This window comes from Limnochordia bacterium, from assembly GCA_023230925.1.
In the GTDB taxonomy this organism is placed as follows: domain Bacteria; phylum Bacillota; class Limnochordia; order DUMW01; family DUMW01; genus JALNWK01.
In genome coordinates this window covers 1-47,313 of the sequence record JALNWK010000022.1, presented here as the reverse complement: position 1 = coordinate 47,313, position 47,313 = coordinate 1, and the positions used below count along the sequence as shown (strand labels likewise).

The following is a 47,313-nucleotide window of genomic DNA, read 5'->3' as shown; positions in this document are numbered from 1 at the left end:
GACTTCGTCTGGTGGATTGTCGAACCTGTTCAACAGACTCAATGAAGGTACCACTTTCTAGCACGTAAGGAACCGAGCCGACTTGGAGATGGAGCCTCTACCCGCTAATCGTTGACTCACTCGTGCTGGTCTGGTGGTTTGCCTTCTCAATATTGGTAATGTATAATACACGAAGTAGGGATCTTGTCTACTAGAATGCTGCTGGAGCTATGGATATGGGCAAAGTTGATGTGGCTATTGTTGGATGCAACTCTTTTTGTGAGCAATATCTGCCTTTGCTAGATAAAGAGTGTATAGAGTGCGCTGTCTATGATAGTTGGCAAGGGGTGCGTCATGCACCGTACCCGGCAGAGGTGATCGTATCAGAACCACCGGCTGTCAAGTCGGACCAGTTTAGACGTAGCTGGAAGAAACACTGGTTCCGCTTACCAGATCGTCCCCGGATTCTGCTGCTCATTCCAGAGGAAACTCCCGAGGTTATTGAACTAGTCCAGGATAACATTGTCGACTACTGCCTACATGAACCGATCAGTCCTGTTGTTTTGTGCAATCGCATCCTAAACCTAGCTTCCTTTCGGCATGCTCATCTGGCAGAGCAGAGCTTGGAGAACCGGTTACATGATTGTCTAAGCGAATGTGGTATCTCACCCCATCTTAAAGGATATGGCTATCTAGTTGCCGCTATTACCATAGGATGTAATGAACCGTCAGCGCTTAACAATATTGGGGGAATGTATGAATCCATCGCCCAAGGACGCGATGTAAAACCCTCTCAAGTGGAACGAGCGATTCGCTATGCTATCGAAAGTGCCTACACCAAGGGCAGTTTAACGATGTTAAATCAAATTGCTGCGACCGGTATGGACCCGGAAATCGGTCGTCCATCCAATTCTTCTTTCATCTCCTCTTTAGTCTCTCTGCTTGTGCGCAACTACTAAAAGACCTTTTCGTGTATAGATAAGCCCCCCGTTGCAGGATAATAACTAGTGGAATGGGAGGTACTTTACACGTGGAGGGCGCTTTAAAATCGTGAAACTTGTAGGAAAAGCCTATAAAGACGCAAAAACGAAGGATCTGATCCAAAGACTGCCTGCAAACTGCATTGCGGTGATTAAGCATGCAGATATTGATGAAGTATCTGCCAGTGCTTTGGTGCGCCGCACACCCAAGGCGGTGGTTAATTTTGCTCCCTCCTCAACCGGTACATATCCTAATGCTGGCCCGAGACGCTTAATTGACTCGAAGATTCCCCTGTACGATGTTTGTGTGTCTGCACCGGGTCTGTTCGATGAGATTCAGGAAGGTCACCTGATCACCATCATTGATGATGTACTAATGCAAAGTGGCAGACGGTTGGCCCGCATTCGTTGTCTCGATGATCATTTTGTAAACGAACGGGAACGGGAGGCTCAGTTGAACTTTGCTGGTCAGTTGGAGGCCTTTGTGGATAATACCTTAAAATACGCCCGCGTGGAGAAGCAGTTGGTGATCTCCCCGTTACCCCTCCCTCCATTGAAAGTACGAATTAAAGGAAAACCAGTGATTGTAGTTGTGCGGGGACGGGACTACCGAGAGGACTTGGCTGCCCTAGCGCCATTCATTCGGGAAATGAAACCGGTCCTGATTGGCGTGGATGGTGGTGCCGATGCGCTACTTGAGTTTGGCTACCGGCCGGACTTAATTGTTGGAGATATGGATAGTGTCAGTGATGGGGCCCTTAGTGGTAAAGCGCAGCTTTTGGTTCACGCTTATCCCGACGGAGGTGCCCCGGGACTTGCCAGAATAAAGAAACTGGGCCTTTCGGCACAGACCATTCCGGCGATTGGTACCAGTGAAGATCTGGCTCTCCTCTTAGCCCATCAAGAGGGTGCTGACCTTATTGTTGCGGTAGGTACCCACTCAAACATCATTGACTTTCTAGAAAAGGGCAGGCCCGGGATGGCCTCAACGTTGCTGGTCCGGATGAAGGTTGGTCCGATCCTCATCGATGCCAAGGGTGTGAACAAACTGTACAGTGGACCACCTCGGTTCTGGTATTCTTTGGGTGTGGTGTTTTCGGCATTGCTACCACTACTTGTCCTATGGATGCTTTTTGAACCATTGCGGCAGCTTACGCACATGTTCATGGTGCGTGTGCTGCTACTGTTTGGTAGGTGATCAGATGATTGTAGATTTTCGGTACCATGTGGCTACGCTAGTGGGGATTTTCATCAGTCTAGGGCTAGGGATACTGATTGGGATTCTCCTCACCGGAGATAAGGGAATGATTGATGAGCAGTTCCAGTTGACCGAGGAACTTCGGATTCAGCTAAAGGGTGTACGTGCCGAGAACTCCCTACTTAAGGAAGAGATGACCAAGTACCAAGAGAACCTGTCCGTTCTCGAGGATACTTTTTGGGAAGTCTCCGCGGCCTTGGTTGCCAACCGATTGCATGATCAGCGGATTGGTGTACTAACCCTTGGCAAAAGCCCCGCGTGGTCCAAAATTGAGAAAAGCATTGATGCTGCAGGTGGGAGGCTCACAACCTTGGTTGATGTTTCTGCAGAATGGTCCGCTAGCCCGGATGCGATGGCACAGGCAATATGTGATGCTTTATCCACGGGTAAGGGAAGTGAAGGGATACGGGTGAGTCGTTTTGCGGAAGCTTTCGATGTTTTGGTGGTACTCCTTAACTACGATACCAAGGAGAAGTCCCGCTGGCATAGTCTTCAGGGGGAACTGGCGAGGGCACTAAAAACGCTAGCGGTGCCGGTGGTGGTTGCATGTCCTTTGGGGTTTGATCCAGAGCATGTTGCTCTTTGGAGCGGCTACCCGGTCATATTCCTGGATGGGATTGATACTTTGCTAGGTCAATTGGCATTAGTTCATAGTCTGCAACAAGGACAGGGTGTGAGTATGGGTCTGGTGGATGCCGGTGGGGTGGCCAAGGAAATGCTCGCCGAGTTTTTGCTTGGCAATAGGTGAAGGCTATGCTAAAGGTATCGGTTATCATCCCGGCATACAATGCTGCATCCACCATTGCTGATGCTGTGCTTTGCGCACAAGGGGTGGGGGAAGTTGGGGAAGTGATCGTGGTTGATGACGGTTCGACAGACGAAACGGCCCAGATTGCGGATTCGCTGGGAGCGCGGGTGATCACTATGCCGGGAAACCAGGGCAAGGGCATGGCCATGGCAGAAGGGATCGGCCATGCGCAGTATCCTTACATATTGTTCATGGATGCAGACTTGAGGACTACGCCCCTAGAGTTGTTCAAGCTGCTTCGGCCGGTTCTTACCGGAGAGGCTGATGTTACAGTGGCCTGTCCCTTTCGGTCCCAAGGCGGAGGCTTTGGCTTGGTGGTTCGCTTGGCCGGTCTGGCTCCCCGGTTTGGAGCCATACCCCTACGTTATCCCCTATCCGGTCAGCGGGCGGGTCGCCGGGACATTTTCAAGCAAATGGACTATGCCCAAGGTTTTGGTGTTGAGACCAGTATGAATTTCCAGCTGGCCCGTTTAGGTGCTAGGGTACAGGAAGTAGATATGGAGTTTGGACACGATTTTACCCAGCGGGATGTAGCTGGATTTTATCATCGGGGAAAGCAATTCTGCCATGTTCTCCGGGCCTTGCTCAAGGAGATGCGGAGGGCCAAAACATGATGTGGGCTTTTGTGGTCACCTGGGGAATTAGCTTTTTAGTGAGCAACATGTTAGTTGGCCTTGCCCGGACCAAGGGTTTTTTCTCACGCAACTTCAAGGCGCGCTCTGTGCCTTTGGTGGGCGGCTTTGTCTTGATGCTATCGGTGGGTTTAGGTACAGTTGTTTTCTCCGGAGACTGGCGTGGAGCAGCTGTATTGCTTCTCATTGGTACCCTTGGTACAGTAGATGATCTCCTTGGGGATGCACAGTACCGGGGGTTTGCGGGCCACTTCCGCGCCTTAGGGCATGGTGTGATCACCTCAGGCATGTTAAAGGCCGTCCTTGGGTTCATCGTGGCTGGATCTTTGGCCTACACAGGAGCCCAGTCAGTCGCCGGTGTAATCCGAGACACCTTTTTATTTGCCCTGAGCATCAATTTTGTTAACCTCGTTGATTTACGTCCTGGTCGGGCGCTTAAGACATTTTTGCTAGTAGCCATCATTCCTTTGGGGTTAGGCCAACATAGGGAATTTTCGGGGCTGCTGCTTGGAGCTGCCCTCGGATGTCTACCTCATGATCTGGGGGGGGAACTAATGTTAGGGGATGGAGGGGCCAATTTACTCGGTGCAGGTCTTGGTTACTTACTGCTTGATCTCTCCAGTGGTGCGAAGACCTTTGGCTTAGTTGTGCTTGTAGCCTTGCATTATGTGGCTGAGCGGTATTCCCTGTCCCAGATTATTCAGCAAAATTCCCTCCTGCGGATGATAGATAACCTTGGACGAAGGGAGGACCTTCGTGAATAGTCAAGTTGCCCCAGTTTGCTTTTTTCTGTAGAATGAAGGAAGAGCAAATACAAGGAGTATCATTGCATGACCCTTCGGGAAAGAACTGACAAGATCGCGGCAATTCTACTACCTGGTGGACCGATGAGCCTTTTTCTCCCGGACTATGAACACCGCCAATCCCAGATTGAAATGGCCGGCTATGTAATGCGGGCCTTCATCCAGGATGAGATCGCCTTGCTGGAGGCCGGGACCGGTGTTGGGAAATCTATGGCTTATCTACTACCTGCTATCTCTTGGGCGCTGGAGCATGATGAGCGGGTGGTTATCTCCACCAACACGATCAACCTGCAGGAACAACTCTTGGAAAAGGATATTCCCCTGATTCAGCAGGCCTTAGGGTGGGACTTTGCTGCCGTAGTGGTGAAGGGCTGGAGCAATTACCTTTGCCGCTTGAAGGCCGGAGAACTACTGTTGCAGACCCAGCTGTTCTCCGACGATGAGGCAACACAGAAGGAAAAACTGCAGAAGTGGGTCCAAGACACCGATTCAGGCAGCAAGAGTGACTTAAGTTTCTATGTGAGTGAAGCCCTGTGGCAGGAGTTTGCCTGTGATGCCGATGATTGCTGGCGAAAAGACTGTCCCTTCTATGGGGATTGCTTTTTCTTCATGCATCGACGGGCCGCGGCTGCGGCCCAGCTCTTGATTACGAACCATCATCTACTGTGTGCAGATCTGGCGATTAAGCAGGAGGTGGCCGATGCCGGCATACTACCCAGCTACCAACGGGTGATTATTGATGAGGCGCACAATCTGGAAGATGTGGCCTGTGAATACTTGGGTAATAGTCTATCCTCCCTTGGTACTAAGCAGTTGCTAGGTAGGCTCTATCGGAGGAAAGACGGCAACGAACAGGGCCTACTCTCTGCCGTGCGAAAAACAGCACTTAGCGAAGGAATCGATGACTTGGCAAATGCTGTGGAGAGTAGATTACTGCCTGCTTACCGGGATCTAGAAGAGATCTCCCTTCGTTTCTTTGCCCAACTCGGTGCCCTAACACCCAAAGACAATGAAGGATATGGGATCCGACTCTGTGGGGATGGGCGGGGGCTGTGGGAGCAATGGCGTAAAGTGTCGGTTCCCGCATTAGAACAGCTTAGTGTGGCCGCTCGAGATATGGGCAACCGGCTCATTGAGACAGCGGAATATATTCAGGACGATGAACGTTGTACAAGCATCCACCATAGCCTAAATAGCCTCGGGAAACGGTGTACGAATCTCGGCCACACCGGGGATTTTTTTGCTACCTATCCTCACGATAATTTCGTGGCCTGGATTGAAAGAAAGGGAGCAACGGGTACAAATTTGACCCTAAACAGTGCTCCCATCAATGTGGGATCCTTTTTCCACGAACAGCTGTTTGCCCGTACTAGCACCGTTGTATTAACCTCAGCCACCCTAACCGTAAACGGAGATTTCTCCTTTCTGTGTGATCGGTTAGGCATTGGAGAGGGGGCAGATTCACTGTTACTAGAACGCCGGTTTACCTCCCAGCTAGCTTCCCCCTTCTTCTATAAAGAGCAGGTGCTGTTGGGTATCCCTGCGGATTTTCCCTCCCCCCAAGCAGGATCATATGATCAAGCCCTCCTCAAGCTTCTGATAGAGCTCCTTCCGGTTACCAAAGGAAGAACCTTCGTCCTATTTACATCCTATGCCGCCATGAAAAGACAGGCCCGTCTGCTGAAAGAGCATCTGCAGGGCTTTGTGATCCTAGTTCAAGGACAAGGGGAACGAAAGCAGTTAATCGAAGAGTTTAGAACAACCAGTAATGCAGTCTTGCTTGGCACCGATAGCTTTTGGGAAGGGGTGGACGTGCCCGGGGAGGATCTATCCTGTGTGGTTATCGCTAAACTCCCCTTTAGGCCCGTGAAAGACCCGATCACCGAGGCTAAGTGTGAGGATATTCGGAAAAGGGGCGGCAACGATTTCCTTGAATACATGTTGCCGTTAGCCGTGCTGAAAACACGGCAAGGCTTTGGCCGGTTAATCCGGAAGACTACTGATATGGGGGTTGTGCTCATTTGTGATGTGCGCATTCTCACCCGTCGGTATGGAACCGTCGTGCTGGGCTCCATGCCAGATTGTACCTTGGCTAAGGGATCAGTCCAGGAGATTCTCGCCGCGTGCACCGATTTTATTAGCTAGTAATAGCTTGTGGTATTCCCGCATAGATTTCTATCAGGAGGGGTCTTGCCATGAGCGTATTCTACCTACCCAAAGCGCACCGCAATCTACTTTTTATTGTTCTTGGCGTTGTGCTATTGGTAAACATCTATCTGGTGTCAAAAGAAGTAATTAGGCCAGTCATGGGATTATTGACCGGCAGGTTAGTACCCATCTATGGAGTGGATACACCGGAGAAGAAAATCAGCCTCACCTTTGATGCCACCTGGGGAAATGAGTATACCGAGGGTATTCTGACCACGTTACAACAGTATAACATCAAGAGCACCTTCTTTCTTTGTGGGTACTGGTTGGAGAAATACCCCACTGATGTGAAGAGAATCGCGGCCCTAGGTCATGAGATCGGCAACCACAGCTACACTCATCCCCATATGAATAGCCTTTCTAGGGCGCAGATAGTGGATGAACTGATGCTGACCCACGATCTGATCAAAGGTCTAACCGGACAAAGCTCCACGGTCTTCAGGCCCCCCTTTGGTGAATACAACAATACACTGATCGAGACCGCTGCTGAGCTTGGGTACTATACGATTCAGTGGTCGGTGGACTCATTGGATTGGAAGGATGTTACAGCAGATTACATCTACAACCGGATCATGGGCAGCGTCAAACCGGGGGATATCATTTTGATGCACAATAACGGCCGATTCACCGCTGATGTGATCAAACGATTGATCCCAGACCTTTTGGGCAAGGGGTATCAGTTTGTGTCGGTCTCTGAGCTGATCTACAAAGATAACTACATTATTGAACCCCACTCGGGTCTGCAAAGAACCAAGAAGCAAATACCCAGTAGGGAGGGAAGGTAAATGTCTCGGTTCCCTATTGTCTGTGTAAACATCCCTCAAAGTAAAGTCCGGATTTTGACGTGGATACTTGTGGGTGTTTTTGTGATCAGTCTTTCCCTTTGTGTCAAGGATCAGTTCATACGATATGTGCATGGGGTTCGACCGGGCGTACATATTTGTGGACAGGACATTGGTGGCTTACTAGAGGGGGAACTCCTACAGGTACTCCACGGAATCAAAGACGAAGTGGAAGTTGCTCCCGTAAACGCCCGCTACGATCCAGCCACGGGGCAGATAACCACTGAGATCTCGGGAGTATTAGCCGATGTTCCGGCCACCGCAAAGCGTGCCTTACAGGCTAAGACCGGTGAAGAGATCTCCTTCGTTATGCATCCGGTGCGCCCGGCGGTTACCTCAGATATGTTCTCCCCAATCTACCAAGTCAAGACCACTCAGCAGGTGATGAGCCTTGCGGTTAACGTAGACTGGGGTGAAGATGTGCTGCCTGAGATTCTCAGTTTCTTCAAAACCTATGGCGTCTACGCCACCTTCTTCTTAACCGGTACTTGGACGGAGAAGAACCCCGCGTTGGCCCGGGAAATTGTCAAGGCCGGGCATGAAATTGGTAGCCATGGGTACTGGCACGCGCCCCAGACCACACGGCTTTCCGATACCGATCTAATGGAGCTGATTGTACAGGCCGAAAGGGTGATCATGGAGCATGTAGGGTATAAGCCTCTCTTGTTTGCTCCCCCTGCAGGCGATGTGGATAAACGGGTTACAGCAATGGCGGCTTCCCTCGGATTCAGGACGATCATGTGGACCCTAGATACCATCGATTGGCAGAATCCATCGCCCCAAACCATCATCAACCGGGTGGTACCAAAGGCTAGTCCCGGGGCTATCGTTCTAATGCATCCTAGGCCCAACACCCTTGCGGCACTCCCTCAAATGATTGAACAGCTACAAGGGAAGGGGTATCGGTTGGTATCCATTGGTACAATGCTTAATCTCCAGTGATACAGTTCCCAGAGACAGGAGGAGGAAAAAGTAGTATATTAATCCTTGTAAGCTAGTAGTGGACAAGCTATGCAGAAAGGATGAGATCCAATTGGCTTCTAGTAGTATGCGTATCTGGCCGGATTCTTTAGATACTTCCGCAACGATTACTCCCTATTTACCCAAGGAAAACAAATCACCGACCAGTGCGGTTCTTGTTTGTCCCGGTGGGGGATACTCCATGAAGGCACAACACGAGGGTGAACCGGTGGCCCTTTGGCTGAACTCCCTTGGGATCGCTGCCTTTGTACTGGATTACCGCGTCGCCCCCCATCGATATCCGGCAGGTTTGCTCGATGCCCGAAGGGCTATGCGTTATCTGCGGCATACTGCCGATACCTGGCACATTTCAAAGGATCGCATTGGTGTTTTAGGTTTTTCCGCCGGGGGCCACTTAGCTTCCTGTGTAGGTACTGTCACATCGCATCTGGAATCTCCTGTGGTCGATGCCATTGAGGAGGAAGACTATCTTCCCAATGCCATGATTCTATGTTACCCGGTGATCTCCTTTGTTGAGCATGGTCACCTCGGCTCAGCCATCAATCTACTTGGAGACAATCCCCCAGAAGCGGAAAGACTAAGCCTATCAACCCATCGTTTAGTAACAGAGAAGACGCCTCCCACCTTCCTTTGGCATACCGCCGATGATGCGGTGGTACCAGTGGAAAACAGTCTCATGTTTGCCGCCGCCCTAAGCAAACACCGGGTGCCCTTTGCACTTCATGTTTTTCCCCAGGGCCCGCACGGAATGTCCCTTGCTACTAATGATTCCCAAGTCAGTCTATGGACTGGGGCTTGCGCAACTTGGTTAAGGGAGCTCGGTTTCTAACTGGATAAGAGTCTTGTTCCATAGGAGGATGAAGTACTCTAAGGGTAACACTGCTTTGATATCCCAAAGCATGTTACCCTTTTATGTTCTTACCAAGGATGGGCCCTAAACCCTGTACAGACCCAGGTTGCGATCTTGACCTTGGTATGTATCTAGGATACAATGGAAGCACTTAAAGCAAAAAATGGAATAAGATAGGCTGGTAAACCGCTGCTAAAGAATCACGCGTCCTCTATGCCGATTGTATTAGGGCAACTGAGGATAAAAGCATGCTTGTGTTTAAGCGAGAAGAACTCACCTGGAAATCCATCTGAACGTAGAACCGAATATATGAATAACCGAGGTATCAATGAAAACACTCAGTGTCTTTGCAGGATGTGTACTAAGTACGTTCATGGAGGTGAGGGGACGAAGGGAACACCGTGGTCAAGAAGTTTAGAAAAGAGGTGAAATCACAGGCAAGTTGGGGTGTCTACCAAGAAAAGCCGGGGGATAGCTCCAAAATTCGCGGAAGGAATCCAAGATAACTAAGGTATACCACCGGATCTAGGCTTGAGGAATCCTCTTGTTCGCGAAACACTAGATGAAGCGGAACGATCTGTAGCTGGTGTGGGGAGGGATCTCTTGGATATTATGGCCTAGGATGTGGCAGGCTTAGGTAACGCTCCAGCGAAACAGGTAGTTCTGGGATGGTAAGTTAGCGTCTTCCCATGTTTGTGAAACAAGGAACTTAAGATAGGAACAGGGGGATGTACAATGCGAAGAGTACTACCGATGCTCCTTTTGCTAATTTGTTGTCTAACTGGCAGTGTCCGCGCTCAGACCATAGATTTCCCGACCCTATTGGATCGCATGACAGATCTAAAATGGTTAGCCTGTGCACCCGAACTTGGCGAGCTTTCCGGGCAATTGTCCAGTTATGATCGGGCGAGCCGAATTGTGCTCGGGACAAAGCTGAACTGGTTTGCCAATGATGACAGTGGCAACTTTCTCGGTACAAAGGTGATCGATGGACGCAAGGAGTATATTCTCGCAGATATTGCCGGTCCGGGTGCAGTGGTACGCATTTGGTCGGCAAATCCAAATGGGGTACTACGGATCTATGTTGACGGTGGGAAGGAACCGGTGATCGTTGGTGGTTTTGCGGATCTAACATCGGGGAGGGGTCCCTTTCCCTTCGTTGAACCACTAGCGGGGGTTCGTGCCTCGGGTCATAATCTATACTTTCCGATTCCCTTTAGTGAACATGTGCTCGTCACCTGTGAGGTGCCAGGCAAACTATACTACTTGGTTGACTATATTAAATATCCTCCGGATACGGAAGTGGTCTCACTGGAACGAGAGACAATCCAGGAACACCGGTCCAAGATTACCGAGATCGCCAAGCAGTTGCGAAACCCCTACTATGTGGTGGATGCCTCCAAGGACAAAGAAGAGGTTCACTGGCACATCGGACCCGGCGAGAGTCAGACCCTAGAATTGGTTGGTCCTGGAGCGATCACCGACATGGAGTGGCAAGTGACCGCAGAGGATCTGACCACAATGTTGCGCAAGACCCTCCTGGAGATCACTTGGGATGATTTCGACGCGCCGAGCATCTGGTCACCTCTAGGGGACTTCTTTTGCGGCAGTTTCGGCTTAAACCAGTATGAAGGTCTGCCCTTAGGAGTCTTGGCCGACGGGACCTTGTACAGTCACTGGTATATGCCCTATGCCAGTAAGGCTACAGTAACGATTACCAATGAGGGTCAAGCACCAATAGAGATCCAAGGAAAGGTTGGCTATGAGCCCATCGCCTGGAGTGATCAGCTCCTTTACTTTCATGCTAAGTGGAAACGAAGCTCCTTTAACACTGCTGTCCCAATAGACTGGGAGGTCTTAAACACCGGGGGTAGAGGACGCTTTGTGGGATTATCCCTATCGGTAACTAATCCGGTCTACCAGTGGTGGGGTGAAGGGGACGAAAAGGTCTACGTTGATCATGAGAAGTTTCCTAGTTGGTTCGGTACGGGTACAGAGGATTACTTTGGTTATGCATGGTGCAACGCCCAGCGGTTTACGCACGCCTATCACAATCAACCGAGGGTAGGAACCCCGGGCAATTATGGGTGGATCGTGAACAATCGATTCCATATCCTAGATAACATTCCCTTTCAAGAACACCTCAAGTGGGATCTGGAGGTCCTCCATCATGTCCGTACCCAGGTTCACTATGATGCGGTGGTCTACTGGTATGGATCAGCTAACGGGGACGTTTTTGATCCTGTTCCAGGGGCAAAACGGGAGATCTTTCCCCTACCAAAACTGGATATTTACATGGTGGAAGGAGCTGTAGAAGGAGAGGTCATGCAGGTGAAGGGAATGAGCAGAGGGGTTGCCACACCACAGGGTATGCATCCCTGGTCCCCTCCCCATAATTGGAGCAGTACCGAGCAAATGTGGTGGAGGGAAAACGGTGTTGGGGACTACCTTGAGCTTGCCTTTGACTGGGAAGGTACCGGAGATTACCTAGTCTATGGTGTGTTTACCAAGGCCAGAGACTATGGGCAAGTGAAGCTGTACTTGAACGGGCGCCAGCTCGGTGATGTATTTGATTTCTATGGTCCCGACGTTGTCCCTACACCGTCTCTAGCCTTAGGTACGGGGAGACTACAGCATGGTTCAAACATCCTGCGGATCGAGGTGGTAGGCAAGAACAGTCGATCCGTGGGGTACATGTTTGGGTTAGACTACCTCAAGTTTGAACCGGTGGATGAGTAACCAATAAAGCGGGCAGCGGCGTTGGGCCGCTGCCCGCTTTATTGGTTGCCGGTTTCCCTCTTTCCTTTGACAGTGCGAATCACATCAAGTATATTAGTGATCGAGATCGGGTTAGGGGGAGATTTCGGATTGTTTCAGCAGTCAGTTTTGGATAATGGCATTCGGGTAATCACAGAGGCAATACCTCATGTTTACTCGGTATCTATTGGATTTTGGTTTAAAGTGGGCTCTTGTTGTGAATCACCGGAATACAGTGGGGCCTCTCATTTTATTGAGCACATGTTATTTAAAGGAACCGATAAACGTACTACAAAGGAAATAGCGGAGATCATTGATTCTACCGGTGGCGAACTGAACGCGTTCACCGGCCGGGAATATACCTGCTATTATGCCCGGGTGTTTAAGAAGCATTTGCCCATTGCCGTGGATCTATTGGCGGATATGCTTTTAGATCCCAGCCTGACCGAAGACGATGTGCAGAAAGAACGGGGTGTGATCATCCAGGAGATCAAAATGTATGAGGATTCGCCCGAGGATCTTGCACATGAATTGCTGGTTAGCTACCTTCTTGGAGGCCATACACTAGGGCAAAGCATTCTAGGCACCGAGGCCTCCGTAGGGGCTCTAGACTCTCAGAGGTTACGTAGGTTTAAGCAGGAGCATTACGCTCCCACCAATCTGGTTGTGGGAGTGGCAGGTAATGTAGAACACGGAGAAGTGGTTGCACTTTTACAGGAATACTTTTCTGGGTGGTCCGCTAAGCATGCAGAAGTGGAAATGGCATCACCCCGCTATCAGTGTCGGATTGTGTACAAGGAGAAGGACATTGAACAACTGCATCTGTGTCTGGGAGTTCCCGGGTTTACCCGCTATTTGACACAGCGCTATCCAATGTATGTACTTGACTCAGTCCTAGGGGGCGGCAACAGCTCATGGTTATTTCAAAAGCTTCGAGAAGACCGGGGGCTAGCCTACTCAACCTATTCCTTCCATAGCAGCTACGCCCAGGCGGGATTATTCGGCGTTTATGCCGCTGTGGATAGCGATACCCTTGAAGAGACCGTTTCCGTCATCCGGGATGAGATTGCCACACTTATCAAGACGGGCATCTCCCCGGTGGAGCTTGAACGAGCCAAGGAACAACTCAAAGGTGGTCTTATGTTGGGCATGGAAAACACTGCCGCCCGCATGGGGCGCATCTCCAAGGCGGTCCTATTCGGTAAGCCTGTTTCGACTGCCATGCAGATGTGCCAGAAAATCGACAATGTGACCTTAGAGGATGTTTACCGGGTAAGCAATTCCCTATTTAGCAAACCGGTAAGCGTGGTGGCCGTTGGCAAGGATGCGGCGAAGATTACGAGGGTATTCGACCAAGCGGCGGTGATTGCCTGCTAGGGCCAACCACACGTAAGAAGCCTCCTGGAACGCAAAGAAACGATTAACCTTAACCAAAGTATATCCAGTAAAGCAGGACTTTGTTAGCCGATGGTTAATTAGTATAATGCAAGGATGCCGGAAAGCCTCCTGTTGTTTAGGAGGTTTTTTCGATATGCTCAAATTAATCATCACTCTACTTATACTCTTTTTGTCGACTTCAGTTAGTGCTTCCACGCTTAGCTTGGGATGGGACTATGTCCATCGTATCTACGAATCAGGTTCTATAGCGACTTCTCAACTCAAATTGGCAGGGTCTAATGTCTTGGATTGGGAGACCCGCTTCTTGTATGGCCCCCAAAACATACAACTTGATCAAGCCCGGGTTGGTTTTGCGCTGGCAGGGTGGGAGCACTACCTTTCCTGGGGATATGCGTTACCCCATTTCAAAGGCAGGATGTCCATTGTGGGAGGGAATGTTCAACAGAAGCAAGATTATGGCTATACGATTACCGGTAAGATTGGTCCCTGGAGTGCTACGGGGATTGTTGCCCGGGGGATATCCAAGGATGTGCAACGGGTACTTGCGGGACAACTCACCCTTACCACAGGTCCGTGGCAGTTTCTGGCCACCGGAAGCGTTAATCATCTAGGTTATCTTGGCAGGGATGAGCATATGTATGTCTTAGAGGGGAAATATGCTCAGGGTGCTTTGACCCTCGAAGGAGCAATGGGCGCAACTGCTGATTTCCAGCCTGCCCGAGCGGCAGCGGCGGGTATGGGCTATACGTCGGAGTCCTTAAGTCTGAGACTCAATTACCGGGACGTTGATGGTAACTTTGTGACCCCGGCCAAGTCCTCCTTTGCCCTAGGGCGTGGCCGGACGGGCTGGGATTGGCATGGTCGGGTTTCTTTGGGGTGGCTTGGAGTCATAGAACTAGAAGGCTCCGATTTGACCAGCGAAACGGGGAACCGGCAATGTAGCAAAGAGATTGGGTGGAGTGCTTCCCTTGGCATAAGCACTTTGCGGGTAGGCAGAGCCTGGAGCGATTCTTCCACCAGGTCACAGGAATCGATGTTCTATGGACTGAAAGGTAAAGAGTACGATATTACCCTCACCCAAAGGCCCGATGGGTGGCACGGGAAGCTGCAGTTTTCACCCGTGCCAAGATTAGAGGTCAAGGCTGCCTATGATACATCCCTGCAGGCAGTACGAATCCAAGGGGACTTGACGCCAAACTCCTTCCTAAAGTTACGTGGCTTAGTGCGACGAAGGGGGAGGGCTGAGGCGCTCAATCAATGCTTTATAAGCCTTACTCAGGAATTTGGTCATTTCAAAGTGGAACTGGATTGGGGAACCTGGGACAATGGCAGAATAGATGCTTACTGGCAACATCCAAGCTCCCTTGGGGTTAAGGTGGCATATCAACGGAGATGGTAGGGGGTTGTACCCTTGCTCTATAGTGAAATCGCGGGGAAGGAATTGATCGATATTGCCGAAGGCCGCAGGATGGGCGTGGTGCATCATGCGGATCTGGTAATTGATACCCAGACCTTGGAGGTCGTGGCCATTATTCTACCCCAACGGCGTAGGAAATTCTTCCTTTTCGGCAATGATGAGTATGTCATGATCCCCTGGGAAGGAATACTTAAAATAGGGTTGGACGTTATTATTGTAGATATGCGATGCAGTCGTCAGTATTTTGACCCACAGACACCGGAACTGTAAGATGCTGCATACAGTTCCCCTTGTTATGACAAACTACTATTGAAGTACGGTAACACATAACAAGGAGGAATAGCTTGTGTCGACGGTCATTGGTACATTTGATACGGAAAGACAGGCTGAAAAGGCGGTAAAACACATGCGCGACAATGGCTTTGGAGACAATGAAATCTCCATTGTTGCTCGGGATCGCCGGGACATTCAAGGTCGGGGTGATACTGACACCGAAGCAGGCGATGAGGAAATGGGCATGGGTAGTGTGGCTACTGGTACCGCTTGGGGTGGTGCCCTAGGCGGAATTGCAGGATTGCTGGCTGGTGCCGGTGCCCTTGCTATTCCCGGTGTTGGACCGATTATTGCCGCTGGTCCCTTGGCCGCTGCGTTATCCGGGGTTGTGGCCGGTGGTGTGGTTGGTGGTCTTGTGGACTTAGGAATTCCTCAGGACAGAAGCAATTTCTATCAAGAGGAAGTCAAGAAAGGCAAGATCCTCGCGGTCATTGACACCGATGATAAGATTGAAGACGCAGAGTCGGTTCTTAACGAGTTCGGTGCAAACAACGTCGAGACCTACTAATCACAAAGCCCTGCGTACTTTGCAGGGCTTACACCTCGAAAACTCAACTCCTTGGGTCATGGCAGGGATTCCTCATCCCTGTGTCAAAGTATAGGCATTGATAAAAGAACCAAGAGCGGATTATTTACATAGGGAGGTTTTGTGATGGTACCCCTTAATTATGTACCAAGGTCAGAATATCCGCGGCCGCAACTGGTGCGGGACAAATGGCTGAATCTCAATGGCTGGTGGGAGTTTGAGATTGATCACGGAAGAAGCGGAAAAGAGCGGCAGTTCTTTGACAGAGACGAACTATCCGGCAGGATTCTTGTTCCCTTTTGTCCTGAGAGTAAGCTCTCCGGTGTAGAGTATCGGGATTTTATGGCGGCTGTCTGGTATAGGCGAGAGTTTGACCTACCCGCAGGATGGGAAAGGGGAAATCGCATCTTACTACACTTTGAAGCGGTAGACTACAGTACCGAAGTATGGGTCAATGGAGTATCTGTGGGCATACACCGGGGTGGGTATACCCCTTTTACCTTTGACATTACAGAGCAATTATCCTCTACTACAAATGTGATTACGGTCTGCGCCCAGGACGATGGACGATCGGGGCTACAACCTAGGGGCAAGCAAAGTCATTCTTTCTATTCCCGAGGCTGTGATTATACTAGGGTCACAGGGATTTGGCAGACTGTATGGCTTGAGTGTGTTCCCGTAGGATACATCCAGTCGCTAAGATATATCCCCGATCCGGATAATGCCGTGATGCATGTGCAGGCCCAGTTGGCCGGAGAAGTCGAGAATTGTGCTATTGTCCTTCGCCCTTCATACAAGGGCAAACCTATGGGGGAGGTACGGGCGCAAATCTCCGGTAAGCATGCACAGGTGGCCTTGCCCCTAGCCGAGGTGCATCTGTGGGAGCCGGGATGCCCGCGTCTATATGATCTGGACGTCCTTTTGATTAACGAATCTGGCATCCTAGACCAAGTCCAAAGCTATTTTGGGATGAGGACCGTTACCCTAGGCGGGCAAGCAGTACTAATTAACGGTAAACCCGTCTTCCAACGATTAGTACTTGATCAGGGTTACTATCCCGAGGGAGTGTATACGGCTCCTAGTGATGATGATTTACGCAAAGACATTGAGCTTTCCCTGGGACTTGGTTTCAACGGAGCCAGGCTCCATCAGAAGGTGTTTGAACGACGGTTCTTGTACTGGGCGGATAAGCTTGGTTATCTAATTTGGGGAGAGTATCCTAGTTGGGGTCTGAATATTACCACTGCAGTGGGGTTAGAACGATTCCTGCCCGAATGGATGGAGGCTGTTAGACGGGACTTCAACCATCCGGCATTAATCATCTGGTGCCCTTTCAACGAGACCTGGGACAACAATGGAACTAGACAGAACAACGAGGTACTTAGGATTGTGTACGGAGTTACAAAGCAACTGGATCCCACCCGGCCGGTAATTGATACCAGTGGCAACTACCACGTTGTTACAGATATTTTCGATGTGCACGACTACGATCAGAATGTAGAGACTTTCACGGCCCGGTACCAGTCAATGGCCTCTGGTGGTGATGTGTTTGTCAGTTTTCCTGATAGGCAGAAATACGAAGGACAGCCTTACTTTGTTAGTGAATACGGTGGGATCTGGTGGAATGATGAAGATGAAGGCGGTTGGGGTTACGGACATCGACCGACCAGTAGAGAGGAATTCATGGCCCGTTACCGGGGATTAACCGAAGTGCTACTTAGTAATCCAAGGATAGCTGGTTTCTGCTATACGCAATTGTATGATGTGGAGCAGGAGGTTAATGGTTTATATACCTATGAGCGTCAACCGAAATTTAACCCATCCGCAATTCGCCAGATCAACGAAAAAAAGGCGGCCATTGAGGAATGAGTCCTCTGATCAGGTATGGACTTGTGCGATACGATGAAATTTTCTGTGGGCAAGGATGGGGCCACACAGTGGTGTCTTTGACTTTCTAGGTAATGTATGTATAATATATCTGTAATCGAGGTGTAAATGGGGTTAGGTCCACTCCAGACCATATTGTAGGGATAGAGGCGCGGCGTCTAAGAGTATCCTTGGGTAGACGGGATTTCGTTCGATGAGCCAAGGGGAAAGGAGTTCGCCGCCGAAGCGTTTGGCCCAAATCCGGGTTAGATGCTGGGCCTAGGGTTAAGAACCTTAGGACTGCCATTTTAGCAATGGAGCGCTATCTCGCCTAAACTGTGTAAATGCGGTTGGTGAGATATTGCCAACCGCTTTTTGTACCTCGTTTTTAGGGGGAGATCACTTTGTCAACGATTAGGGTTGCAGTAAGTGGTGCAGCAGGCAAGATGGGGCAAGAGGTTGTTCGAGCCTTACAGAAGGAAGCGGATCTGAAGCTAGTTGCCGCCTTTGATCCTAGTGCCAAGGGACAGGATGCCGGAGAAGTAGCAGGTATTGGGCACTTGGGTGTTACTATTGAACAAGATCCAGAGGATGGTGTAGAAAAGGCCCAGGTGTTGGTGGATTTCACAGAACCTGCGGTGGTAAAGAGGAATATCCATACCGCACTGCAAAAGGGAGTACGGCCAGTTGTAGGTACAACCGGCTTAAGTATGGAGGACATCTCTGATATCCGTCGCTGGGCTAAGAGTGCTGGCCTGGGCGTGATCATTGCTCCGAATTTCGCCTTAGGGGCCTTGCTTCTAATGCGGTTTGCAAAGATTGCCAGCCAGTATTTCCCCCATGGGGAGATCATTGAGCTGCACCATGATCAAAAGAAGGATGCTCCTTCGGGGACCGCGATCAAGACAGCACAAATGATGGCAGAGGCCCGGGGGCAGGTTGTTCAGCAGCAAGTCAGTGAAGAGAAGCTTGGCGGCGTACGGGGCGGTGTACTGGAGGGAATCAATATCCACAGTGTGCGTTTACCCGGCCTGATTGCTCATCAGGAAGTAATTTTCGGAGGCAGTGGACAGCTTCTAACCCTGAGGCATGACTCCACCAGTAGAGAGTCCTTTATGCCTGGCGTGATGCTGGCCATCCGCAAGGTACTGGAGGTAGATGAGTTAATTTATGGGTTGGAGCAGGTGCTTTTTGGGGATTAACAAGGGTAGATCCCTGGGCATATATTACTAGTAAGCACGGAGGGACCAGGCTGTGAAAGGGGAGGAGTGCATGGGTAATTGTTTAGATGGCATTCCCGTAGCCGTCCTAGGTGGAGACGCCAGGGAGTTTATCGTTGTCCGTTCGTTAGTGGAACGAGGGGCTGATGTCTTACTAGTAGGATATGAAAATGCTCAGTTTCCCCAGTGCCGACATGTTTCATTGAAAGAAGCCATATCCAATAGCCGTTTCATACTGGCTCCCATGGGTAACACAGATCAAACCGGACGGATCAAAGCAGTGCCTGATCGGTCGGTGATTATGCTGGACCGGGAGGTTTTCTCCTGTATACTCCCGGAGACTGTGCTCATGATTGGTTTTGCCCAACCCGTGGTCAGACAGGCTGCCCTGGAGTTTGGGATAGAAGTTGTTGAGTTGGCGGAGGATGACGAAGTAGCCATACTCAACTCCATTCCTACCGCAGAAGGTGCCATATTCCTGGCGATGGAGAAGCTACCGATTACAATTCACGGCTCAAGGGCGGTTGTACTAGGTTTTGGACGGTGTGCCCAGACACTAGCCCGTACGCTACAGGCCTTGAGAGCACAGACAACAGTGGTCGCCAGAAACAGCGGGCAACGGGCCAGGGCATACGAGATGGGACTTGCCAGCTTCGGGTTTGACCAGATCAACGGGGTTACCGCCAATGCTGATCTAATCTTCAATACTGTACCAGCCATGATACTAACCGATGATGTGCTTGCCGGGTTAAGACAGGATACGGTGATCATCGATCTAGCATCTAGTCCCGGTGGTACAGACTTTAAGGCGGCGGAGCGTCTTGGGATCCAAGCTGTGTTAGCGCTGGGGCTACCGGGCAAGGTAGCGCCGCAGACGGCGGGTGAGATCATGGCCAAGGGAGTCTTGAAGATTATTTCCCAGTATCTGAGCTAACCTGGATACTCCGTGCACCAGATATCCGGGGGTGTCTAGGAGATGGATTTTTCTGGTGTAAAAGTGGGATTTGCACTGACCGGTTCCTTTTGTACAATAGATTCTATTCAAGGTCAGATGCGTAGTCTCATCGAGATGAATGCCGAGGTTATTCCCATTGTGTCATCGTCGCTTTTGACTTTGGATACACGGTTTGGTACCGCTAAGGCCTTGATGGAGGTCCTTGAGCGCATAACAGGAAAATGCCCCATTGATAGTATTGTCAAGGCAGAACCAATTGGACCGCAGCAGTTGCTGGATGTACTGGTCGTGGCACCGTGTACAGGAAACACGCTAGCCAAGTTTGCCCATGGCATTACCGACACCTGTGTACTGATGGCTATGAAGTCTCAATTGCGCAATAGTAGGCCAGTGATTATCTCTATATCCACCAATGACGGATTGGGTAACAATGCGGCGAACTTAGGCAAGGTTTTGACCATGCGGAATGTGTACTTTGTGCCCTTCCGTCAGGATGATCCAATCAAGAAACCTCGTTCCTTGGTGGCAGAGGCGAGCCTGATTCCCGCGTCCCTCCATGCTGCCTTAAGGGGTGAGCAGCTACAGCCAATAATCGTGGCGTAATGAAGGAAAAAACACCGTAGATGTGAAAGTAACGATAAGGAGGAGTACGATGCAAAGAGTACGTACAGCAATTCTAGGAGCAACAGGGGCAGTAGGGCAGGAACTGATGGCGATCCTAGCAGAGCGGGACTTTCCCCTGCAGGAGCTAAAACTCCTTGCTTCTCCCCGGTCTGCCGGACGCAAGTTTGACTTCCAGGGAGAAGAACTAACGGTACAGGCAGTGAGCCCAGAGGCCTTTGAGGATGTAGATATTGCCTTTTTCTGTGCCGGTGGTAGTATTAGTAAGGAGTATGCAAAGGAGGCCATGGCCAGAGGAACTGTGATCATCGATAATACCAGTGCCTTTCGTTTAGATGAGGATGTTCCTTTGGTTGTTCCCGAGGTTAACGCCTCGGATATTACTCCAGGTACAAAACTGGTTGCAAACCCCAATTGCTCAACAACCATTATGGTGATGGCCTTAGCTCCTCTTCATCGTTTCTACGGCATTGAGCGAGTGGTAGTGTCCACCTATCAAGCGGTATCCGGGGTGGGGGCAAGCGGTATGGAGGATCTGGCTAATCAGGTAAGAGCCTGGGTGGCTGATGAGGAAATAGTATCCAAGAGTTTTCCCTTTGTGGCAGCTGATGAGCATTACCAAATGGCCTTTAACCTAGTGCCTCATATCGATATGTTCGATGAGATGGACTATACTAAAGAAGAATGGAAGATGGTACGGGAAACGCAGAAGATTCTCCATGATCCCAATATGAGGATTACGGCGACCACCGTGCGGGTGCCCGTGATGCGCAGCCATTCAGAATCAGTGAACATTGAATTTAAGCAAGAGGTAGATCTGCCGAAGGTGAAGGAATTACTATCTGTCTTTCCGGGAGTCATCGTCCAAGATGATCCACAGAATCTTCTGTACCCGATGCCCCTGGATGTTGCAGGTAAGGATGAGGTTTGCGTGGGACGAATTCGACAGGATAACTCCCATTCCCGGGCGATCAATCTCTGGGTGGTGGGGGACCAGATTCGCAAAGGTGCAGCGTTAAATGCAGTGCAGATTGGGGAGTATATGGTAAAGAACGACTTGATCTAGCTTTTCTGGGGAGAGAAGGACTATGGCCATTATTGTCCAGAAATTCGGGGGGACTTCCTTAGCGTCGGAGGCAATGCGTGAAAAGGCCATAGAGCATATTCAAAACGCCAAGGAAGCCGGTGACCAGGTGGTTGTTGTGGTATCCGCCATGGGCCGGAAGGGCTCTGCCTATGCCACAGATACCCTCATTGACTTGATGTCGCAGGTGAGCGATCGGCCGAACAAGAGGGCCTTGGACCTAGTCATGTCCTGTGGGGAGATCATTTCCTGTAGCCTACTGGTCCAATTGTTGGCTAGAAAAGGCATAGAAGCTATTCCTCTGACTGGGGCCCAAGCGGGGATTATCACTGATGCGGAATTTGGTAACGCACGGATCATTGAGGTTAGGCCTAAGCGAATATTGGAGGAGTTAGGCAAGAACCGCGTTGTGGTGGTGGCTGGATTCCAAGGATGTACGACTAACCAGGAGATTACCACATTAGGCAGAGGCGGCAGTGATACCACCGCTGCAGCCTTAGGTGTTGCCCTACAGGCCAAGGCAGTCTACATCTTCACCGATGTAGATGGTATCTTGACTGCTGATCCAAGGATTGTACCCGACGCCCAGCGGTTACCAAATACGACCTATCGAGAGGTTACAGAATTGGCCCAGTTGGGGGCGAAAGTGATCCATCCGCGCGCTGTGGAGATTGCCATGCAGGGTAGAGTTCCCCTAATTATTTGTGCAACGGGCAAGGACGGTTCCGGGACAGTGGTGGGCGACGGACCTTGGGATGGTCCGGTGGAGATTAAGGGCGATCGTTTAGTTAGCGCGGTGACCCAGATTACAGGACTTGCTTTGGTGTCGGTATTGCCCGATGCGGGGCATGGCATATCCATGGAACAGGCAAGACAACTGTTTACCAGCGTGGCCGGATTAGGTGTTAGTGTGGATCTGATCTTTCTGTCGCCAGGTTTGATTGGATTTTGTGTTGGGCAGGAAGAAGCCGGATTGGTGGAGAACAGATTAAGGGAATTAGTATTCAATGTTAGTGTTAAGAAAGGATACGCGAAGGTATCCTGTGTTGGAGCGGGGATGCGAGGCGTTCCGGGAGTCATGGCAAAAATTGTGGAGGCCTTATATGAAGCTGACGTCTGCGTTTACCATACCAGTGATTCTCATGCAAGCATTTCCTGTCTGGTGGAAGAGAAGGATTACAAGACAGCGGTTCGGGCCCTACATTGTAAGTTTGACCTGGGCAGCACTAATGTGCGAGGGAGTTGAGTAGTTTGCAAGGCTTTGGTCATTTATTGACTGCGATGGTCACTCCGTTTAAGGAAGGAGGAGGTGTTGACTGTAGTAAGGCGGCAGAACTTGCTTCCCGCCTGTTGGATTCTGGCTCGGATGGGATAGTGGTCGCCGGAACAACGGGTGAATCACCCACCTTAAGCTTCGATGACAAAGTGGAGCTATTTAAAGCGGTGGCGGAAGCCGTCGGGGGTAGGGGAGTAGTCCTGGCGGGAACTGGTTCTTATAGCACGCAGGATACCATTGCGCTTACAAAGGCGGCAGAGAAAGTAGGCGTAGATGGGATTATGTTGGTGGTTCCTTACTATAACAAACCGCCTCAGTCGGGACTATATAGTCACTTTAAGCAGATCGCAGAACAGACAGCATTGCCGATCATGTTGTATAATATTCCTAGTCGCACTTCTGTGAACTTGCTTCCCGAAACGGTAGCAAAACTGGCTCAGATTGACAATATTATAGCGATTAAAGAGGCCTCAGGGAATCTAGGACAAGTGGCGCGGTTATTCCAGATTACTCCCGATGACTTCTACATATATAGCGGTGATGATAGTCTCACGTTGCCGGTGATGAGTGTAGGAGGCATCGGGGTTGTGAGTGTGGCGGCCCATGTCGTCGGGCGAAGTATTCGAGAGATGATCGATAGCTTTCTCGGGGGCAAAGTCAAAGAAGCAGCGGAGATCAACCGCAAGCTCCTCCCCCTCTTCGATGCCCTTTTTGTGACAACAAATCCTATTCCGATCAAAACAGCCGTTAATCTGCTAGGCGGGGAGGTTGGGTCGGTACGTTCTCCCTTAGTGGAGCCCTCTGCCGAGGAGATAGGCATTATTAAGCAGGCTCTGAAAAAAGTAGGTTTGCTAGACCTTTAAGAAGCGGGGGGCCACCCCCGCTTCTTACATATGAAGGACTTAGTATGAGGTTGCCCCACCTAAGAAAACGCTACATCCAAGGCGTTGACCAGGGGGAAGAGGATATGATAGGATTAAAATGACAGTTTTTTCTACATAGGTTACTAATTGATCCATGGTTGACGTTAGACTCATTCGATGCCAATCGACGTTGAGGGCTTACGTTATTAACGATCATGTCATAGACATAAAGACTCTAAAGGCCTACTTCAAGGCAAGTTGCTGAAATGGTTCTTGTGCTGGTAATCCTGTTTTGCGCAGAGGTCTTACCTCAACACCATTATCTGAAAACTACGAAAAAAGTTAGGGAGGGTGAAAGAAGTGAGCCGTGCAAGCAAAATTGGCCTAACCGCAATCATTTTGGTTGTATTACTGGGTCTATGTTGGTGGCTATGGCCGGCATCTAACGATGCGGATGTTACGGATGGTGAAGACAATGAACAAGCTCAAGACACACAATCCGCCCAGTTTGAACGAGAGGATTCATTGGCGTTGACAACGGCCTTTGTGGGAATAAGTAAGAACGATGTTGTTGGGCTTACATCATTTACGGATGAATACGGGATCGAATTGGAGGAGTTACAAGGATATGACTTGCTTGAGAGCAAGCTAATCACCCACATTGCAGCAGGGCAGGAGTTTCTCCCAAATGTACTCTTCATGTCGGAGGAATCAGCCATCGAACTGGTCAAGACTAATGCCTTTGTGGAACTAGGTCCTCTCTTGGAGAAAGCGGAGGTTGATCCTGCCATATTACCTGCAGGCAATAGGCTGTATCCAGCGTTTTTTGAAGGGAAACAGATATTTCTGGAAGTGTCCCTATCATCCACATTAAGAACTGCCAGAGCCTTGGTTGGCTTGCTCAATCGAGGGAACATAGATGAAGCTTTCCAATTAGCCTACTATCTTGCTTCGCACCGGGAAAAACCTAAGCCCCTAGCTTTAGGTTTAACCTGGCCAATTGAATTTGAGCATCCTGTACGCTCATTTTATGTAAAGCGCATTCCAGAAATCATCTACTATAATTACTTACACCCTGATCTGCAGGAGCATTGGACCATGGAGGAATTCCAGTGTTACTATGAAGAACTTATGGAAGTTCATTACCGATACGTTGCAACGGCCTTTCCGGTGGAACAGGAAAGGGTAGAGGTTTGTACTAGTCGAATTACGGGCAAGGAGTATCAGGATGTTGTACGGGTACACGTCCTTTTGCACCAGAGCGCTGGTCGGGGAGAGGATCAATACATCTCTAACGAGGCAACAGAGGTGATGTACTTTATAATGGTTGATGACGGATGGAGATTGATATTGTAGTCAGTCTTATACTACTGTGTCGGCATAGCGCTTCTACACATCGGCTAAGCCGCAGTAGATATATGCTCAAATTGCAAGGGCAACTGCATTAACAGATTGGTATATGCAAATTCTTGTTATCTGCGATGCAGCCTGGATTCCCGGAAAGGATAACGATGAAAGTTGGTAAAACGGTTACTATTCAGACGTAGTGGAAATGGGCGCAAAAGGAACTTCCCTTGCCGGTAATGTGGGGCCGAATGTTTGTCTATTTTGGGGGTCGACATGTCCATATATCGCAAATAAGACTTCCAAAAAACCAGTCTAAAATGCAGATCTCCTGGATCCAATGTCGAATATATACTCTGTAGATTACTTCACAAGAGAGACTCGGCATGAACCGGTGGACAAGACCTGAAATTACAGAGGAAAAAGTACAACAGATAAGGGACATTGTTGCCGAAAATCCTGATTGGCACAGGACTAGAATATCTAAGCACCTTTGCGCATTATGGGGCCGGTTAAGACCAAGGCTAAGGTTTCCGGGAGTGCCGAAGGGGCACAGATTTATGCTCGGATCGATAGTCTCATGACCACCTTGAAGAAGCAAAACCTCAATGGGTATGACGGCCTGCGAGCGGTCTACGGCGGCCAGGTCCCAATCTCCCCCGGATAGCTTAGTCACGAACCCTAATAACAAGCCTGTAGTTCAATCTCTACCTGTCGGGGCCGAGGTCTGACTAGGCGTACCTGCACGGGCTAATTCCCATGTTTCGCACCCTGTGCTCATAGGACAGACAGTTTTCGAGAAAGCCGCCTTATAGCACCTCGTTTGCCAAATTGTTTATTGTTATGCTTGGGCAGCTTGCAGGCCGGGGAGCAAACACTTGATCACAATAAAGGGAATCATTCTGAGAATTGCGTAAACTATTAGAAAGAAGGTGGTGAGTTATAAGGCTTGACTCTATCCACCTCTGAATAGTAACCCCCATCGGAAGTTGCGGGTAATTCAACGTAGGGAATGGACATACTAAATGCCTTCGTATATCCTATAATTAGAAAGTGTGATTTTCCGAAAGGAGGATGTCTTGATGTTAGTAGAGCTTCGTTCGCGTTCCCAAATTACCATACCAGCAGAGGTTGTCAGAAAGCTAGGGGCGGTTGAAGGGGATAAGTTGGAAGTAGTCGAGAAAGACGGGGGGATTTTCCTTTGTCCAGTGGTGGTATGTCCTAAAGCAAAAATGGAGCAGATCGCCAAGCTAGTTAGAAAGGCGGATACTGAGACTCATAAGTTAAAGGCTTATGATGACGTGGACCAAATGTTTATGGATATGGGGAACAACCCTGATGAACTATAAGTTAAAGCCCACCAAGTCATTTGAGAAAGACCTTAAGAGACTAACTAGGGCCGAGCAGAAAATGGTGGCTAGAAAACTTAAGTTGTTGCTGGAAAACCCCTTTCATCGTCCGTTACGCACGAAGAAAGTTAGAGGGTTTGATGGTCTATTGGAGTGCAGTGTGAACATGGACATTAGAATTTTGTGGAGGCATGAAGGTGAAAACATAATTCTCATACTGGCTGTACAATAAGAAATAGTAAAATAAAAAGAACCATAACAGTAATTCAGTTATGCCATTCCGGAAACGCAAGGAAATGACGGCCATAAGAACCGTAGTCAAAAGGCTAGAAAGCCCAGGCTATGAACCACCTATGTAACCGGGCCGTTACCACAAGAGGGCAATCAATCAAATTATGACGAACGGTTGCGGCAATAAAGCATGGGCTAGATTGCTATTGCCCTTTATAGGGTCTTAGGGCTGCAGTTTTCATGGAAATGTGGTGGGTTTTACCTCTGGAAATAATTAACCAGGGGGTTTCCCTTGTCAGCTCCGCGATGATCGAGTATAATTGCATTAAGATCCTCGGACGGCTAGCTTTCTTTATTTGGACAGCTAATCGGTCAAGAACGCCCGCCTGTTCTTGACTAACAGTAATATATCTATGTACAAATTAGGTGCGATGCGTCCAGAAAATGGATTTGCAGATTTTTGTGGAGGTGTGCTTATATGGCGAGGGGAGAACGTGCGCTCTCGATTATACCCCTCGGCGGAGTTGGCGAGATTGGGAAGAATATGTTCGTTTACGAATATGATGAGGATCTGATCTTGGTAGACGCCGGGGTAATGTTTCCCGATGATGATATGTTGGGTATTGATTTGGTTATTCCAGATATTTCCTATCTAAGAGAGAACAAAGATAGGTTACGGGGCATTTTTCTGACTCATGGTCACGAAGACCATATTGGAGCAGTCCCCTATGTATTAAGGGAGATTCCAAATGTACCGGTTTATGGTACAAGGTTGACCCTAGGCCTGCTGGAAGGCAAATTAGTGGAATTTGGTCTAGCCGACGGAACAAAAACCGTCTGTGTTAAGGCTGGCGATCAGGTACGTGCGGGTAACCGCTTCACGGTGGAGTTCATCCATGTTAATCACAGCATTCCCGATGTGGTTGCTTTGGCAATCACCACACCGGAGGGTGTGGTGATCCATTGTAGTGACTTCAAGTTTGACCAGACTCCAATTGATGGTAAGGTAACTGATTTCCACCGATTGGCGGATCTAGGGGATCGGGGTGTGCTTGCGGTCCTATCCGACAGCACTAACGCAGAACGGCCTGGCTATACTTTATCAGAACGGGTACTTACGGAGACTTTTAACGATATCTTCCGCCGGGCAAAGGGACGGGTTTTAGTAGCTACTTTTGCTTCTAATATCCATAGGATTCAACAGGTGATCGATTCCTCGATTAAACATGACCGCAAGATTGGGTTGATCGGTCGCTCCATGGTGAATGTGGTCACTATTGCTAAAAGACTGGGTTACCTTAATCTTCCGGGGGAAGTCCTAATCGATATTGATGAGGTGGATGATTATCCGCCCCAGCAATTAACGATTATTACTACGGGCAGCCAGGGTGAGCCCATGTCGGCTTTGACGCGTATGGCTATGAATAACCATCGTCAGCTTGAGATCTATCCAGGGGATACGGTTGTGGTCTCGGCAAACCCCATACCTGGTAATGAAAAAATGATTGGTAGGACTATCGACCACCTATTTAGACAGGGTGCTGAAGTGATTTACCACTCGGTATCCGGGGTACATGTATCGGGTCACGCCAGTCAAGAAGAACTGAAGTTATTGCTTAATCTATGTCGACCGAAGTACTTTTTCCCGATTCACGGTGAGCATCGCATGTTGTTTAGGCATGCGAGACTAGGCATGGATGTAGGTATTCCTGCGGACAATATTGTGATTATGGATAAGGGAGAGGTCTGGCAGATAGAGTACGGAACACTGCAGAAGGCAGGACAGGTGAAGTGTGATCCCGTGTACGTTGATGGTCTCGGTGTGGGTGATGTGGGCAATATTGTCCTCCGGGATCGGCAACAGCTATCCCAAGACGGTATTTTAGTGATCGTTGTTACTATTAACCGGCAGACTGGAACGGTGGTTGCCGGACCTGATGTGGTCACCCGGGGCTTTGTTTACGTACGGGAGTCGGAAAAACTGCTAGATGAAGTACGACAACGAGCCAGCGATGTGATGGATCACTGCACCCAAAATGGCATTCTCGAGTGGGGTCCGATAAAAGAGGAAATGCGGTCGGATCTATCTCAATTCCTCTATGGTCGCATCAAACGGAAACCGATGATTCTCCCGATTATCATGGAAGTCTAGCTACATGATTACTCTTGCCTTGGGGATGTTTGGTTTAATTCCAACATCCCCAAGGCTAACCGCTTTTTCCGCTTGATATTGTCTTCCCTTCATAAATTTCTGCTCGGAGTGTCATACTAAGCGGTGAAGACACCAAAGAAGGGAAGTATCTGCCGTTGACTGATAAACAATCCCTGCAGCCAGAACCGGGCCCTAGATTACCCCAAATGCCTCCGACTCTTCCAGGAAGAGGGCCTGAGCCAGGTCGGACTAGTCCGCAAACGGAAAGTATCATCCAGTTTGGGCAACCTTCTCCGCCCCCCACGATGCCAAGTAAGATTCAGTGTTTAAGCATCGTCGGGCAGATCGAAGGCCATCTGGTACTGCCGCCTAACAACAAAACCACGAAATACGAGCATGTCATACCTCAACTTGTGGCCATCGAGCAGAATGAGAACATAAAGGGCTTACTGGTGATTCTAAATACAGTAGGTGGAGATATAGAGGCGGGACTTGCCATTGCCGAGATGTTAGAAAGCATTTCCAAGCCCACAGTCTCATTGGTTCTGGGTGGTGGACACTCCATCGGTGCACCTATTGCTGTGGCCACTGATTACTCCTTTATAGCCGACACCGCAACCATCACTATCCATCCAATTCGCCTAACGGGACTTGTCATCGGGGTACCCCAAACCTATGAATATCTGGACAAGATGCAGGACCGGGTAATCCGGTTTATTACGGAGCACTCGAATATTGATCAGGAGAAACTCAGGGAGTTAATGTTTAGAACAGGTGACCTAGTCCAGGATGTGGGGACCGTCCTCATCGGTAGAGATGCCGTTAAGGTCGGACTAATCGATGCAGTAGGGGGTCTACGCTCAGCGATGGATAAGCTCAATGAGCTGATCGATGCTTCCTCTGTGCAGGAGCCTGCGAATACGGTGCCAGTGTAAGGAGAGTGATGTTGTTGCTGTATACGATCATGCCAGAACACGTGATTTTTCCGGAAAGTTATCAGGTGTCCGGTCACCAACTGCGCCAAATCAATCACCGGGGAGTAGATATGTTGGTTCAGGTTCATGAATCAGGACATCCCCAGATTGCAAGGCTACTTAGTACCGAGCCCTCCCATTACTTAGATCCCTTGCTACAACCAGGGACGGTGATTTCACCAAGTCCGCTGTGAGTCGCCCAGGCAATAACGCCTAGGCGTAATCTCCTAAAAGCGCGCTCATGTTTTCCCCTGCCGCGCCATAGAATTCCTATAGGGATGCAAGTCAACCGAAGGACCATCACGGGCGATGTCTCATATACTGACCTAGATCAGTAAGTTGCGGAGGTTGGGAAGATGACCTTAGCCGAGACTAAGCCCGGGACGTGCTACCGTATTATCAGTATTCCCGACGAACACATCAGGAATATGGCCCTTCGTTTCGGTATTGGGGAGGGCGCGACTATTTACTGTGAGCACAGACTTATGAAGGGTCCTGTAATTGTCTCCAGATACCAGCAGCGCATGGCGATCGGTTATGACTTGGCCCAAGGAATCGAGGTGGTGGTCCACCTCGTGGGGGTGGCGGGCCGTGCTTCCAAAGAGATTTTCCCAGGAGCGATGGATCGCGTTGGTGGGAAACCCCAATGCAGGTAAGTCTGTGGTCTTCAATAGCCTAACCGGAATGTACGTTGATGTGTCCAATTATCCCGGTACAACAGTTGACGTCCATTGGGGTCGCTTGGGTAAAGACCTACTCATCGATACCCCAGGTATTTACGGCGTTTCCATGTTCAACGACGAAGAAGAGGTAGCCCGCAGGATCATCCTCGAGGCCGATTGTATCATCAATGTAGTCGATGGGGTGAGGTTACACAAGGACCTTTTTCTAACCCTACAGTTGATCGATCTGGGTTTGCCCATGGTTGTGGCCCTAAACATGATGGATGAGCTACAAAAGTGCAGGATGCAAATTGACATAGAGAAGTTGGAGACGTTACTTGGTGTCCCTGTTATCCCTATGGTAGCAGTCCGGGGTCAGGGGCTAGACAAGCTTAAGGATGCGATTAGACATCCCCGCAGAGGCTTGGTCGATCCCTGGCTTAGATCCCAGCTTGTCCATCTCCATAGGGAACATGCGGCCATAGGCAGTCCTAGGGAAGCTTTATTGGTCTTGGAGAACGATCCTGAGCTAACGAGAAAGTACAACGTCTACCCAAAGATCAGGGAAAGGATCTATGGTGCCCGGCGTAGGCGGGCGGACTGGATTGTAGAGCAGTGTGTCCGCAAACTGCCTGACCGGAAAAAGGAGAGGAGGTGGCTCGAACGTTTACTAACCCAGCCATTGACAGGGTTTCCCTTATTCATTCTGATCATGGTTATCCTGTACTTCATTGTTGGGGTTTTAGTGGCCCAGCTTTTGGTCGGTTTTCTGGAAGAAGGGCTCTTCCAAGGGGTCTATGAGCCTTGGATCTCATCGTTAGTTAGCCGAATGCTGCCTCAGGCGTCAATATTCGCCCAGCTTTTGGTTGGCCCCTTTGGGGCTTTGACCATGGCGGTGACCTATCTTTTTGGTCTGCTCTTGCCGTTGGTCCTTGGTTTTCATCTATCAGTGGGCTTTTTAGAGGATTCTGGGTATCTACCTCGGGTGGCAGTTCTAGCCGATCGAGGTCTAAACAAGATTGGGCTTAACGGCAAGGCCGTCATCCCTTTGCTTCTTGGCTTTGGATGTGTGACTATGGCCTTAGTCAGCACCCGTATCCTTGGCTCCAAGCGGGAACAGACCATTGCCACCGCCTTACTATGTCTTGTGATTCCCTGCTCCTCCCAGATGGGGATCATCATGATTATGCTTGCTTCCTTAGGACTGCGGGCCATGCTTTTTTACTTGCTGCTAATGCTCTTGGTCTTCATCTTGGCCGGGTTATTGCTGTCGTGGTTCTTGCCCGGTCGTTCAACTCAGCTTTTCATTGACCTGCCGCCGCTGCGCTGGCCCCGGTTCTCCAATGTCCTGAAGAAGGCTCTTTCTAGATCCGTGTCCTTTCTCAAGGATGCAGGACCGCTGTTTCTTGCGGCTTCTTTACTAATTGGGGGCCTAGAGTGGATGGGACTTCTACCCTGGCTGGAACGATTATTTGCTCCCCTTACCGTAAGCTGGCTGCTCCTTCCCAAGGAAACCACCGTGCCTTTCATTATGGGGCTATTGCGGCGGGATCTGGGTGCCGCAGGACTGTACTCCCTAGATTTATCCCCTCAGCAAATGCTAGTGTCATTAACTACGATCACATTCTTTGTTCCCTGTATCGCGTCGATGCTAGTACTGTTCAAAGAACGGGGGGTCAAGCAAGGGGTATGCATCTTCATTGGTACCCTTGCTTCCGCCTTGTTACTTGGAGGGTTGGTGGCACGGCTCTTAGTCTGATTAGTTCTTCAACAGAAGCCATCCGCCAAGGGCAAGGAGAATAGTGCCAATCACTCGGTACCACGTAAAAGGAAGGCGTTCTAGTCCAAACAACCCTAAGTGATCGATTAAGGATGCAGTCAGGACCTGCCCAATAATGATTGCCGTGGTGGCTGCGGCCACACCGATTTGGGAAATGCTTCTAACAACGGCATAGACAATACCTACACCCAGAATACCACCAAGATAGAGATACCAAGGGGCCCGGGTCACCGCCAGAATACTGCCTTTGCCTAAGCCAAAGGAAAAAAGAATCAAGCTGACAAAGGCTAACCCCACAATATGTACATAGAAAGTAGCTTGCCAGATCCCGTGTACTTTCCCTAGCCCGGAGTTTAGCGAGCCCTGTAAGGCCATAGCTACACCTGAACTGGCCGCGATGATGAGTGCTAAGGTACCTGCTTTTAGATCCATGCTATCTCCCCTTTTTCTTTAATTTTATCTTGTGACTTTCCACGAAATCTATGCCCCCGCCTTCTAGGGTGACTCACCTTAGCATAAGCTTTGTAAAGATTGGTTCTGAGGGAGGGATGGGGATGATCGGTCGGACAGTGGTGTTTTTTGCTATGGGTGTAAGCCTATTGTTCCTAGGGGTCCGGGTGATGTCTACGGGCTTGAGATTACGAGCGGAAGGACCCATCCGGCGCTTGCTAGGTAAGGCCGGGGATCATCCATGGCTCGGTGTAGGGCTGGGCACTGTAGCAACAGGACTGATGCAAAGCTCTAGTGCCGTGACAGTGATGCTGGTTAGTATGACCGAGGCTGGTCTTGTTACTCTCCAGAACGCCTTTGCAATCATGCTTGGGGCTAACATTGGCACAACTATCACCGGGTATGTGATGGCTCTTCCCTTTGAGAACCTAGGGATCTGGTTTATACTAGTCGGTCTACTCCTAATGTTGGCTTACCGGAACGGTTCTATGTATACCGCAGGGATCGTATTAGCTGGTTGTGGGCTTATCCTTTGTGGGATGCAGACTATTGGCCACGGTGTGGCACCGCTAGGAGAATGGACATGCATTGAGACAATTATCCGGGTATCATCGAAAAACAGGTTGTTTGGGATTCTAACCGGTGTCTTGGTCACTTCTATCCTGCAAAGCAGCAGTGTCTTTATTGGCATTGTCATGGTTATGGCCAAGGAAGGAGTACTTGGCCTATCTAGCGCGGCCCTATTAGTCTTAGGCAGTAATATTGGCACTTGTATTACTGCCTTGATCGCCTCCATTGGCACGAAAACAGCAGGCCGGCGGACTGCCGTGGGCCATACCATCTTCAATCTGTGGAGTGTTTTGGTGTTTTTGCCCTTTCTAAGACCCTTGTTACTTCTAATAGAGACAACATCAAGCCAGCTACCGGTTCAAATAGCCAACTTCCATTTCCTGTTTAACCTGCTTACAGTCCTGGTGACTATACCCGCTTTACCGGGGCTTGTTTTAGTTACCCAACGAGTGGTGCCTAAGTGAGCTAGGAGTTAACACTGCGGGAGACTTCATACCAGGAATCATCACAACAACAAAGGGTCAGTGTGCACCCGCCCCCAATCATCCCCTTGGTGGCTAACAGGTCCTGGGCGTCTTGTAGGTGAATATTACCAGCGCTACTACTAATCCCCACGTTTCCATCGGTAAAGACTAAAGTGACCACTTGTCCTGGGATGCCGCACAGGTCTGTGATTACCACAGGAGTTGGGGCACTGACGCGGACGACCCGTTTGCCGAGAAGGTCTAGCTTTGTATCAGTCAAGGAGATTCTGGCAAAGGCAAGGGGTTCTTGGATACCTTGATTAGTGATTAAGGCTCCTGTTTTCCCCTCAGCAATGACCTCGATGCCCTCCTCTTTGCCGAGAATCCCGTTCTCTAGCTTGTTGTTCTTCGCGGGGAACCTTATACCAAAACCCCGGCAGAAGGCAACATCCCTTCGATCAAACTCCATGCCTATGGTGTGGGAGCCAAGAGCTAGTGAAGCAAGTCGGGGGCCAATCACCCAAACTGCCCGATCCTGGTTAGTACCTCCCCCAAGGCGCACGATCCTGCCCGCCACAAGATCACCATCCTGAAAGGAAAAGCCAAGATCCGGGTTACCGTACCCATAGAGGCTTGAATCTGACGGGCCTACCTTGCTATTAAACCAGAAAACTCCATTTCCGTGTTGTCCCCTATCGCCTTTTTGATCAGCATAGAAGTAGATGCCCAAATCCCGATAGTCTTGGTTTTTCTGATAGGCATCGCCAAAGAGTTTAATGACTCCCCCGGCGCCCTCTGTTACCTGATCCTGGGGCAGGATATATACCCTAGAGCCGTGATCACCGGACCACTTGGCCGGATCCGATTGGATTCCTGTATAACTAGCAAGATGCTCCGAGACAATCCGACTATTGCCCAGTTCCCTTGCCGACTGAATAGTCCAGACTCTACTGTTCGGGGGATAGTTCCCAGGGAGCCGGAAACGTCTAGGACCTAGAATGGCCAAGTCCCGTTCTTCTTTGCCGTTGACATACACAGTGATCTTGTCGGTAGTTCCGCAAGAGAGCTCTACTACCCGCTGATTCTGTCCAATGGTTTGCCCTTCGATGAGGATAGGGGTGTCCCAAATACTTTGTTCTATGGACGAACTCCCCAGCAAGAATGGTGAGGGACACTCGGTCTCTAAAGTCATCTCAATGGGTAGTTCCGTGTCTTTGTGTTTAGAGAACGGAAGACTCTGCAGAGCAAGCAGATCGCCATCCCGATCCAGCAATCCCACCTGATCGATCCTCCAATCCCCAACCCCCGAAGGAAGGACGAATCGAGCCGTAACCCGGCCCTTCTCCAGTTTGAGCTGATGTATTGTGGCCCGGTAGTGTTCTTGCATCCCATCCGGTGTTCTACTACTAACCGTCATCTGCCACAGATATATGTTTTGGCCTAGGGCCTTCGCTCGGGCCACCTTAGCTTGGCCCACTTCAGTCAAGAATCCCTTTGTTGACATGACTTATGCCGACATCGACTACTTCAAAGCCGGGACTAGTCCGAAAGTAGCGCTTGGTCGGTTCCCTCCTTCTTGAGCTTGGCTATCTATAGCCTGCTCTTACTACTCTAATAATTACATCTTACCACGGGACATTTCGTTGGAACAACTAAAACCATGCTGGCGTGTCCTATAGTTTTCCAAACTACAGCCACAGGCCAGGGAAGACCTTGGTGTACTCTCGTGCATATGATGTATAGATAATGTATTTGGTGAGGGAAAAACTGGACTAAAACAAGCTCAGGGAGTTCTTTGCTCTGGCTTGCAGGAGATTAGGCACAGGATGTCGTACATTGAATATGTGGAGCGCATCAACAATAGATAAAGGGTGTTAAGAAAGATTATGAGCAGGTCCCAAAACAGTGGACTATATTCTGAACACATATATGCCGATCTTAAAAAGCGTATTATCGCCTGTGAGATTGCCCCTGGTACCCTATTGAGCCAAGGAAGACTAGCAGAGGACTATGGGGTCAGCCGTACGCCGGTACGGGATGCCCTCCAGCGGTTAGAGCAGGACCAATTGGTTAGCAACCTACCGAAAAAGGGGGCTTTGGTCCGCACGGCAAACTTTACCGATGCCGTGGAAGTGACTAGGATTCGCCAAGTGCTAGAAGCCTATAGTGTCCGGGCCGCCACCGTTAACCTTATCGAGGAACGAAAAGCTGGATTGGCGGATCTATTGAGCAAAATGGCCAAAGCTATCGACGATTCAGAGGTAGATCAGTTCTATATATTAGAACGGAAATGGCATGAGGAATTAATCACTGTTTCAGGCAATCGCCGATTGGAGCAAGTGCTGATTACCCTCGTGGATCCTTTGTGTGAGAAGTCTTACCGGACTTACATTAACCTAGTGCCAGATAGCACTGTGGTGATGTATGAGGATCATGCCAAGATCTTCGAAACCATGCTAGAAGGTGATGCTGAAAAGGCAGGAAATCTAATGTCAAAGCATGTTGAGAGAATGGTGGATGCCATGCTGTTTATGGCTAAGCAGTTAGGTAACGTCTAATGGTTTTTTTAACAAATCTTGTATACAAGTTGAACGCAAGGAGGATACGAAAATGCGTGCTTTGGTCAAAACAAAGGCAGGTCAGGGCCTGGAGATGGTGGAAAAGCCAATACCAACTCCCGGTGTTGGCGAAGTGTTAATTCAAGTTAGGTACGCATCGATCTGTGGTACGGATCTACATATATATAAATGGGATAATTGGGCCCAGGGACGGATCAAGCCACCGTTGACCATCGGGCATGAGTTAAGTGGGCAAGTGGCCGGCTTAGGTGAGGGTGTCCGGAATGTACAGGAGGGTGACTGGGTATCCGCGGAAGGACATATTTGGTGCGGGCAGTGCTATCAATGTCATACGGGCCAGAAACATATCTGTCGCCAAGCACAGATTATCGGGGTGGATCGGGATGGATGCTTTGCGGATTATGTTGTGCTCCCGGAGCAAAACATTTGGAAACTGCACCCCGAGATGGATCCTTGCCTAGGTAGCGTATTTGATCCCTTTGGTAATGCGGTGCATGCTAGTATGTCCTGGAACCTAGGAGGCAGGAGCGTTCTGGTGGCAGGATGCGGACCCATTGGGGTAATGTGCGTAATGCTTGCTAAATGGTTTGGTTCTTATCCGATTATCGCGGTGGAGACTAATGAGTATCGTCGAGGGCTAGCCAAAAAGGCTGGCGCTACTCATGTATTCAACCCCCAGGATGTGGACGTGGCAAAAAAGGCCTTAGAGGCTACTGCAGGGCAGGGGGTTGACATTTTCCTGGAAATGTCCGGGAGTGAATCGGCGATTCGGTCTGGTATTTCGGCGGTTAGGCCTGGTGGGGGAATATCCCTGTTGGGTATTCCCGGCAAAGAAGTGAGTCTTGATTTAGCGGAGGTTATCTTCAAGCAGCTAACAGTCCTGGGGATTAACGGCCGGCGCGTTTTTGATAACTGGTATATGATGGAAAAACTAGTGTTATCTGGATTTGATTTACAGTCTTTGGTTACCCATCGGTTACCCTTCTCTGAATGGGAGAGGGGCATGCAGCTTATGGCTGAAGGAACATGTGGTAAAGTTACCTTAGAAATTAGTTAAGGGGGAGGACTATGAGCCTATCATTTTTGCAGGAGCACCTTACGGCTCTGCAGGACAGTAAACTGTACAACCGGATTAAGGTCATCGAGGGGGCCCAAGGAGCGTGGGTGGAGATTGATGGCCGGAGGATGCTTAATCTTTGTTCCAATAATTACTTAGGATTAGCCAATCATCCGGCACTTAGGGAAGCGGCACAAAGAGCCATTGAGGAATTCGGTGTTGGACCTGGGGCAGTGCGTTCCATTGCGGGTACCAACTCACTACATCAGCGACTAGAGGAGCAGTTAGCCCATTTTAAGAAGACCGAAGCAGTCTTATCCTTTCAGTCGGGATTCAATGCAAACCTAGCTGTTATTCCTGCGTTGGTGGGAAAGGAAGATGTGATTATAAGTGATGCTTTAAATCATGCTAGCATCATCGATGGATGCCGATTGAGCCGGGCTACAGTTTATGTGTATCCCCATCGTGATATGGCTGCCCTTGAAAAACTATTGGGGGAGAACCAGGGACGTAAGGTTCTGGTCATTACCGACGGAGTGTTTAGTATGGATGGGGATATTGCACCCCTACCAGAAATTGCCCGGTTGGCTAAGCAATACGGCGCCATAACCATGGTGGATGATGCCCATGGTGAGGGGGTCTTAGGTAGCCATGGCCGGGGGATAGTCGATCATTTCGGGTTGCACGGGCAAATTGATGTAGAGGTGGGCACCCTGTCTAAGGCCTTTGGTGTCGTTGGCGGTTTTGTGGCTGGAAGTAAGTTGCTTATTGATTATCTTAAACAGAGGGCCCGGCCATTTCTGTTCTCCTCAGCCTTGACCAGTGCTGATGTGGCTGCCTGCCAAAAGGCTGTGGAAATCCTTGACGCAAGCGATGAGTTGGTAAGCAGACTATGGGATAACGCCCGTTACTTCCAGCAGCAGATTCAAGAAGCAGGATTTACCCTTGGACAGACGGAAACACCGATTACGCCAGTGATGCTTGGAGAATCGGCTCTAGCCCAGGCCTTAAGCGAACAACTTTTCGCCCAGGAGGCAGTCTTTGCCCAAGCCATTGTCTATCCGACGGTTCCCCAGGGTAAGGCCCGGATTCGGGTGATGGTATCGGCTGCTCATTCCCAAGAGGATCTCGACTATGGAATTGCAGCCTTTAAACGGGCAGGTACCCAATTGGGTTTAATCTAAAGACAATAAGGGGATGAGTTAGAACAAGAGTAATGACCGAGTCTTTCTAAACCGATGCTAAGGCTCCCGCACAATTATAGAAGTTGAGTCAGTGACGGACGAAAGGTCCGGGGTAGGAGGGTGGGGTATATGGGGGTTTCTGCGCCTGTTTCCAATAGGCGAATTACTTGGCTTGCGTTTTTGATGGATTTTGGAATTGGTATTGTAATGCTTGCGTTACCTCTTTTGGTTATGTATCGGGGTGGAAGTGCCTTCCAGATGGGCATGATTGGACTACTACATCGACTACCCTGTGTCTTGGGGTGCGCCGTTTTTGGACCCTTCTCCGACCGGATCGGTCGGAGAAGATCCATCCTCATTTCGTGTATCTGTTTGATCGTTCTTTACTTACTTATGGGTTTTTGTACTTCCCTGGTGCTCACTTTCTTCTTGGTTGGCGGCATTGGGTTTGCCAACGCCTTATTTTGGCCCGCGGTGCAAGCTTGGATGGGTGATCTGTATCAAGGGGATACTAATCAGATCATTGTTACCGTTGGTCGCTACAATCTCAAATGGAGTGTGGGTCAACTTCTAGGCAATTTACTAGCCGGTTCTCTTCTTCGGGTGGGACTGGGTATTCCCTTTGTGGTATCTGGGATTTTTGCCGTGATGATTGCCCTTTTGGCCAAAAATCTACCCGAGGTACAAGTAGCCGAGTTGGCCCAGGAAGAAGAGGATCTAAGGAAGGACAAAGATCAAAGGATCTTGCATTATGTAGGTTACGCGCAATTGGCCAATTTTTGTGCATGGCTAGCTTTGGGAATGATCGTTAGCATCTTTCCACGGATTGCAGCACAAAGACTTCTGCTTACTTCTGTGGGCACAAGTCTTATGATTGGCTGCATAGGAGTTGCCCGGACCGCATGTTTTGTATTCCTATCCAAACACCACTTCTGGCACTATGAGACATTGCCGCTAATTAAAGCTACACTTTTGGGAGCAATCGTGTTTTTGCTTGCGTTCCTCCTTCCCGTCTCGCTCCCAATAAGCATTCTAGCGTTAACTAGCTTAGGAATGATCATTGCCCTCACATATACAAACTGTGTAGTATATAACATTTCCCTGAGCCAAGACAGAGGCAAGGCAACGGGCTTCAATGAGGTAATTCAGCTGGGTGGATATTGTGTTGGCGCGCTTCTGGCGGGAATTGGCGGTTCTAGTACCGTAGTTGGCCTGCCGTACCTGATCATTTCTATTGTATTTGCCTGTGGTACCCTTGGCCTGATTAGATCCCTGAGGGTCGATGAAAGAGACTATGAAGCAGACGAACCCATGGACCAGGCGAGGCATACTTTCTCCTAGCAAAAACTGGGCGTAAAGCTTCAATCTATGCTATAATCATGCTAACGATAGCCGAAGGGGGAACGCCGCGTTTTTGCGGATATGCTATGACCATCTTTAAAGCAGTAATTATGGGAATTGTTCAAGGTCTAACAGAGTTTTTGCCAGTCAGTTCGTCAGGTCATCTGGTGTTGGCAGGACATTTCTTGGGCGTGGAAGGGCCTGGTCTGTTTCTAGAGGTAATGTTACACTTTGGCACCTTGATCGCTGTGGTTGTCGTTTTTTGGCAGGATATTGCGGCCATGATCCGATCAGTGGTACTTTTTATAGGCCGGCGGCGACTCAACTCCCATGATCAGATGTATCTGAACTTGGTTTGGCTGTTGATCCTGGGCTCAGTGCCAGCCGCGGTATTGGGACTTGTTTTTAAATCAAAGTTGGAGCTTCTGTTTGGTTCTACTAAGACTGTGGGATTGATGCTTGGTATCACGGGGGTTATTCTTGCCATTAGCGGCAGGCTTGGTAGTAAGGGTAAACAGTTAGGGCAAGTAACTGCACTGGATGCTTTGGTTATTGGTACCGGTCAAGCCTGCGCATTAGTACCGGGCCTTTCGCGGTCAGGAACCACCATTGGGGCTTCCCTGTTTCGCGGGTTGGATCGACCCACCGCGGCTAGATTCTCCTTTCTTCTAGCTATTCCCGCAGTACTTGGAGCCACGGTGCTGGAGTTGTTTTCTGTCTCGATTACCAGTGAGGCCATAGTGCCAGTGATAGTGGGAACCATTAGTGCAGCAGTTTTTGGGTTTATTGCTATTAAGATACTGATGGAAGTGCTAAACCGGGGTCGGCTAATTTACTTCTCCTTGTATCTATGGCTCTTAAGTGCTTTAGTCCTCCTCGGGATCAAATAAGGAAAAACGTTATGGAGATTTTGCTTATCTTCGTTGGTTCATTCATTGTGGGTCTGTCCGGGGCCATTGTGCCCGGCCCACTTTTTACCGTTACCATAAGTGAGACCACTCAGCGGGGTATTTGGGCAGCCCCCTTGCTGATCTGCGGTCACGCCCTTTGTGAAGTGGCGATGATTTTCGGATTGGTGCTGGGAATTGGACCGTTATTACAGAGTGGATCAATGTTTCGGATCATCAGCGTGATCGGTGGGGGTATCCTTTTGTGGATGAGCTATGGTCTTTTTAGCTCGTCTTTTGAACTGGAACTAAAGGGGAGTGTACATTCCAGGCGCACTAATCCGGTGTGGCTGGGGGCCTTACTGAGTATCACAAACCCCCATTGGATCGTGTGGTGGGCTACCCTTGGCGTTAAAGGTATTATGGAGGCCTTGACCGTTGGCGGCATATTGGCGGTGGTGGCCTTTGGATTAGGTCATATCCTTTCGGATTACTTGTGGTATGGGTTTGTCGGTGTGGCCTTAAGTCTTGGCAAAGACCGCCTCACTCCGGGACTGCTGCGGGGTATCCAACTATTCTGTGGTTTTGCCCTAGTTGTTCTTGGTGGCTATTTTATCATTGAAGGCCTTTTCATTTAGTGGGTGGTACTATGGCAGAGAAAATTACATATCTTAGAGAAAAAAGGGGCAAAGCACCGAAAATGCCCCGTCTGCGCCTGATTCTTTTGGGGGTCTTAGTGATCATTCTAATTAAGGCTCTCTCTACGCTAATTGGCGGAGGAATTGGCACGAAAACCGCTGAGGTGCTATCTGGAAGTCTGTCGTTTAAGATTGCCGCAAACACCTATGCCATACGCCAGGAAACCACCTACTACGCGCCCAGAGGGGGCTTATTGACTGCACTTGTGCAAGAAGGGCAGCGGGTGGCCGCTAACGGGATCGTTTGTGAGCTAAAGGGTGAGCAGGAGGAAGGCCTGGCGCAGACACTGAATAAGACCCGCCAAGAGATCAACCGGATCGAGACAGAATATAATCAACTGATCAACCAAAAACAGAATGAGCTTTTAGGTCTTAAGGATCCCAGTCAAGGGGAAGCATTGCGTTCTGAAATCGAGAGTCTGCGTGGGGCTAGGGATAGGGAACTACAGGGGCTTACTGTTAAGCTACAGGGGATCTTCGATGAACTATCCGCGAGTATTAGTCTGGTCCGGGTAGATGGGGCTGGTTTGGTCAGCTTTAACATTATCTTAGGGGAGCCCCTAGATCTTTTAGGTCTTAACGACATGGGCCAGTTAAATCCAAAAACCTTAGAAGGGGTGCGCTGGTCTAGCACTGAAGATAAGCAAGTCAAGCGGGGCGAGCCCATCTTTCGTGTTGTAGATAATTTCAGTTTTTACCTATTTATCCCGGTGGAGGATCTAAGCGCCTTACCGCTAGGCAAACAGGTGACGGTAAACTGGCCGCACCTTGGAACCAGTGTGGAAGCTGTGGTCTGTAAGGTTGTAGAGAGTGCGACAACTGCTGGAGTGATGCTAGAGACTAAACGGTTCTTACCTGAATTTGTGACCATGATCTGGGAGCCGGCAGAAATTGTAATCGAGGTCTATACCGGTTCAATTGTGCCCCAAAAAGCCTTGGTGAGAGCGGGTGAGCAGGTGGGTGTTTACGTAAGCACAGAGACCGGCCCGGTATTCAGGCCCGTGGATTTATTGTATAATGATGGAAGGCAGGCGGTCATAAGCGGTGTGGCCCCTGGAAATCATGTGCAGTTGAAATAAGTTAGGTAGGGGTTTAGACGTTGGATTTCATCGCAAGGAATATTGAACAGATTCGTAGGAATATTGCTGAAGCAGCTGCCGTTAGCGGTAGGTCTTACCAGGATGTCACCTTGGTGGCAGTGACTAAATCAGTGGAGGCTGCTGCGATCAATCAAGCCATCGCCCAGGGAGTCACTGATATCGGTGAAAACCGGGTACAAGAGGCGCGCCGTAAGTTTCCCCAAGTCGAACCTGTCCGTCGACACATGATTGGACACCTGCAAACAAACAAAGCGGATTTGGCCCTGGATTTATTCGAGCTGATCCATTCGGTAGATAGTCTTCGCCTTGGGAGGGTACTATCCAGGAGTGCTGTAAAAAAGGATAAGGTGGTCGAGGTCTTGGTCCAGGTGAATATTAGCGGTGAAAAGACTAAGTATGGGGTAAAACCCGAAGAAGCTCTTGCTCTGGTAAGTTCCCTAAGTGACCTTGACCACATTAAAGTGGCTGGTCTGATGACCATCTGTCCCTATGTAGATGATCCAGAACAGGTCCGTCCTTTCTTTCGCCAGATGCGCTTGCTCAAGGAGAAAATTGAATCCCAAGGGTTTCCTATGGAGTATTTGTCTATGGGGATGAGTGGGGATTATGCGGTAGCGGTGGAAGAGGGCTCGAACATGGTGCGCATTGGGACCGCGGTTTTCCAAAAGAGGTGTGAAAATGGGGCATAGTTTTATGGATAAGGTGTTAAGCTTTCTAGGATTACAGGATGATCAATCTGCCGAAAAAGACGCCGTTCAAGATAAAAAGGAGAATTCCAAGGTGAAGCGAGGTCAATTGGTGGAGATATCTAAGGTAAAAGAATGGAAGATCATAATTATGGAGCCCCAAACCTTTGATGAAGTCCAGGCGATCGCTGATCATCTAAAGAATGGTTATCCGGTGATCATCCGCCTTGGAGCTGCGGGAAAACAGTTGGCCAAACGCATCGTAGATTTTCTCGGAGGAACGACCTATGCCTTGGATGGTGATTTCAAAAGGCTAGGGGAGGCTATTTTTCTGTGCGTTCCCCGTTCGGTCACGGTAGAGACAGAATTACATCTTGATGCCGAAGTAAGTCCCGAATTTTGGGAACCCATGTTGTGAGGAGGACAAGGACAATGTTAGAGGGTGAACGCTTGGTGGTGTTCGGAGCAGGAAATATGGGAAAGGCCCTGCTTAGTGGTGTTCTATCCGCAAAGCTGTTTCCTGAGGAACAGATCCTAGTTGTCGAGAAGCTGGAAGCAAAGCGGGCCGAAGTGGCACAACTGGGTATCCAGACTACCACTGATTTAGCCTTTGCCTGTTCCTTTGGGACGATCTTGGTCCTGGCGGTAAAACCAAAGGATATACCGGATCTTTTAGGGGAGCTGGCACCGTTGGTCAAGGAGGAGCAGCTGGTCATATCCATTGCTGCAGGAATCAGCATACAGATGCTAAAGAGTTGTCTACCAGCGGCCCTTGTGCGGGTAATGCCCAATACACCGGCTCTGATTGGACAGGGCATCAGTGCTATTGCCCCCGAACAATCGGTGACAAAAGAGGAACAACGGAAGGTGGCCAAGCTCCTTGGGGCTTTAGGCGAATGTGTCTTTGTTTCGGAAGACTTAATTGATGCGGTGACCGGACTTAGTGGTAGTGGGCCGGCCTATGTCTTTTTACTGATCGAGGCTTTGATTGAGGGTGGAGTTGCCGCAGGACTATCGCGCGATGTGGCCCGCAGACTTACATTACAGACCGTGATTGGTTCCGCCCGCCTTCTAGAGGAAACCGGGCAGCATCCTGGGGTGTTAAAGGATCAAGTTACTTCACCAGCTGGAACAACCGCGGCGGGCCTGCGGATACTTGAAGAACGGGGTTTTCGGTCTGCTCTTATCGAGGCTGTCTTAAGCGCCACCGCCCGCTCCAAAGAACTGGCCAGGGGAGATGGATAAAGGATGAAGACAATTGTCTACTGGACAGCAAGGTTAGTGCGCGTTTATCAAATACTGATTTTCATCAGGGTGCTTATCTCCTGGATACCTGTTGATAGAAACAACCGATTAATTGATGCTTTGTTTCAGCTTACTGAGCCGGTTCTTGCCCCTATTCGACGGATCATGCCAAGAACCGGTATGATTGACTTTTCCCCAGTGATTGCGTTGCTTATCCTTTCTTTTATTGAAAGGACTTTGTGGTATTCTTTGATGTAGGAGGGAGTTCATGCCACAGGATTTGGAGGCAAGAATTCGAGATCTTGCAGAACAGGCGTACAACAATAATAAGGCCATGGCTACGGGGTTTTTGGATCCGGCAGCCCAGGATGAGGCCGAGGCCGTAGCAAGAAGTATCCGAGGTATTGTGTACCGGTTTTTTGGAGGCTACCCGGGTGCGGAAAGGCAACGTTTAGTAGTCTATCCCGACTATCTTTCCGCGGATAGCTTCGATGAGCCCATCGGGGCAGTTGAGATTACCGGGAAGTGGGACGGGACGTTGACTCATCGGGATTTTTTAGGTTCGCTCACTGCCCTGGGCTTGAAAATTGATCGTTTGGGTGATTTGTTGCCCGGTCATAATAAGTGTCATGTATTGGTGGTGCCAGAAGTTGCGGACTTTATTACTCTTAACCTCACCCGGGTGGGTAGTTTCCCCGTTGAGGTGGTGCGGATTGATCCGGATATGCTGGATGTTGGTACCCAAAAGCTAAAAGAGATTAGAGGTACTGTGGCCTCCCTAAGACTTGATGCGGTGGCCAGCACCGGGTTTGGTGTGTCCCGCAGCAAGATGGCCAAAGAGATCAAGTCGGAAAGAGTCAAGGTGAACTGGCAGGTGGAAGATGATCCGGCCCAATCGATTAAGGAGAAAGATGTGATCTCCTACCGCGGTAAAGGTAGGGTTGTAGTAGAGGAGATTGGCGGAACCAGTCGCAAAGGACGGGTGCATCTGCGACTGATGCGAACGAGGTCATAACAGGTGTGTGGGAGGAGGTGAGTGGATGCTGACTCCAAAGGATATTCATGAGGCCAAATTCAAGCGAGTATTTCGGGGCTACGATGTTGAGATGGTTGATCAGTTTCTTGAACGAGTGGTTCTTGAATATAGTCAGGTTTATGAAGAGAACCAGAGATTGCGCACAAAGATATCGGAGCTTGAGCAACAGCTTGCCTCCTATAGTAGGCTTCAGGACTCTATTCAAGACATTCTTACCACTGCGAAGCTGAATGCCAAGGCCCTGCAGGAGTCTACCGAAAAGCAGGCGCGAAGCGTTCTGGAAAGTGCGCAGCTTGAGGCGGCGCAGATTCAGCGGGAGGCGGAGGCAAAGCTGGCGGAGCAGAAACTGGCACTAAAGCAGTTGATTGAAAAAGAACAGGTTTTTCGGTCCCAAATGGAGACCTATCTGTATAGCTTTTTAGAGCTTTTGCGTGGCGCCGAGGCACTGGCTGATTTTGACTCAAAGAAGCAGGCAGCAGCGGCAGCCGATGAGTGAACATTGCTTAGGGCTAGGGAAGCTGTTGCTTCCCTAGCTACTTCTATGCGATAGGAATGCAGATGACCTGGCCAGGTACAATCTGGGCCGGGTCTGTGATCTGGGGGTTAACGGTCAGGATTTCACTTACCGTAGTACCATAGTTGAAGGCAATTAGGTTTAGGTTATCACCCAATTGCACTGGATAGGGGTAACTATTAATCCCACAGCCTCCAGGGGGTAGGGGTGGCTGTTGAGGCATGCAGATAATCTGACCAGCGAAGATAAGGTTTGGATTCGTAATTTGCGGATTAATGGCTAAGATGTCCCCTACGGTGGTACCGTATCGCTGGGCGATGACAAACAGAGTGTCTCCTGCCCTAACGGCAAGGGAGAAGCTGTCACTAGGACAAGGGGGTGGAGCCGGTGGGGTAGCGGGCACGCAGATCACTTGTCCTGGGAAAATTAGGTCTGGATCGGTAATCTGGGGGTTAATGTTTAGAATCTGTGCTACCGTTGTTCCGTAGGTGATGGCGATACCAAAGAGGGTATCTCCCCGTTTGACAAGGTAAGCAAAGGTATTAGGTCCACATACCGGTGGTGGGGGAGGGGGAACGGTGATTCTTGCTGGTACGCAGATCACTTGGCCGGGGAAGATAATATTCGGATTTACAATCTGCGGATTGATAGCGAGAATTGCGGACACCGTGGTGCCGTAGCGTTGGGCGATGAAGAACAGGGTATCACCCTGGATGACCGCATAGGAAAAAGCGTTAGCCGGGCACATCACCGGCGCCGGAGGTGTTGCCGGTACGCAAATGACTTGGCCTTGTATAATGAAATTGGGATTGGTAATCTGGGGATTAAGGGCAACAATGGCTGCCACGGTGGTCCCATACCTTTGGGCGATGAAGAAAAGGGTGTCACCTAGTTGGATCGTGTACTGGAAACTGCCCGTTGGGCACGGTGCCGGTGGAAATGGGGGACGGGTTGGCACACAGATAAGCTCGCCGGGGAAGATTAAGTCCGGGTTTGTGATCTGCGGGTTAATGGCAAGAATCGCCGAGACGGTAGTCCCGTAGCGCTGGGCGATAAAAAATAGTGTATCTCCTCTCATTACCGGATAACTAAAAGAACCAGAAGGACATGGCATATGATCACTTCCTTTTAGAAAATGTCCTTGACTGTGCAGTATATTGTATTGAACGACAATCCCCGGGGTTCTAGGAAAACAATACTAGATTAGGTAGAACTTACTCTCAGATAGCCCGAGCTATTTGCGATGTTTGGAAGTAGGCATTGTAACGGGATTTGCTCTTGGGGCAAAAATGTGTTTACCCCAAGACGATCCCATGAATACGGCATTTTCGCATAGCAGAAAAATATGATCAG

Annotated in this window: 47 protein-coding genes and 1 riboswitch; of the genes, 44 read left to right on the top strand and 3 right to left on the bottom strand. The window is 49.7% G+C overall.

What is annotated here, in order from left to right; translation table 11 throughout:
- The first annotated feature begins 215 nt into the window (after window positions 1-215).
- The 30 genes from M0Q40_06870 to feoB all read left to right on the top strand — a co-directional run bounded on the left by M0Q40_06870 (window position 216) and on the right by feoB (window position 32,128).
- Window positions 216-938 (top strand): sporulation initiation factor Spo0A C-terminal domain-containing protein, encoded by a 723-nt coding sequence (locus M0Q40_06870; GenBank protein ID MCK9222332.1) that lies wholly within the window; start codon window positions 216-218, stop codon window positions 936-938.
- 91 nt (window positions 939-1,029) lie between these two features.
- Window positions 1,030-2,157, top strand: a complete 1,128-nt coding sequence (steA, locus tag M0Q40_06865; GenBank protein MCK9222331.1) for a putative cytokinetic ring protein SteA — start codon at window positions 1,030-1,032, stop codon at window positions 2,155-2,157.
- A 4-nt stretch (window positions 2,158-2,161) separates the two neighbouring features.
- On the top strand, window positions 2,162-2,965 hold the full coding sequence (locus M0Q40_06860) for a copper transporter (protein MCK9222330.1): 804 nt from the start codon (window positions 2,162-2,164) through the stop codon (window positions 2,963-2,965).
- Between the two features lie 5 nt (window positions 2,966-2,970).
- Entirely contained in the window at window positions 2,971-3,639 is a 669-nt protein-coding gene (locus tag M0Q40_06855; GenBank protein MCK9222329.1) for a glycosyltransferase family 2 protein, read from the top strand.
- Window positions 3,636-4,421, top strand: coding sequence for a hypothetical protein (locus M0Q40_06850; protein ID MCK9222328.1), 786 nt, complete (start codon window positions 3,636-3,638; stop codon window positions 4,419-4,421). Before M0Q40_06855 ends, M0Q40_06850 begins: the two co-directional genes overlap by 4 nt.
- Window positions 4,422-4,487: 66 nt before the next feature.
- Window positions 4,488-6,605, top strand: coding sequence for a hypothetical protein (locus tag M0Q40_06845; GenBank protein ID MCK9222327.1), 2,118 nt, complete (start codon window positions 4,488-4,490; stop codon window positions 6,603-6,605).
- A gap of 50 nt (window positions 6,606-6,655) precedes the next feature.
- Window positions 6,656-7,453, top strand: a complete 798-nt coding sequence (locus M0Q40_06840; protein ID MCK9222326.1) for a polysaccharide deacetylase family protein — start codon at window positions 6,656-6,658, stop codon at window positions 7,451-7,453.
- Window positions 7,454-8,452 (top strand): polysaccharide deacetylase family protein, encoded by a 999-nt coding sequence (locus tag M0Q40_06835; protein ID MCK9222325.1) that lies wholly within the window; start codon window positions 7,454-7,456, stop codon window positions 8,450-8,452.
- 91 nt (window positions 8,453-8,543) lie between these two features.
- Window positions 8,544-9,320 carry an alpha/beta hydrolase gene (locus tag M0Q40_06830; protein MCK9222324.1) on the top strand — a complete coding sequence of 259 codons (777 nt, stop codon included), beginning with the start codon at window positions 8,544-8,546 and terminating at the stop codon, window positions 9,318-9,320.
- Between the two features lie 756 nt (window positions 9,321-10,076).
- Window positions 10,077-12,080, top strand: a complete 2,004-nt coding sequence (locus M0Q40_06825) for a DUF2961 domain-containing protein (protein MCK9222323.1) — start codon at window positions 10,077-10,079, stop codon at window positions 12,078-12,080.
- Between the two features lie 129 nt (window positions 12,081-12,209).
- A complete protein-coding gene (locus M0Q40_06820) occupies window positions 12,210-13,475 on the top strand; it encodes an insulinase family protein (GenBank protein ID MCK9222322.1) in 1,266 nt (421 codons plus the stop codon).
- A gap of 154 nt (window positions 13,476-13,629) precedes the next feature.
- The gene (locus tag M0Q40_06815) at window positions 13,630-14,895 is read left to right on the top strand and encodes a hypothetical protein (protein MCK9222321.1); all 1,266 of its coding nucleotides are present in this window, start codon (window positions 13,630-13,632) and stop codon (window positions 14,893-14,895) included.
- A gap of 12 nt (window positions 14,896-14,907) precedes the next feature.
- Window positions 14,908-15,183, top strand: coding sequence for a YlmC/YmxH family sporulation protein (locus tag M0Q40_06810; GenBank protein MCK9222320.1), 276 nt, complete (start codon window positions 14,908-14,910; stop codon window positions 15,181-15,183).
- 76 nt (window positions 15,184-15,259) lie between these two features.
- Window positions 15,260-15,754, top strand: coding sequence for a general stress protein (locus M0Q40_06805; protein MCK9222319.1), 495 nt, complete (start codon window positions 15,260-15,262; stop codon window positions 15,752-15,754).
- A 144-nt stretch (window positions 15,755-15,898) separates the two neighbouring features.
- The gene (locus M0Q40_06800) at window positions 15,899-17,641 is read left to right on the top strand and encodes a beta galactosidase jelly roll domain-containing protein (GenBank protein MCK9222318.1); all 1,743 of its coding nucleotides are present in this window, start codon (window positions 15,899-15,901) and stop codon (window positions 17,639-17,641) included.
- 154 nt (window positions 17,642-17,795) lie between these two features.
- Window positions 17,796-17,971: riboswitch (Lysine riboswitch) on the top strand.
- A gap of 113 nt (window positions 17,972-18,084) precedes the next feature.
- Window positions 18,085-18,840 (top strand): 4-hydroxy-tetrahydrodipicolinate reductase, encoded by a 756-nt coding sequence (dapB, locus tag M0Q40_06795; protein MCK9222317.1) that lies wholly within the window; start codon window positions 18,085-18,087, stop codon window positions 18,838-18,840.
- A gap of 70 nt (window positions 18,841-18,910) precedes the next feature.
- On the top strand, window positions 18,911-19,792 hold the full coding sequence (gene dpsA, locus M0Q40_06790; protein MCK9222316.1) for a dipicolinate synthase subunit DpsA: 882 nt from the start codon (window positions 18,911-18,913) through the stop codon (window positions 19,790-19,792).
- Window positions 19,793-19,834: 42 nt separating this feature from the next.
- On the top strand, window positions 19,835-20,416 hold the full coding sequence (locus M0Q40_06785; protein MCK9222315.1) for a dipicolinate synthase subunit B: 582 nt from the start codon (window positions 19,835-19,837) through the stop codon (window positions 20,414-20,416).
- Between the two features lie 49 nt (window positions 20,417-20,465).
- Window positions 20,466-21,500: an aspartate-semialdehyde dehydrogenase gene (locus tag M0Q40_06780; protein ID MCK9222314.1), complete on the top strand. Its 1,035-nt coding sequence runs from the start codon at window positions 20,466-20,468 to the stop codon at window positions 21,498-21,500.
- 22 nt (window positions 21,501-21,522) lie between these two features.
- Window positions 21,523-22,764 carry an aspartate kinase gene (dapG, locus tag M0Q40_06775; GenBank protein ID MCK9222313.1) on the top strand — a complete coding sequence of 414 codons (1,242 nt, stop codon included), beginning with the start codon at window positions 21,523-21,525 and terminating at the stop codon, window positions 22,762-22,764.
- A 5-nt stretch (window positions 22,765-22,769) separates the two neighbouring features.
- Complete coding sequence (gene dapA, locus M0Q40_06770) at window positions 22,770-23,657, top strand: 4-hydroxy-tetrahydrodipicolinate synthase (protein ID MCK9222312.1); 888 nt, start codon at window positions 22,770-22,772, stop codon at window positions 23,655-23,657.
- A 360-nt stretch (window positions 23,658-24,017) separates the two neighbouring features.
- The gene (locus M0Q40_06765) at window positions 24,018-25,013 is read left to right on the top strand and encodes a hypothetical protein (GenBank protein ID MCK9222311.1); all 996 of its coding nucleotides are present in this window, start codon (window positions 24,018-24,020) and stop codon (window positions 25,011-25,013) included.
- A 481-nt stretch (window positions 25,014-25,494) separates the two neighbouring features.
- Window positions 25,495-25,668, top strand: a complete 174-nt coding sequence (locus tag M0Q40_06760; protein MCK9222310.1) for a hypothetical protein — start codon at window positions 25,495-25,497, stop codon at window positions 25,666-25,668.
- 415 nt (window positions 25,669-26,083) lie between these two features.
- Entirely contained in the window at window positions 26,084-26,350 is a 267-nt protein-coding gene (locus M0Q40_06755; protein ID MCK9222309.1) for an AbrB/MazE/SpoVT family DNA-binding domain-containing protein, read from the top strand.
- The gene (locus M0Q40_06750; protein MCK9222308.1) at window positions 26,340-26,582 is read left to right on the top strand and encodes a type II toxin-antitoxin system RelE/ParE family toxin; all 243 of its coding nucleotides are present in this window, start codon (window positions 26,340-26,342) and stop codon (window positions 26,580-26,582) included. Before M0Q40_06755 ends, M0Q40_06750 begins: the two co-directional genes overlap by 11 nt.
- Before the next feature lie 477 nt (window positions 26,583-27,059).
- Window positions 27,060-28,733: a ribonuclease J gene (locus tag M0Q40_06745; GenBank protein MCK9222307.1), complete on the top strand. Its 1,674-nt coding sequence runs from the start codon at window positions 27,060-27,062 to the stop codon at window positions 28,731-28,733.
- Window positions 28,734-28,939: 206 nt separating this feature from the next.
- Window positions 28,940-29,668, top strand: a complete 729-nt coding sequence (locus tag M0Q40_06740; protein MCK9222306.1) for an ATP-dependent Clp protease proteolytic subunit — start codon at window positions 28,940-28,942, stop codon at window positions 29,666-29,668.
- A gap of 14 nt (window positions 29,669-29,682) precedes the next feature.
- A complete protein-coding gene (locus M0Q40_06735; GenBank protein MCK9222305.1) occupies window positions 29,683-29,901 on the top strand; it encodes a YlzJ-like family protein in 219 nt (72 codons plus the stop codon).
- Window positions 29,902-30,063: 162 nt separating this feature from the next.
- Window positions 30,064-30,363 carry a ferrous iron transport protein A gene (locus M0Q40_06730; GenBank protein ID MCK9222304.1) on the top strand — a complete coding sequence of 100 codons (300 nt, stop codon included), beginning with the start codon at window positions 30,064-30,066 and terminating at the stop codon, window positions 30,361-30,363.
- Window positions 30,299-32,128, top strand: a complete 1,830-nt coding sequence (gene feoB, locus M0Q40_06725; protein ID MCK9222303.1) for a ferrous iron transport protein B — start codon at window positions 30,299-30,301, stop codon at window positions 32,126-32,128. Before M0Q40_06730 ends, feoB begins: the two co-directional genes overlap by 65 nt.
- Here the strand turns inward: feoB and M0Q40_06720 are convergent, their stop codons facing one another.
- Window positions 32,129-32,581, bottom strand: coding sequence for a DMT family transporter (locus M0Q40_06720; GenBank protein ID MCK9222302.1), 453 nt, complete (start codon window positions 32,579-32,581; stop codon window positions 32,129-32,131).
- Between the two features lie 122 nt (window positions 32,582-32,703).
- Here M0Q40_06720 and M0Q40_06715 point away from each other — a divergent pair, with 122 nt between their 5' ends.
- A complete protein-coding gene (locus M0Q40_06715; protein ID MCK9222301.1) occupies window positions 32,704-33,633 on the top strand; it encodes a Na/Pi symporter in 930 nt (309 codons plus the stop codon).
- 1 nt (window position 33,634) lies between these two features.
- Here the strand turns inward: M0Q40_06715 and M0Q40_06710 are convergent, their stop codons facing one another.
- Window positions 33,635-35,137 (bottom strand): phage tail protein, encoded by a 1,503-nt coding sequence (locus M0Q40_06710; GenBank protein MCK9222300.1) that lies wholly within the window; start codon window positions 35,135-35,137, stop codon window positions 33,635-33,637.
- A 382-nt stretch (window positions 35,138-35,519) separates the two neighbouring features.
- On the opposite strand from M0Q40_06710, the gene M0Q40_06705 reads away from it, so the two are divergent.
- The 13 genes from M0Q40_06705 (at window position 35,520) to M0Q40_06645 (ending at window position 45,942) form a co-directional block, all read left to right on the top strand.
- Window positions 35,520-36,191: a GntR family transcriptional regulator gene (locus tag M0Q40_06705; GenBank protein MCK9222299.1), complete on the top strand. Its 672-nt coding sequence runs from the start codon at window positions 35,520-35,522 to the stop codon at window positions 36,189-36,191.
- Window positions 36,192-36,243: 52 nt separating this feature from the next.
- Complete coding sequence (gene tdh, locus M0Q40_06700; protein ID MCK9222298.1) at window positions 36,244-37,269, top strand: L-threonine 3-dehydrogenase; 1,026 nt, start codon at window positions 36,244-36,246, stop codon at window positions 37,267-37,269.
- An 11-nt stretch (window positions 37,270-37,280) separates the two neighbouring features.
- A complete protein-coding gene (locus M0Q40_06695; GenBank protein ID MCK9222297.1) occupies window positions 37,281-38,453 on the top strand; it encodes a glycine C-acetyltransferase in 1,173 nt (390 codons plus the stop codon).
- A 129-nt stretch (window positions 38,454-38,582) separates the two neighbouring features.
- The gene (locus tag M0Q40_06690) at window positions 38,583-39,794 is read left to right on the top strand and encodes an MFS transporter (GenBank protein ID MCK9222296.1); all 1,212 of its coding nucleotides are present in this window, start codon (window positions 38,583-38,585) and stop codon (window positions 39,792-39,794) included.
- Window positions 39,795-39,880: 86 nt separating this feature from the next.
- Window positions 39,881-40,684 (top strand): undecaprenyl-diphosphate phosphatase, encoded by an 804-nt coding sequence (locus M0Q40_06685; protein MCK9222295.1) that lies wholly within the window; start codon window positions 39,881-39,883, stop codon window positions 40,682-40,684.
- Window positions 40,685-40,695: 11 nt separating this feature from the next.
- On the top strand, window positions 40,696-41,319 hold the full coding sequence (locus M0Q40_06680; protein ID MCK9222294.1) for a LysE family translocator: 624 nt from the start codon (window positions 40,696-40,698) through the stop codon (window positions 41,317-41,319).
- An 11-nt stretch (window positions 41,320-41,330) separates the two neighbouring features.
- Window positions 41,331-42,458 (top strand): hypothetical protein, encoded by a 1,128-nt coding sequence (locus M0Q40_06675; GenBank protein ID MCK9222293.1) that lies wholly within the window; start codon window positions 41,331-41,333, stop codon window positions 42,456-42,458.
- Window positions 42,459-42,478: 20 nt separating this feature from the next.
- Window positions 42,479-43,168 carry a YggS family pyridoxal phosphate-dependent enzyme gene (locus M0Q40_06670; GenBank protein ID MCK9222292.1) on the top strand — a complete coding sequence of 230 codons (690 nt, stop codon included), beginning with the start codon at window positions 42,479-42,481 and terminating at the stop codon, window positions 43,166-43,168.
- A gap of 4 nt (window positions 43,169-43,172) precedes the next feature.
- A complete protein-coding gene (locus M0Q40_06665) occupies window positions 43,173-43,583 on the top strand; it encodes a cell division protein SepF (GenBank protein ID MCK9222291.1) in 411 nt (136 codons plus the stop codon).
- A gap of 14 nt (window positions 43,584-43,597) precedes the next feature.
- Window positions 43,598-44,410, top strand: a complete 813-nt coding sequence (gene proC / locus M0Q40_06660; protein MCK9222290.1) for a pyrroline-5-carboxylate reductase — start codon at window positions 43,598-43,600, stop codon at window positions 44,408-44,410.
- A gap of 3 nt (window positions 44,411-44,413) precedes the next feature.
- Complete coding sequence (locus tag M0Q40_06655) at window positions 44,414-44,668, top strand: YggT family protein (GenBank protein ID MCK9222289.1); 255 nt, start codon at window positions 44,414-44,416, stop codon at window positions 44,666-44,668.
- 10 nt (window positions 44,669-44,678) lie between these two features.
- On the top strand, window positions 44,679-45,425 hold the full coding sequence (locus M0Q40_06650; protein ID MCK9222288.1) for a YlmH/Sll1252 family protein: 747 nt from the start codon (window positions 44,679-44,681) through the stop codon (window positions 45,423-45,425).
- 25 nt (window positions 45,426-45,450) lie between these two features.
- On the top strand, window positions 45,451-45,942 hold the full coding sequence (locus M0Q40_06645) for a DivIVA domain-containing protein (protein MCK9222287.1): 492 nt from the start codon (window positions 45,451-45,453) through the stop codon (window positions 45,940-45,942).
- Between the two features lie 43 nt (window positions 45,943-45,985).
- Here the strand turns inward: M0Q40_06645 and M0Q40_06640 are convergent, their stop codons facing one another.
- On the bottom strand, window positions 45,986-47,074 hold the full coding sequence (locus tag M0Q40_06640) for a LysM peptidoglycan-binding domain-containing protein (protein MCK9222286.1): 1,089 nt from the start codon (window positions 47,072-47,074) through the stop codon (window positions 45,986-45,988).
- Window positions 47,075-47,313: the final 239 nt, after the last annotated feature.

Excerpts from the sequence above, each read along its gene's own strand:
- M0Q40_06870 (MCK9222332.1), top strand. The coding sequence starts at position 216 with ATGGGCAAAGTTGATGTGGCTATTGTTGGATGCAACTCTTTTTGTGAG.
- M0Q40_06860 (MCK9222330.1), top strand. The coding sequence starts at position 2,162 with ATGATTGTAGATTTTCGGTACCATGTGGCTACGCTAGTGGGGATTTTC.
- M0Q40_06855 (MCK9222329.1), top strand. The coding sequence starts at position 2,971 with ATGCTAAAGGTATCGGTTATCATCCCGGCATACAATGCTGCATCCACC.
- M0Q40_06850 (MCK9222328.1), top strand. The coding sequence starts at position 3,636 with ATGATGTGGGCTTTTGTGGTCACCTGGGGAATTAGCTTTTTAGTGAGC.
- M0Q40_06845 (MCK9222327.1), top strand. The coding sequence starts at position 4,488 with ATGACCCTTCGGGAAAGAACTGACAAGATCGCGGCAATTCTACTACCT.
- M0Q40_06840 (MCK9222326.1), top strand. The coding sequence starts at position 6,656 with ATGAGCGTATTCTACCTACCCAAAGCGCACCGCAATCTACTTTTTATT.
- M0Q40_06835 (MCK9222325.1), top strand. The coding sequence starts at position 7,454 with ATGTCTCGGTTCCCTATTGTCTGTGTAAACATCCCTCAAAGTAAAGTC.
- M0Q40_06825 (MCK9222323.1), top strand. The coding sequence starts at position 10,077 with ATGCGAAGAGTACTACCGATGCTCCTTTTGCTAATTTGTTGTCTAACT.
- M0Q40_06815 (MCK9222321.1), top strand. The coding sequence starts at position 13,630 with ATGCTCAAATTAATCATCACTCTACTTATACTCTTTTTGTCGACTTCA.
- M0Q40_06800 (MCK9222318.1), top strand. The coding sequence starts at position 15,899 with ATGGTACCCCTTAATTATGTACCAAGGTCAGAATATCCGCGGCCGCAA.
- dapB (MCK9222317.1), top strand. The coding sequence starts at position 18,085 with ATGGGGCAAGAGGTTGTTCGAGCCTTACAGAAGGAAGCGGATCTGAAG.
- dpsA (MCK9222316.1), top strand. The coding sequence starts at position 18,911 with ATGGGTAATTGTTTAGATGGCATTCCCGTAGCCGTCCTAGGTGGAGAC.
- M0Q40_06785 (MCK9222315.1), top strand. The coding sequence starts at position 19,835 with ATGGATTTTTCTGGTGTAAAAGTGGGATTTGCACTGACCGGTTCCTTT.
- M0Q40_06780 (MCK9222314.1), top strand. The coding sequence starts at position 20,466 with ATGCAAAGAGTACGTACAGCAATTCTAGGAGCAACAGGGGCAGTAGGG.
- dapG (MCK9222313.1), top strand. The coding sequence starts at position 21,523 with ATGGCCATTATTGTCCAGAAATTCGGGGGGACTTCCTTAGCGTCGGAG.
- M0Q40_06755 (MCK9222309.1), top strand. The coding sequence starts at position 26,084 with ATGTTAGTAGAGCTTCGTTCGCGTTCCCAAATTACCATACCAGCAGAG.
- M0Q40_06750 (MCK9222308.1), top strand. The coding sequence starts at position 26,340 with ATGAACTATAAGTTAAAGCCCACCAAGTCATTTGAGAAAGACCTTAAG.
- M0Q40_06745 (MCK9222307.1), top strand. The coding sequence starts at position 27,060 with ATGGCGAGGGGAGAACGTGCGCTCTCGATTATACCCCTCGGCGGAGTT.
- M0Q40_06740 (MCK9222306.1), top strand. The coding sequence starts at position 28,940 with ATGCCTCCGACTCTTCCAGGAAGAGGGCCTGAGCCAGGTCGGACTAGT.
- M0Q40_06730 (MCK9222304.1), top strand. The coding sequence starts at position 30,064 with ATGACCTTAGCCGAGACTAAGCCCGGGACGTGCTACCGTATTATCAGT.
- M0Q40_06720 (MCK9222302.1), bottom strand. The coding sequence starts at position 32,581 with ATGGATCTAAAAGCAGGTACCTTAGCACTCATCATCGCGGCCAGTTCA.
- M0Q40_06715 (MCK9222301.1), top strand. The coding sequence starts at position 32,704 with ATGATCGGTCGGACAGTGGTGTTTTTTGCTATGGGTGTAAGCCTATTG.
- M0Q40_06710 (MCK9222300.1), bottom strand. The coding sequence starts at position 35,137 with ATGTCAACAAAGGGATTCTTGACTGAAGTGGGCCAAGCTAAGGTGGCC.
- M0Q40_06705 (MCK9222299.1), top strand. The coding sequence starts at position 35,520 with ATGAGCAGGTCCCAAAACAGTGGACTATATTCTGAACACATATATGCC.
- tdh (MCK9222298.1), top strand. The coding sequence starts at position 36,244 with ATGCGTGCTTTGGTCAAAACAAAGGCAGGTCAGGGCCTGGAGATGGTG.
- M0Q40_06695 (MCK9222297.1), top strand. The coding sequence starts at position 37,281 with ATGAGCCTATCATTTTTGCAGGAGCACCTTACGGCTCTGCAGGACAGT.
- M0Q40_06690 (MCK9222296.1), top strand. The coding sequence starts at position 38,583 with ATGGGGGTTTCTGCGCCTGTTTCCAATAGGCGAATTACTTGGCTTGCG.
- M0Q40_06685 (MCK9222295.1), top strand. The coding sequence starts at position 39,881 with ATGACCATCTTTAAAGCAGTAATTATGGGAATTGTTCAAGGTCTAACA.
- M0Q40_06680 (MCK9222294.1), top strand. The coding sequence starts at position 40,696 with ATGGAGATTTTGCTTATCTTCGTTGGTTCATTCATTGTGGGTCTGTCC.
- M0Q40_06675 (MCK9222293.1), top strand. The coding sequence starts at position 41,331 with ATGGCAGAGAAAATTACATATCTTAGAGAAAAAAGGGGCAAAGCACCG.
- M0Q40_06665 (MCK9222291.1), top strand. The coding sequence starts at position 43,173 with ATGGATAAGGTGTTAAGCTTTCTAGGATTACAGGATGATCAATCTGCC.
- proC (MCK9222290.1), top strand. The coding sequence starts at position 43,598 with ATGTTAGAGGGTGAACGCTTGGTGGTGTTCGGAGCAGGAAATATGGGA.
- M0Q40_06655 (MCK9222289.1), top strand. The coding sequence starts at position 44,414 with ATGAAGACAATTGTCTACTGGACAGCAAGGTTAGTGCGCGTTTATCAA.
- M0Q40_06650 (MCK9222288.1), top strand. The coding sequence starts at position 44,679 with ATGCCACAGGATTTGGAGGCAAGAATTCGAGATCTTGCAGAACAGGCG.
- M0Q40_06645 (MCK9222287.1), top strand. The coding sequence starts at position 45,451 with ATGCTGACTCCAAAGGATATTCATGAGGCCAAATTCAAGCGAGTATTT.
- M0Q40_06640 (MCK9222286.1), bottom strand. The coding sequence starts at position 47,074 with ATGCCATGTCCTTCTGGTTCTTTTAGTTATCCGGTAATGAGAGGAGAT.